This window comes from Pseudomonas sp. CROZ-RG-20F-R04-15 (genome assembly GCF_022662375.1).
In the GTDB taxonomy this organism is placed as follows: domain Bacteria; phylum Pseudomonadota; class Gammaproteobacteria; order Pseudomonadales; family Pseudomonadaceae; genus Aquipseudomonas.
Genome location: NZ_JAKNQL010000025.1, coordinates 1 through 57,027, shown reverse-complemented (window position 1 = coordinate 57,027; position 57,027 = coordinate 1). Strand labels below are relative to the sequence as shown.

General features: G+C 59.0%; 53 protein-coding genes and 1 riboswitch (1 of these 54 only partly in view). Of the genes, 13 read left to right on the top strand and 40 right to left on the bottom strand.

Going from position 1 to position 57,027, the window contains the following annotated elements; all coding sequences use genetic code 11:
* From L8H52_RS25680 to cobO, 12 genes are all read right to left on the bottom strand, one after another.
* On the bottom strand, window positions 1-843 hold the 5' portion of the coding sequence (locus L8H52_RS25680; RefSeq protein ID WP_242209309.1) for an MFS transporter. 366 nt of this gene lie to the left of the window's left edge; the window shows 843 of its 1,209 coding nt (coding positions 1-843); it begins with the start codon at window positions 841-843; the stop codon falls past the left edge of the window.
* Window positions 844-896: 53 nt separating this feature from the next.
* The gene (locus tag L8H52_RS25675) at window positions 897-1,301 is read right to left on the bottom strand and encodes a MarR family transcriptional regulator (RefSeq protein WP_007919794.1); all 405 of its coding nucleotides are present in this window, start codon (window positions 1,299-1,301) and stop codon (window positions 897-899) included.
* Between the two features lie 176 nt (window positions 1,302-1,477).
* Window positions 1,478-2,209 (bottom strand): adenosylcobinamide-GDP ribazoletransferase, encoded by a 732-nt coding sequence (locus L8H52_RS25670; protein WP_242209307.1) that lies wholly within the window; start codon window positions 2,207-2,209, stop codon window positions 1,478-1,480.
* A gap of 1 nt (window position 2,210) precedes the next feature.
* On the bottom strand, window positions 2,211-2,786 hold the full coding sequence (gene cobC / locus L8H52_RS25665; protein ID WP_242209306.1) for an alpha-ribazole phosphatase family protein: 576 nt from the start codon (window positions 2,784-2,786) through the stop codon (window positions 2,211-2,213).
* Window positions 2,783-3,838: a nicotinate-nucleotide--dimethylbenzimidazole phosphoribosyltransferase gene (gene cobT / locus L8H52_RS25660; protein WP_242209304.1), complete on the bottom strand. Its 1,056-nt coding sequence runs from the start codon at window positions 3,836-3,838 to the stop codon at window positions 2,783-2,785. The genes cobC and cobT overlap by 4 nt, the downstream gene beginning before the upstream one ends.
* Entirely contained in the window at window positions 3,835-4,356 is a 522-nt protein-coding gene (gene cobU / locus L8H52_RS25655) for a bifunctional adenosylcobinamide kinase/adenosylcobinamide-phosphate guanylyltransferase (protein ID WP_242209302.1), read from the bottom strand. The genes cobT and cobU overlap by 4 nt, the downstream gene beginning before the upstream one ends.
* A gap of 149 nt (window positions 4,357-4,505) precedes the next feature.
* Window positions 4,506-5,957, bottom strand: coding sequence for a cobyric acid synthase (locus L8H52_RS25650; protein WP_242209301.1), 1,452 nt, complete (start codon window positions 5,955-5,957; stop codon window positions 4,506-4,508).
* Window positions 5,954-6,946: a threonine-phosphate decarboxylase CobD gene (gene cobD, locus L8H52_RS25645; RefSeq protein ID WP_242209300.1), complete on the bottom strand. Its 993-nt coding sequence runs from the start codon at window positions 6,944-6,946 to the stop codon at window positions 5,954-5,956. Before cobD ends, L8H52_RS25650 begins: the two co-directional genes overlap by 4 nt.
* Window positions 6,939-7,847 carry an adenosylcobinamide-phosphate synthase CbiB gene (cbiB, locus tag L8H52_RS25640; protein WP_242209299.1) on the bottom strand — a complete coding sequence of 303 codons (909 nt, stop codon included), beginning with the start codon at window positions 7,845-7,847 and terminating at the stop codon, window positions 6,939-6,941. Before cbiB ends, cobD begins: the two co-directional genes overlap by 8 nt.
* Window positions 7,844-8,494 carry a 5,6-dimethylbenzimidazole synthase gene (bluB, locus tag L8H52_RS25635; RefSeq protein ID WP_242209298.1) on the bottom strand — a complete coding sequence of 217 codons (651 nt, stop codon included), beginning with the start codon at window positions 8,492-8,494 and terminating at the stop codon, window positions 7,844-7,846. The genes cbiB and bluB overlap by 4 nt, the downstream gene beginning before the upstream one ends.
* The gene (locus L8H52_RS25630; RefSeq protein WP_242209297.1) at window positions 8,491-9,879 is read right to left on the bottom strand and encodes a cobyrinate a,c-diamide synthase; all 1,389 of its coding nucleotides are present in this window, start codon (window positions 9,877-9,879) and stop codon (window positions 8,491-8,493) included. Before L8H52_RS25630 ends, bluB begins: the two co-directional genes overlap by 4 nt.
* The gene (cobO, locus tag L8H52_RS25625; protein WP_003223053.1) at window positions 9,876-10,487 is read right to left on the bottom strand and encodes a cob(I)yrinic acid a,c-diamide adenosyltransferase; all 612 of its coding nucleotides are present in this window, start codon (window positions 10,485-10,487) and stop codon (window positions 9,876-9,878) included. The genes L8H52_RS25630 and cobO overlap by 4 nt, the downstream gene beginning before the upstream one ends.
* A 79-nt stretch (window positions 10,488-10,566) precedes the next feature.
* Window positions 10,567-10,797: riboswitch (cobalamin riboswitch) on the bottom strand.
* A gap of 163 nt (window positions 10,798-10,960) precedes the next feature.
* Here cobO and L8H52_RS25620 point away from each other — a divergent pair.
* Complete coding sequence (locus L8H52_RS25620) at window positions 10,961-11,545, top strand: hypothetical protein (protein WP_077571724.1); 585 nt, start codon at window positions 10,961-10,963, stop codon at window positions 11,543-11,545.
* Window positions 11,546-11,611: 66 nt separating this feature from the next.
* Window positions 11,612-12,925 (top strand): sorbosone dehydrogenase family protein, encoded by a 1,314-nt coding sequence (locus tag L8H52_RS25615; RefSeq protein WP_242209296.1) that lies wholly within the window; start codon window positions 11,612-11,614, stop codon window positions 12,923-12,925.
* A 132-nt stretch (window positions 12,926-13,057) separates the two neighbouring features.
* Here the strand turns inward: L8H52_RS25615 and L8H52_RS25610 are convergent, their stop codons facing one another.
* The 5 genes from L8H52_RS25610 to L8H52_RS25590 all read right to left on the bottom strand — a co-directional run bounded on the left by L8H52_RS25610 (window position 13,058) and on the right by L8H52_RS25590 (window position 17,722).
* Window positions 13,058-13,594: a C40 family peptidase gene (locus tag L8H52_RS25610; RefSeq protein WP_242209295.1), complete on the bottom strand. Its 537-nt coding sequence runs from the start codon at window positions 13,592-13,594 to the stop codon at window positions 13,058-13,060.
* 218 nt (window positions 13,595-13,812) lie between these two features.
* Window positions 13,813-14,430, bottom strand: a complete 618-nt coding sequence (locus tag L8H52_RS25605; protein ID WP_007919826.1) for an NlpC/P60 family protein — start codon at window positions 14,428-14,430, stop codon at window positions 13,813-13,815.
* A 214-nt stretch (window positions 14,431-14,644) separates the two neighbouring features.
* Window positions 14,645-15,349 (bottom strand): DnaA regulatory inactivator Hda, encoded by a 705-nt coding sequence (gene hda / locus L8H52_RS25600; RefSeq protein ID WP_007919828.1) that lies wholly within the window; start codon window positions 15,347-15,349, stop codon window positions 14,645-14,647.
* 206 nt (window positions 15,350-15,555) lie between these two features.
* Window positions 15,556-16,629, bottom strand: coding sequence for an AI-2E family transporter (locus L8H52_RS25595; RefSeq protein WP_242209294.1), 1,074 nt, complete (start codon window positions 16,627-16,629; stop codon window positions 15,556-15,558).
* Between the two features lie 34 nt (window positions 16,630-16,663).
* Window positions 16,664-17,722 carry a DUF2066 domain-containing protein gene (locus tag L8H52_RS25590; protein WP_242209293.1) on the bottom strand — a complete coding sequence of 353 codons (1,059 nt, stop codon included), beginning with the start codon at window positions 17,720-17,722 and terminating at the stop codon, window positions 16,664-16,666.
* 373 nt (window positions 17,723-18,095) lie between these two features.
* On the opposite strand from L8H52_RS25590, the gene purM reads away from it, so the two are divergent.
* From purM to L8H52_RS25575, 3 genes are read left to right on the top strand one after another with little or no spacing between them, the layout of a single operon-like run.
* Window positions 18,096-19,154, top strand: coding sequence for a phosphoribosylformylglycinamidine cyclo-ligase (gene purM / locus L8H52_RS25585; protein ID WP_008082936.1), 1,059 nt, complete (start codon window positions 18,096-18,098; stop codon window positions 19,152-19,154).
* Window positions 19,154-19,804 (top strand): phosphoribosylglycinamide formyltransferase, encoded by a 651-nt coding sequence (gene purN / locus L8H52_RS25580; protein ID WP_102900815.1) that lies wholly within the window; start codon window positions 19,154-19,156, stop codon window positions 19,802-19,804. Before purM ends, purN begins: the two co-directional genes overlap by 1 nt.
* An 8-nt stretch (window positions 19,805-19,812) precedes the next feature.
* Entirely contained in the window at window positions 19,813-20,526 is a 714-nt protein-coding gene (locus tag L8H52_RS25575) for a DUF3108 domain-containing protein (protein ID WP_127926356.1), read from the top strand.
* An 808-nt stretch (window positions 20,527-21,334) separates the two neighbouring features.
* On the opposite strand, the gene L8H52_RS25570 is transcribed toward L8H52_RS25575, so the two are convergent.
* Together L8H52_RS25570 and L8H52_RS25565 are read right to left on the bottom strand one after the other, a co-directional pair.
* Window positions 21,335-22,960 carry a methyl-accepting chemotaxis protein gene (locus L8H52_RS25570; protein WP_242209292.1) on the bottom strand — a complete coding sequence of 542 codons (1,626 nt, stop codon included), beginning with the start codon at window positions 22,958-22,960 and terminating at the stop codon, window positions 21,335-21,337.
* A 130-nt stretch (window positions 22,961-23,090) separates the two neighbouring features.
* Window positions 23,091-24,122, bottom strand: coding sequence for an amidohydrolase family protein (locus L8H52_RS25565; protein WP_242209291.1), 1,032 nt, complete (start codon window positions 24,120-24,122; stop codon window positions 23,091-23,093).
* Window positions 24,123-24,274: 152 nt separating this feature from the next.
* Here L8H52_RS25565 and L8H52_RS25560 point away from each other — a divergent pair, with 152 nt between their 5' ends.
* The gene (locus tag L8H52_RS25560) at window positions 24,275-24,691 is read left to right on the top strand and encodes an OsmC family protein (protein ID WP_242209290.1); all 417 of its coding nucleotides are present in this window, start codon (window positions 24,275-24,277) and stop codon (window positions 24,689-24,691) included.
* A gap of 61 nt (window positions 24,692-24,752) precedes the next feature.
* Window positions 24,753-25,619 carry a pirin family protein gene (locus L8H52_RS25555; protein ID WP_242209289.1) on the top strand — a complete coding sequence of 289 codons (867 nt, stop codon included), beginning with the start codon at window positions 24,753-24,755 and terminating at the stop codon, window positions 25,617-25,619.
* Between the two features lie 386 nt (window positions 25,620-26,005).
* Here L8H52_RS25555 and L8H52_RS25550 read toward each other — a convergent pair whose 3' ends face one another.
* From L8H52_RS25550 to L8H52_RS25535, 4 genes are all read right to left on the bottom strand, one after another.
* Entirely contained in the window at window positions 26,006-26,734 is a 729-nt protein-coding gene (locus L8H52_RS25550) for a dienelactone hydrolase family protein (RefSeq protein ID WP_242209288.1), read from the bottom strand.
* 68 nt (window positions 26,735-26,802) lie between these two features.
* Window positions 26,803-28,707, bottom strand: a complete 1,905-nt coding sequence (gene htpG / locus L8H52_RS25545; protein ID WP_242209287.1) for a molecular chaperone HtpG — start codon at window positions 28,705-28,707, stop codon at window positions 26,803-26,805.
* 82 nt (window positions 28,708-28,789) lie between these two features.
* Window positions 28,790-29,242: a PaaI family thioesterase gene (locus tag L8H52_RS25540; protein ID WP_242209286.1), complete on the bottom strand. Its 453-nt coding sequence runs from the start codon at window positions 29,240-29,242 to the stop codon at window positions 28,790-28,792.
* Complete coding sequence (locus L8H52_RS25535) at window positions 29,239-29,724, bottom strand: PaaI family thioesterase (RefSeq protein WP_242209285.1); 486 nt, start codon at window positions 29,722-29,724, stop codon at window positions 29,239-29,241. The genes L8H52_RS25540 and L8H52_RS25535 overlap by 4 nt, the downstream gene beginning before the upstream one ends.
* 158 nt (window positions 29,725-29,882) lie before the next feature.
* Here L8H52_RS25535 and L8H52_RS25530 point away from each other — a divergent pair, with 158 nt between their 5' ends.
* Window positions 29,883-30,119 (top strand): hypothetical protein, encoded by a 237-nt coding sequence (locus L8H52_RS25530; RefSeq protein WP_008082962.1) that lies wholly within the window; start codon window positions 29,883-29,885, stop codon window positions 30,117-30,119.
* 77 nt (window positions 30,120-30,196) lie between these two features.
* On the opposite strand, the gene L8H52_RS25525 is transcribed toward L8H52_RS25530, so the two are convergent.
* The 12 genes from L8H52_RS25525 to sdhC all read right to left on the bottom strand — a co-directional run bounded on the left by L8H52_RS25525 (window position 30,197) and on the right by sdhC (window position 44,560).
* Window positions 30,197-30,598: an MAPEG family protein gene (locus L8H52_RS25525; RefSeq protein ID WP_034156246.1), complete on the bottom strand. Its 402-nt coding sequence runs from the start codon at window positions 30,596-30,598 to the stop codon at window positions 30,197-30,199.
* Window positions 30,598-31,335 (bottom strand): DUF599 family protein, encoded by a 738-nt coding sequence (locus tag L8H52_RS25520; protein ID WP_034156247.1) that lies wholly within the window; start codon window positions 31,333-31,335, stop codon window positions 30,598-30,600. Before L8H52_RS25520 ends, L8H52_RS25525 begins: the two co-directional genes overlap by 1 nt.
* Before the next feature lie 253 nt (window positions 31,336-31,588).
* Window positions 31,589-32,902, bottom strand: a complete 1,314-nt coding sequence (gene brnQ / locus L8H52_RS25515; protein ID WP_242209284.1) for a branched-chain amino acid transport system II carrier protein — start codon at window positions 32,900-32,902, stop codon at window positions 31,589-31,591.
* A 319-nt stretch (window positions 32,903-33,221) separates the two neighbouring features.
* Window positions 33,222-34,103, bottom strand: a complete 882-nt coding sequence (gene sucD / locus L8H52_RS25510; RefSeq protein ID WP_008082972.1) for a succinate--CoA ligase subunit alpha — start codon at window positions 34,101-34,103, stop codon at window positions 33,222-33,224.
* Window positions 34,103-35,269: an ADP-forming succinate--CoA ligase subunit beta gene (sucC, locus tag L8H52_RS25505; RefSeq protein ID WP_007919879.1), complete on the bottom strand. Its 1,167-nt coding sequence runs from the start codon at window positions 35,267-35,269 to the stop codon at window positions 34,103-34,105. Before sucC ends, sucD begins: the two co-directional genes overlap by 1 nt.
* A gap of 182 nt (window positions 35,270-35,451) precedes the next feature.
* Window positions 35,452-36,888, bottom strand: a complete 1,437-nt coding sequence (lpdA, locus tag L8H52_RS25500; RefSeq protein WP_034156249.1) for a dihydrolipoyl dehydrogenase — start codon at window positions 36,886-36,888, stop codon at window positions 35,452-35,454.
* A gap of 94 nt (window positions 36,889-36,982) precedes the next feature.
* Window positions 36,983-38,206: a 2-oxoglutarate dehydrogenase complex dihydrolipoyllysine-residue succinyltransferase gene (gene odhB / locus L8H52_RS25495; RefSeq protein ID WP_242209283.1), complete on the bottom strand. Its 1,224-nt coding sequence runs from the start codon at window positions 38,204-38,206 to the stop codon at window positions 36,983-36,985.
* A 42-nt stretch (window positions 38,207-38,248) separates the two neighbouring features.
* Entirely contained in the window at window positions 38,249-41,080 is a 2,832-nt protein-coding gene (locus L8H52_RS25490) for a 2-oxoglutarate dehydrogenase E1 component (RefSeq protein WP_242209282.1), read from the bottom strand.
* Between the two features lie 251 nt (window positions 41,081-41,331).
* On the bottom strand, window positions 41,332-42,036 hold the full coding sequence (locus L8H52_RS25485) for a succinate dehydrogenase iron-sulfur subunit (RefSeq protein WP_003223007.1): 705 nt from the start codon (window positions 42,034-42,036) through the stop codon (window positions 41,332-41,334).
* An 11-nt stretch (window positions 42,037-42,047) separates the two neighbouring features.
* The gene (gene sdhA, locus L8H52_RS25480) at window positions 42,048-43,820 is read right to left on the bottom strand and encodes a succinate dehydrogenase flavoprotein subunit (protein WP_008077944.1); all 1,773 of its coding nucleotides are present in this window, start codon (window positions 43,818-43,820) and stop codon (window positions 42,048-42,050) included.
* A gap of 3 nt (window positions 43,821-43,823) precedes the next feature.
* On the bottom strand, window positions 43,824-44,192 hold the full coding sequence (gene sdhD / locus L8H52_RS25475) for a succinate dehydrogenase, hydrophobic membrane anchor protein (RefSeq protein ID WP_003222999.1): 369 nt from the start codon (window positions 44,190-44,192) through the stop codon (window positions 43,824-43,826).
* Window positions 44,186-44,560 (bottom strand): succinate dehydrogenase, cytochrome b556 subunit, encoded by a 375-nt coding sequence (gene sdhC, locus L8H52_RS25470; RefSeq protein ID WP_016773673.1) that lies wholly within the window; start codon window positions 44,558-44,560, stop codon window positions 44,186-44,188. The genes sdhD and sdhC overlap by 7 nt, the downstream gene beginning before the upstream one ends.
* 362 nt (window positions 44,561-44,922) lie before the next feature.
* Between sdhC and gltA the strand changes: the two genes are divergently transcribed.
* Window positions 44,923-46,212, top strand: coding sequence for a citrate synthase (gene gltA / locus L8H52_RS25465; protein WP_039763648.1), 1,290 nt, complete (start codon window positions 44,923-44,925; stop codon window positions 46,210-46,212).
* A gap of 1,238 nt (window positions 46,213-47,450) precedes the next feature.
* On the opposite strand, the gene L8H52_RS25460 is transcribed toward gltA, so the two are convergent.
* The 3 genes from L8H52_RS25460 to L8H52_RS25450 form a co-directional block, all read right to left on the bottom strand.
* Complete coding sequence (locus L8H52_RS25460) at window positions 47,451-49,109, bottom strand: cation acetate symporter (protein ID WP_242209281.1); 1,659 nt, start codon at window positions 49,107-49,109, stop codon at window positions 47,451-47,453.
* Window positions 49,106-49,417, bottom strand: a complete 312-nt coding sequence (locus tag L8H52_RS25455) for a DUF485 domain-containing protein (RefSeq protein ID WP_034151547.1) — start codon at window positions 49,415-49,417, stop codon at window positions 49,106-49,108. Before L8H52_RS25455 ends, L8H52_RS25460 begins: the two co-directional genes overlap by 4 nt.
* 242 nt (window positions 49,418-49,659) lie before the next feature.
* A complete protein-coding gene (locus tag L8H52_RS25450) occupies window positions 49,660-50,511 on the bottom strand; it encodes a glycine betaine ABC transporter substrate-binding protein (RefSeq protein WP_105709413.1) in 852 nt (283 codons plus the stop codon).
* A gap of 286 nt (window positions 50,512-50,797) precedes the next feature.
* Here L8H52_RS25450 and L8H52_RS25445 point away from each other — a divergent pair, with 286 nt between their 5' ends.
* Window positions 50,798-52,393 carry a beta (1-6) glucans synthase gene (locus tag L8H52_RS25445; RefSeq protein ID WP_242209280.1) on the top strand — a complete coding sequence of 532 codons (1,596 nt, stop codon included), beginning with the start codon at window positions 50,798-50,800 and terminating at the stop codon, window positions 52,391-52,393.
* A 97-nt stretch (window positions 52,394-52,490) separates the two neighbouring features.
* Here L8H52_RS25445 and L8H52_RS25440 read toward each other — a convergent pair whose 3' ends face one another.
* On the bottom strand, window positions 52,491-52,859 hold the full coding sequence (locus tag L8H52_RS25440) for a hypothetical protein (protein WP_242209279.1): 369 nt from the start codon (window positions 52,857-52,859) through the stop codon (window positions 52,491-52,493).
* 224 nt (window positions 52,860-53,083) lie between these two features.
* On the opposite strand from L8H52_RS25440, the gene L8H52_RS25435 reads away from it, so the two are divergent.
* Window positions 53,084-54,382 carry a serine/threonine protein kinase gene (locus L8H52_RS25435; RefSeq protein WP_242209278.1) on the top strand — a complete coding sequence of 433 codons (1,299 nt, stop codon included), beginning with the start codon at window positions 53,084-53,086 and terminating at the stop codon, window positions 54,380-54,382.
* Complete coding sequence (locus L8H52_RS25430) at window positions 54,375-55,163, top strand: VacJ family lipoprotein (RefSeq protein ID WP_242209277.1); 789 nt, start codon at window positions 54,375-54,377, stop codon at window positions 55,161-55,163. The genes L8H52_RS25435 and L8H52_RS25430 overlap by 8 nt, the downstream gene beginning before the upstream one ends.
* Window positions 55,164-55,338: 175 nt before the next feature.
* On the opposite strand, the gene L8H52_RS25425 is transcribed toward L8H52_RS25430, so the two are convergent.
* Entirely contained in the window at window positions 55,339-56,253 is a 915-nt protein-coding gene (locus L8H52_RS25425) for a DUF808 domain-containing protein (RefSeq protein WP_242209276.1), read from the bottom strand.
* A 135-nt stretch (window positions 56,254-56,388) separates the two neighbouring features.
* Between L8H52_RS25425 and L8H52_RS25420 the strand changes: the two genes are divergently transcribed.
* A complete protein-coding gene (locus L8H52_RS25420) occupies window positions 56,389-56,994 on the top strand; it encodes a TetR/AcrR family transcriptional regulator (RefSeq protein ID WP_007919931.1) in 606 nt (201 codons plus the stop codon).
* Window positions 56,995-57,027 lie beyond the last annotated feature (33 nt).

The following is a 57,027-nucleotide window of genomic DNA, read 5'->3' as shown; positions in this document are numbered from 1 at the left end:
CGCCGTCAGCAAGCGCGGCTTGGACATGCGTCCGCCGAGCCAGCCGGCGGTGTAAGTGCCGAAGATATTGAACAGACCGATCAACGCCAGCACCGTAGTGCCAACACTGGCGGGCAGATGCTGATCGACCAGGTAGGCCGGCAGGTGTACGCCGATGAACACCACCTGAAAACCGCAGACGAAAAAACCGAACGCCAGCAACCAGAAGCCGGAATGCGAGCAAGCTTCGCTCAGGGCCTCGGACAGTGTTTGTTCATGGCCGAGTACCGGCAGCGGCTTGTCCTTGAGCATGCTCACCAGCGGCACGATCAGCGCCACCAGCAGGCCGAGCACCAACAGCGCTGCCGACCAGCCAAGCCAGCCGATCAGCCCCAAAGTGCCCGGCAACATGGCGAACTGGCCGAACGAACCGGCGGCACTGGCGATACCCATGCCCATGCTGCGTTTTTCCGGCGGCACGGCACGACCCACCACGCCGAGGATCACCGAAAACGAGGTGCCGGACAGGCCGATACCGATCAGCAGTCCAGCGCTCAACGACAGCGTCACCGCGGAGTCCGACAGGCCCATGCACACCAGGCCCAACGCATACAGCACACCACCAATCAGCACCACTTTGGCGGCGCCAAAGCGGTCAGCCAATGCACCGGTAAACGGTTGCGCCAAGCCCCAGATCAGGTTCTGCAAGGCAATGGCGAAGGCAAACACCTCACGTCCCCAGCCGAACTGCGCGCTCATTGGTGACAGGAACAAGCCAAAACCGTGTCGCACGCCCAATGACAACGCCAGGATCAGCGCACTCCCCACCAACACCCAACCGCACGTACGCCACATCGATGTCATTGTTGTTCTCCGCTTGCGGGTATATACCCGCTTGAGTTTGGAAAAAACCGGCCTCAGGCCAGTTCATCCAGCAATCTGAGCAAGGTTTCGCGCTTTTCGGCACCCAGCCTGTCGATCAACCGCTGTTGCGCCGCTTCCCAGGCCGGCAGTGCCGCTGCCAGGCGTTGCACGCCGGTTTCGGTGAGTTTGACGATGCGGTTACGCATGTCCTCGCCCTCGGCCAGCGCCACCAGCCCCTCGCCTTCCAGCACCCGCAAGTTGCGCCCGAGGGTGCTGCGATCCAGGCCCATGGCTTCGGCGAGTTCCGAGATGCTTGGTTGATCGAGACGCTGCAGGTTGCACAGCAAAGAATACTGGGCAACGTTGATCCCGAAGCCGTCAAGAGCGCCGTCGTAATGCCTGCTGACGCCACGAGCGGCGCGACGCAGGTTGGTGCACAAACACTGAGAAGGAAGCATGATGCGTGTATATACCCGCGACTGTGTTAAATCAAGTTACAGATGAGTTTATCCATAACATTTGTGCTGCCTGACAGATCGATTTCGCGAGCAGGCTCGCTCCCACATTTGAAAATGCGATCCCCTGTGGGAGCGAGCCTGCTCGCGAAGAGGCCGGCACAGACAATCCAGAACTGTCAGACCAAAACCACTCCAACCAGCACCACCATCTCCAGCAACTCCAGCAAAGCCCCCGCCGTATCGCCCGTCGTCCCGCCCAACCGCCGCATCATCACCTGCCGCAACCAGACAAACACACCGACGGCGAACACCAGCGCAACGACGGCACTGAACCCGCCAATCAGCACGCAGACCAATGCACTGACGCCGAGCACCCACCATCCAGCCTTGCGCGGCAAATGATCCGCCAACGCTTGCCCCAGCCCGCCCGCGCGTACATACGGCGTGGTCAGAAACAACCCCAACAACGCCGCCCGCCCGAGCAACGGCACGATGATCAACGCCAGCCCATGCCCCTGCTCGATCAACGCCAGCAGCGCGGCAAACTTGAGCAGCAACACCAACACCAACGTGACCACCGCAATCGGCCCGCTGCGCGGATCTTTCATGATTGTCAGCGTGCGCTCGCGATCACCAAAACCGCCGAGCCAGGCATCGGCGCTGTCAGCCAGACCATCGAGGTGCAAAGCGCCACTGAGCAACACCCACACCGTCAGCAGCAGCGCCGCATGCAGCAACAACGGTGCGCCCGCCAACGCCAGATTCAACGCCCACAGGATCACGCCGAACAGCAACCCTACCAGCGGATAAAACAGCAGCGAACGCCCAAGCTGTTCCGGCTCGGGCATCCCCGGCAACCGAATCGGCAGGCTGCTGAGAAATTGCAGGGCGATCCACAGCGGCAACATGTCAGTGACTTTCCTTGAATGAACCGTCGACCTCGACCGTCAGCGCAAACAACGCGCCGTGAGCGACCTCGACATTGAGCAATTGCTCGCGCGGCAACCCGCGCGCTTGCGCCAGCAACAGGCGCATCACGCCGCCATGACTGATCAGCAACACCCGCTCACCAGCGTAGTTACTGTGCAAGCGCGCAACGGCGGCCAGCACTCGAGAAGAAAACTCGCTGACCGGTTCACCCTGCGGCGGCGTAAATGAATACGGATCGGCCCAGAACACCCCCAGCGCTTCGGCATCGGTCTCCATCAACGCCGCCGCGCTCTGCCCTTCCCACGCGCCGAAATGCAGTTCTTGCAGATCCTTGTCCAGATACACGGACAGACTCAGCTGCTCACCCAGTTCGGCGGCAAACCGCGCACAACGCTGCAACGGCGAACTGACGATTCGATCCCACGGCCCGCCCGCGACCACCGCCGCACGCATTTGCGCCCAGCCGTTTTCGGTCAGCGCATCGTCGAGGCTGCCGCGCAGACCACCGCCCAATTCAGTCTCGCCATGGCGTAGCAGATCCAGGCGCAGGGTCATGCCGGCCGATCCGCCACCGCTGCTTCAGCGAACGTCGCCATTTGCCCGTGCAGGTCACAGGCCAGACGCAACAATGGCACCGCCAACGCGGCACCGCTGCCCTCGCCCAGACGCAGACCAAGCTCCAGCAATGGCTCGGCCTTCAGCGTTTCCAGCACATGGCGATGGCCCGGCTCGGCGCCACGGTGACCGAACAACAGCCACTCACGACAGGCCGGATTCAAGCGCACAGCGACCAGCGCCGCGACCGTACAGATAAAGCCGTCGACCAGCACCGCAACGCCTTCTTGCGCCGCTGCCAGATACGCACCGACCAGCGCCGCGATTTCAAAACCGCCGAGATTGAACAGCGTTTGCAACGCATCGCCACGCTGCGTTGCATGCAACGCCAATGCGCGCTCGATCACTTGTGCTTTATGACTGACGCCTTCGGCATTCAACCCGGTACCGGGGCCGGTCAGATGCGCCACCGGACAATCGAGCAACGCACAAGCCAGCGCACTGGCGGCCGTGGTGTTGCCAATGCCCATTTCACCACCGATGAACAGTTGCGCGCCCGCCGCTTTTGCCCGCAACAAACTGTCACGACCGGCCTGCAGCGCCAGTTCGCCCTGGGCTTGAGTCATCGCCGCACCCTCGACGAAGTTCGCCGTGCCCGCGCCGAGGTTCAAATGACGCACACCCGGCAGGTTCAGCGCTGGATTCACGGTGCCCAGATCGACCACTTCCAGTTGCGCGCCGAGCTGACGTGCCAGCACACTGATCGCCGCGCCGCCGCTGACAAAGTTGAGCAGCATCTGCCCGGTGACTTCCTGCGGGAACGCCGAAACACCTTCTGCGACCACGCCGTGATCACCGGCAAAAATCGCGATCCATACTTGCGAGAGCGTCGGTTTGACCTGGCCTTGCAGACCGGCCAATTGCACTGCCACCGATTCCAGACGCCCCAGCGAACCCGCCGGTTTGGTCAGTTGCTGCTGCCGTGCCGTCGCTTGTTCAACGATGTTGAGATCGACCGGTTTGCACGGGTTCAGCCACCAGGTTTGAGTCATAACGCAGGTCCTTTCAGAGTCAGGGGCAGGCCGGCGACGGTCAGGACAACACGCTGACAGCGCTCGGCCAGAGCTTGATGCAGCCAACCGGCTTCATCGACGTAGCGGCGAGTCAATTCGCCCAGCGGCACGACACCCATTCCGGTCTCGTTGCTGACAAAAATGATTTCACCCGGCAAACACGCCAGGCAGTCGAGCAAGGCTTCGCGCTCAGCGGCGAGGCGTTCGGCGTCGTCGAGCATCAGCAGATTGGTCAGCCACAGGGTCAGGCAATCGACCAGCAGGCAATGCTCGGCGCTGGCGGATTCGCGCAGGACGCGGGCCAGTTCCAGCGGCTCTTCGATGAGTGCCCATTCAGCGGGACGGCGGGCGCGATGATGGGCGACGCGATCGCTCATTTCGCCATCGAGCGGCTGGCTGGTGGCGATGTAGGTGACCGATAGATTGCTGTCGCTGGCGAGTTTTTCGGCCAGACGACTTTTGCCGGAGCGGGCGCCGCCGAGGATCAGTTGGAGCATGAGTTCATCCAGAGAAATATTTAGTGAGACAACCGCCGCTTTCGCGAGCAGGCTTGCTCCCACAGGGTTATGAGTTGTACTCAAAATGCATGGCTAACCGCATTCACTGTGGGAGCGAGCCTGCTCGCGAAGAGGCCCGCACAGTCTCCTCAAATCCCACAGAGCCGCCGCAACAGCTCGGTATCCAGATGTTTTTCCACCAGATCCGCCAGCCGCTCGATATCGCGCTCGCGCAAGCCGTGATAATCCACCTCCTGCACATCGCTCAATCCGGCCCAGCGCAACAACGCCGCACTCGCCGCCGGCGATTCGAACAAGCCATGCAGATAGGTGCCGAACACCTGCCCGTCCAGACTCTGCGCACCATCACAACGACCGTCGTCCAGATACACCGCCGCATTCTCCAGCGCCGGCCCGCTGGTCACGCCAGCATGAATTTCATAGCCGCTGACATCGGCATCTTCCAGCGCCAGCCGCCCGCGCACATTGCGCAATTGCTTCTCGGCTTCAAGCGTCGTTTCAAAGGCCAGCAAGCCCAAACCGGCACTCGAACCGGGCGCACCTTCCAAGCCGAGCGGATCATGCACCTGCTCACCGAGCATTTGCAGCCCACCGCAGATCCCCAGCACTTTGCCGCCGTAACGCAAATGCCGGGCGATCGCCGCATCCCAACCATTGGCACGCAAATACGCCAGATCGCTGCGCACGCTTTTCGAGCCCGGCAGGATGATCAGATCGGCTGCAGGAATCGCCTGCCCCGGCCCGACAAATTGCAGGTCGACCTGCGGATGCAGACGCAGCGGATCAAAGTCGGTGTGGTTGCTGATGCGGGGCAGCACCGGCACCACCACTTTCAGCACTTGTTCGGCCTTGTCGGTCTGGCGCTGATCGATGCCGTCCTCGGCCTCAAGGTGCAGATCCATCACATATGGCAACACGCCCACCACCGGTTTGCCGGTGCGCTGTTCGAGCCAGTCGAGGCCCGGTTGCAGCAAGGCGATGTCGCCACGGAAGCGATTGATGATGAAGCCTTTGACCCGCGCCTGCTCACTCGGCGAGAGCAGCTCCAGGGTGCCGACCAGATGGGCGAAAACCCCGCCGCGATTGATGTCGGCAATCAGCAACACCGGGCAATCCACCGCTTCGGCAAAACCCATGTTGGCGATGTCGCCGGCGCGCAGATTGATCTCCGCCGGCGAGCCTGCGCCTTCGACCATCACCAGCGGATACGCGACGCTGAGTCGCTCGTGAGAAGCCAAAACAGCTTTCATCGCGATGGCTTTGTAGTCGTGGTACGCCACGGCATTCATCGACGTCACCGCGCGACCATGAATGATCACTTGCGCGCCGGTGTCGCTGTTCGGCTTGAGCAGCACCGGATTCATGTCAGTGTGCGGCTCAAGAAACGCCGCTTGCGCCTGCACCGCTTGCGCGCGACCGATCTCACCGCCGTCGGCAGTCACAGCGCTGTTGAGCGCCATGTTCTGCGGTTTGAACGGTACGACCGCCACGCCCTGGCGGGTCGCCCAGCGGCACAGCGCCGTCACCAGTGTGCTTTTACCGGCGTCGGAAGTGGTGCCCTGCACCATCAGAGTGGTCATGGGTGGTCCTTGGCGAAAGCGATTAAAGCCTGTTCGAGACGTGATTCTTCAGCCGCGTCGGCAGGCAGGCCAAAACGCAAACTGCTGTTGTGGGTGAAGAGCCGCAGAAGAATGCCGCGACGGGCCATGAATGCGTGCAGCGTTTCGGCATGCTCGGTGATCAGCCACTGGAACAGCGCGCAACCGCCCTGCGGCTTGAAGCCATAGCGCTCCAGCAACGCTGCGAGCCGTTCACTGGCTTCATCGCTGCGAATCCGTTGGTGTGTGTGCCTTTCGGTGTCTTGCAGACACGCTTGCCCGAGCACTCGCGTCGGCCCGCTCACCGCCCACGGCCCGACCTGTTCGGCGAGCAGTTTGAGCAATTTGCGCTCGGCCAGGACAAAGCCCAGACGCACCCCGGCCAGACCGAAAAACTTGCCGAACGAACGCAGCACGATCAGCCCGACTTGATGGGCATGCGGGGCCAGACTCAGTTGTGGCGTGTTGTCCATGAACGCTTCATCGACCACCAGCCAGCCACCACGCCGGGCGAGCCGCGCGTGCCAGTCGAGCAGTCGCGCCGGGGTCAGGCTCAGGCCGGTCGGATTGTTCGGGTTGACCACCACCAGCACGTCGAGGCTGTCGAGAAAGAACTCGACTTCCTGCTCCAGCACTTCGCGCACGATGTAACCGCTGCGCCGCCAGGCTTCGGCATGTTCGGCATAACACGGCGACAACACACCGACCTTGCCGGCCCGGCGCAAGCGCGGCAGCAATTGGATGGCCATCTGCGAACCGGCCACCGGCAGCACTTGCGCGGCACCGTAGTAATCGCACGCGGCTTGCTCCAGGCCGTCATCGGTTTCCGGCAAACGCGCCCAGGCGCGCAGCGGGATTTCCGGGATCGGGAATGGCCACGGCGCGAGGCCGCTGGACAGGTCGAGCCAATCCGCTTCGGCGATGCCGTAATCGAGTGCCGCCTTGCGCAGCCGGCCACCGTGCTCAAGCATAGAATTCAGCCCCCACGCAGAGAATCAGCAGCCATAACCATACGCCGCGCTGGACCAATTGCCAGCCACGGTCGATGGAATCAGCATCAGCGGGAGCACCTTCGCCGAGTTGCGGACGGTCGTGAAGTTCACCGTGATAAATCGCCGGCCCACCCAATTCCACACCCAGCGCACCAGCACCGGCCGCCATCACCGGACCGGCGTTAGGGCTGTCCCACTTCGGTGCCTGTGTACGCCAGCACTTAAGCGCGAGTCGGGTTTTGCCCAATAGCGCGTAGGTCAACGCCACCAGACGCGCAGGAATGTAGTTCAACACGTCGTCGATTTTCGCCGCCGCCCAGCCGAAACGCTCAAAGCGTTCGTTGCGATAACCCCACATCGCATCGAGCGTGTTGCTCAAGCGATAGAGCACCACGCCCGGCGCACCCGCCACGACAAACCAGAACAGCGCGGCAAACACCGCGTCACTGCCGTTTTCCAACACTGACTCAGTGGCAGCGCGAGCGACAGCGGTGCTGTCGAGTTCATCGGTCTGACGACTGACCAGATAGCCGACTCGCTTGCGCGCCTCATCCAGATCATCCGCGCGCAAGGCTGCGGCTACCGGCGCGACATGCTCGCCGAGGCTGCGCATGCCGAGGGCGCAATACAGCGCAAGAATCTCGACCACCCACCCCACGTACGGCGCCCAGGAAAACGCTGTAGCGAGCAGGGTCAGCGGCAGCACCGCGATCACCCACGCGGTGACGCCATGGCTGCGCCAGCCACGACCAGCGGCGTTGAAACGTTGCTCGATGCGCCCGGCAAAATTGCCAAACGCCACCAGCGGATGCCAGCGTTTCGGTTCACCGAGCAGCGCATCCAGCGCCACTGCGGCGACACTCAACAACGCCACACTCATTGACTCACTCCCCAATAATTTTCGTAAAGCAACTCATTGAGCGGACGCGCCTGCGCCCACCCTTCGAGTACCAGCATCGGCGCCGGATAGAATTCCTTGACCGGGCCCAGACACAAAACCGCCAGCGGCTTGGCGCCTTCCGGCAATTTCAGCAGATTGGCCAGTGCCTGCGGTTCGAACAGCGAGACCCAGCCCATGCCCAGACCTTCGGCGCGAGAGGCCAGCCACAGATTCTGGATTGCGCAGGACAGCGAGGCCATGTCCATTTCCGGCAATGTACGGCGACCGAAGATGTGCTTTTCGCGATCATCCATCAGCGCCGCGACCAACACTTCGGCGCAGTCGTTGATGCCTTCGACCTTGAGTTTCATGAACTCGTCGCTGCGCTCGCCGAGGGCTTCAGCGGTGCGGATGCGTTCTTCTTCCACGAGGTTCTGGATCTGCCCGCGCAAGGTTCTATCGCTGATGCGGATGAAGCGCCAGGGCTGCATCAGGCCGACGCTTGGGGCCTGGTGGGCGGCTTCCAACAAGCGGCGCAACAGCTCCGGTTCGACGCTGCCACCGGTGAAGTGGCGCATGTCGCGGCGTTCGGCGATGGCTTTATAGACGGCCGCGCGCTCCGCTTCTGAAAATGCGTTGTCGGTCATGGCCCTTTCGCGAGCAGGCTCGCTCCCACAGGGGATTGCATTGCTTCAGTCACTGTGGGAGCGAGCCTGCTCGCGAAGGCGGCCTCAAGGTCAGGCACAAAGAGGGCTGCGATAGCCACAGGATTCGACGGGAAATAAAAGTGCACGTACGACGCCGTCATCCGCCCTTCCCGATAAACCGCCTCGGCACCGCGCCCACCATTCGGACTCAAGCCACGCGCAATCGGCGTCAACTCGGTCGTCGTCAGCGAATGATGATAAGTGTGCCCACGCAGCGAACCTTCCGGCAGTTCCACAGCTTGCAGCGCCAGTGCCGCCAGACGCTTTTGCATCACCGCGTCGCCCTTGAGCAACCCGACCAGTTCAGCACGAGTGCCTTCAACATCGGTCAAAGAATTCAGCAGATACAGCATCCCGCCACACTCAGCGAGCAACGGTTTGCCCGCAGCATGATGCGCACGGATCGCCTCAACCATCGCGGTGTTCTGCGCCAACGCAAGGTGATGCAATTCCGGATAACCACCGGGCAGATACAAGCTGTCCGCTTCAGGTAATTGCATATCGCGAATCGGCGAGAAGAAACTCAACTCGGCGCCCATCGCCCGCAACAGATCCAGACTCGCGCCATAGGTGAAGGCAAACGCCTCATCACGCGCAACGGCAATGCGCACATCCTTCAGCAGCGGCTCGACAGCGATGATGTCAGGCGCGGCGAACTCAACCGCGGGTGGCACCGCAACCTCGCAACTACTCGCCAGAGCATCGGCAGCGGCATCGAGACGCACATCGAGATCATTCAGTTCGCTCGCCTGCACGAGGCCGAGATGGCGACTCGGCAGTTCGATGCCAGTCTCGCGGGACAACGCGCCGTACCAGCGCAGACCTTCCGTGAGACTGCCTTCCAGCAATTGCGCATGGCGCAAGGTGCCGACACGATTGGCCAGCACGCCGGCAAACGGCAGATCCGGTTGATACTTCGCTAAGCCCAACGCCAACGCACCAAAGGTCTGCGCCATCGCCGTGCCGTCGATCACACCGAGCACCGGCACACCAAAATGCCGCGCCAGATCGGCACTGGACGGCGTGCCGTCGAATAGGCCCATCACGCCTTCGATCAGAATCAGATCCGCCTCGGCGGCGGCTTCCCACAACAGACGACGACTTTCCTGCTCGCCGACCATCCACATGTCCAGTTGATACACCGGCGCACCGCTGGCGCGCTCGAGGATCATCGGGTCGAGAAAGTCCGGACCGCATTTGAATACGCGTACCTTGCGTCCCTGATTGCGATGCAAACGGGCGAGCGCGGCGGTGACGGTGGTCTTGCCCTGACCGGAGGCCGGCGCGGCGATGAGTACCGCCGGGCAGTGACGTGGTTGATTCAAAGTTCGACGCCTTTCTGCGCTTTGATGCCAGCCTGGAAGGCGTGTTTGAGCATGCCCATTTCGGTGACCGTGTCGCCCATCTCGATCATTTCCGGCTTGGCCGCACGACCGGTGACGATCACGTGCTGCATCGGCGGACGCGCCTGCAAATCGCTGAGTACCTGATCGAGATCGAGATAACCGTGCTTGAGGGCGATGTTCAATTCATCAAGCACCACCAGACCGATCGACGGATCACGCAGCAGTTCGCGCGAGACGGCCCACGCGGCTTCGGCGGCGGCGATGTCGCGCTGACGATCCTGGGTTTCCCAAGTGAAACCTTCGCCCATCACGTGGAAACGCACTTGCTCGGGGAAACGGCGGAAAAACAGCTCTTCGCCGGTGCTGTTGCGGCCCTTGATGAACTGCACCACACCGCACTGCATGCCGTGGCCCATGGCGCGGGCGAGCATGCCGAAGGCCGAGCTGCTTTTACCTTTGCCGTTGCCGGTTAGCACCAGCACCAGACCGCACTCGTCGGGCGAGTTGGCGATGCGTTCGTCGATCACGGCTTTTTTGCGCTGCATACGCGCCAGATGGCGTTCGTCGCGCTCGGGGGAATCAGTCATGGGGAGCTCTCCGTTGAGGCTGGATAACGGCGGGCAGGCACAAGAATAGACGGCAAAAAGCCTGGCATCGCCCACCGTGATGCCGCTGGATGGATCAGGCCGGTCTCCGGGCTCATGAGCGGCGCTGGCCTGGCTGCGCGCCTTCCCGCTTCTGTCGAGGCAGTGGCTCAAGGCGCAGCTTTTACTCATTTACCGTTGCGGGGGCAGCGCCGGGATCGTGGTGGTTCTTCGCGTGAAGACAACCCTCACCGGCTTCCCTGTTTCACTCTGTCGACGCAGGTCACAGAGCACCTGAAACAAGCCGCGAAGGTTAGAGGGTTGGGGGTGGAGCGTCAATTAAAGAGGCGGCCATCGGGCGAATAACTGCCGCTGATCAATTATCTGACGCCAATCTTGTGCCACACTGATACAAATGATATCAAAGAGCCATGCTTTTCTTGAAAAGCCCACCACAACAATAAAGGATGATGACGATGCAAGGCATGATCATCAGCAACCCGCGCCTGGAATTCCTGCGCCCGGTGCTTGAACGCTGGTTTGACTGTATCGACCGTTACAACGCCGTGCGCGGCGACAGCGACACGCCTTACTGGCATGACGAGAAAGCCAATCTCGGATTGCTCTCGGCCGCAGCCTGGATGGCCGAGCTGGTCACTTTGAACGACACTGCCACGCGCAAACAGAACGAAGAAGGCGAGCGCAACGCCCGCGCCGACCTGTTTCTGGCCGGCGCCGAAGACCGCGCCTTTATCCAGGCCACCCAGCGCTGGCCAAAGGTTACCAACCTCAATCTGACCCAAGCCCTGCTGGATATCACTAACGACGCCAAGCGCATCAGCTACGCCAGCGATCTAAAGCTTGGCTGCCTGTTTGTCGCCCCGCAAAAGGCTCAACACAGCGCCAGCCCCGAAGAACTGCAGGATATGGTCGACGACCTGCAAAAGGAACACACCTGCGCGGTCGCGTGGTATTTCCCCTACGCCTACCGCAAGTTGCGCAGCGAGGCGGGCAATTATCACCCGGGCATCGCCGTGCTGTTCAAGGAAGCGCGCGGCTGAACAGTGGAACCATCGGGCTTGCGCCCTCCTCTATGATTAGGAATGCATTCATAGGGAAGATCAGCAATGCGCAAGCCCCAGCTCGTTTTTGTCATCGCCTTCGCCGGAGGGCTCGCCGCCTGCGGTGAATCCTCCAGTCTGCAAGTCTCCGACGGCACCGGCCCGTCACCCAAGCTGCCCGAACCCAACAAGACCCTGATCCCGACGGTGAATATCGCCCCGGCAATCGGCTGGCCCGAGGGCGGCAAACCGACCGCAGCGGCCGGCACTCAGGTCGCAGCGTTCGCCGAAGGCCTCGATCATCCGCGCTGGCTCTATGTGCTGCCCAACGGCGATGTGCTGGTGGCGGAAACCAATGCCCCACCAAAGCCGGATGACAGCAGTGGCATTCGTGGCTGGGTGATGAAGAAGGTCATGGGCAAGGCCGGCGCGGGCGTGCCGAGTCCGAACCGCATCACTCTGCTGCGCGACGCTGACCATGATGGCGTGGCCGAGACGCGCACAGTGTTCCTGCAGAATCTTAATTCGCCATTCGGTATGACACTGGTCGGCAACGACCTGTACATCGCCGATACCGATCGCCTGCTGCGCTTCAACTACGAACCCGGCGCAACCGAAATCAAGACACAGCCAATCAAGGTTGTCGATCTGCCCGGCGGCACGCTGAATCATCACTGGACGAAAAACGTCATTGCCAGCAAGGACGGCAGCAAGCTGTATGTCACGGTTGGCTCGAACAGTAACGTTGGCGAAAATGGTCTGGACAAAGAAGAAGGCCGCGCAGCGATCTGGGAAGTCGATCGGGCGACCGGCAATCACCGGATCTTTGCCTCAGGCATCCGCAACCCCAACGGCCTGGCCTGGGAGCCCACCAGTGGGGCGCTGTGGACAGCCGTCAATGAGCGTGACGAAATCGGCAGTGATCTGGTGCCGGATTACATCACTTCAGTGAAGGACGGCGGATTCTATGGCTGGCCGTTCAGTTACTACGGTCAGCATGTCGATGTCCGCGTTACGCCGCAAAACCCGGATCTGGTGGCCAAAGCCATCGCCCCGGATTACGCGATCGGGCCGCACACTGCCTCGTTGGGCCTGAGTTTTGCCGAGGGCAACACCTTGCCGGCGCAGTTCAAGGAAGGCGCATTCATCGGCCAGCACGGCTCGTGGAACCGCAAGCCGCACAGTGGCTACAAAGTGATTTTCGTGCCGTTTACCGGTGGCAAGCCGAGTGGCACACCGGTGGATGTGCTGACCGGATTCCTCGACAAGGACGAGAATGCTTTGGGCCGGCCGGTGGGCGTGGTGATCGATCAGCAAGGTGGCTTGCTGGTGGCGGATGATGTTGGCAACAAAGTGTGGCGGGTGTCGGCCACGAAGTGATGCTGAATGTGATCTGAAGCAACTGTGGGAGCGAGCCTGCTCGCGAATGCGGAGTGTCAGTCTCCATTGAGTTGACTGATACACCGCTTTCGCGAGCAAGCTCGCTCCCACATGGGTTTTGCGTTGCCTTTACTACGGGTTATGCGCCAGATGCTCCGGCTGCAGCACCCGCTTGGCACTCAGATAAGCCTTCTGCCAATACGCCTTTGACAGGCTGTCCAGCTTCACCGTGCCACCCGTGGCCGGCGCATGCACGAAACGTCCTTCGCCGACGTAAATCCCCGCATGACTGACCTGCGAACCGCCATTGGTGGCGAAGAAGATCAGGTCGCCGGTCTGCAAGCCTTCCTTGCCGACGTTTGGCGCCTGCATGACGATCAGCTCGCGCGTCGAACGCGGCAATGAGATGCCCGCCGCATCACGGTAGACAAAACCGATCAGCCCGCTGCAATCAAACCCTGAATCCGGCGTGTTGCCGCCCCAGCGATAAGGCGTGCCGACCAGGCCGAGCGCGCGAAACAGCACGTCCTCAGCAGCGGGCGAGAAAGATTGCGAGGGGCCAAACACGACCGGCGCGCGAACCACTGGCGCAGGAGGCGGCGTGCGACTGGCGCAGGCGCTGAGCAGCGCTGCGCAGAAGATCAAAGTGAGGCGGGCCGACATCGTCATAAGCAGAACATCCTGATCTGGCTGCGGCTTTTTCTGCCGATGGACAGAAAACAAAACCGCCTGCGTGAGCACGCAGGCGGTTTGCCATCAATATAGATACAGGATTCTAGCGGCTACGCGGCAAACTTCAAGTAAGACTTTAACTTCACCTTGTAAAGTCTAGGTCTACTCCGTTGCCGGAAGCCTGATTGTCGCCGCGAACGCAGCGACAACGGGGATTACTTGCGAGCAGTGACGACCGTCGGAGCGTTGGCCAATGCGCGTTTCGCTTCGATGAAAGTCTTGCTCCAGTAGCTGTCACCCAGGCTGTCGATGCGAACACCGCCGCTGCGACGACTGCTGGAGTGGATGAACTGGTTGTCACCGAGGTAGATCCCGGCGTGACTGACACGACCGCGACGACCGTTGGTGGCGAAGAACAGCAGATCGCCCGGCTCAAGGTTGCTGCGCGAGACCAGCGGTGCATCGACGTTGATCATTTCGCGGGTCGAGCGTGGCAGGTTCATGCCGGCTTCTTCGCGGAACAGGTAGCCGATGAAACCGCTGCAATCGAAACCGGCTTCAGAGGTACCGCCGAAACGGTAACGGGTACCGATCAGGGACATGCCGCGTTCAAGGATGCTGTCGGCCAGAACAGGAAGCTGATAAGGCTTCTTGCCGTTGAATTCGTTGAGTTCTTTTTCGGTGTCCAGCTCTTCCTGGTAAATAACCGAAGACTGAGCCGTGGCAGAATTTTTAACCTGTTGAGGCTGCTCTTGAACTGGAGAATGAGCAGCGCAACCGTACAACAGGGTGACGAGTGCGAGAGGCACGAGGGGTGCGAAGCGCTTTAGCATGGGCACGACCGTGGCTGATAGTTGTAAAGAAGCCGAGACTATGCCCGCTATCAGCCTCATTTGCAAATTCAATCGATCTTTTTGTGACTTCCCGGTTTCTCGTTTACATCTAAGCGCTTAAGCCCATTTGAACCGATACGCGGCCTGCACACCGTGCAGGAAAGCGGATTTTCTGGCGCCTGAAATATGCCGAAACACGCTGAAAGCCGCGCCGTTACCAGCCTAGCGTTTCTTTCAGGAAGGGGATGGTCAGCTTGCGCTGAGCCTGCAAAGAGGCCTGATCGAGCTGTTCAAGCAAGTCAAACAGTGCACTCATGCTGCGGGTGCCGCGAGTCAGAATAAAATGCCCGACTTCATCGGTCAGGTGCAGACCGCGACGCGATGCACGCAATTGCAGGGCGCGCAATTTGTCTTCGTCGGAGAGCGGGCGCATCTGGAAAATCAGCGCCAGCGTCAGGCGGGATTTCAAGTCAGCCAGTTTGACCGGCAATTCACGCGGAGAAGTGGAGGCGGCAATCAGCAAGCGCCGACCGCTGTCACGCAGACGGTTGAACAGATGAAACATCGCCTCTTCCCAGTCAGCCTTGCCGGCAATCACCTGCAAGTCGTCCAGGCAAACCAGTTCGTACTGTTCAAGGTTATCGAGGATTTCAACGCCGCGATCCATCAACTCGGCCAACGGCAAGTACACCGCCGGCTCGCCCATCTGCTCGAATCGCAGACACGCCGCCTGCAACAGATGCGTACGCCCTACGCCGTGTTTGCCCCACAGGTAGATCAGGCTTTCTGTCCAGCCGGCGTCGGCTTCGCATAGACGCTCGACATAGCCGAGTGCAGCGGCATTGGCGCCTGGGTAGTAGTTGATGAAGGTGGCGTCGTCACGCAGACGCACACCTAGGGGCAGCTGAATCGGTTTCATGCTGACTGAACAGTTCTCAAGGAACCGTTAGTGGCCTCTGTGTAAAGTTTGCGAAGTTTATACCCGTGAAGCTGAGCGCACAATGCGACAGAGTCCAAGCAAAATCAAAGGTTTGCGTTAACGCACTGGTTTTATGACAGATTCTTTGGCGCCAGCGCCTGCAGGACACGGGCCAACCCGGCGATTCGCCGGGTTGGCCCGCGCCATTACAACTGCGGATCGTCCACACCACTATAGATGTCGGAATCCTTGTACAAGTCGTGCACATGGCGCACCAGCACCATGATCACCGCCGCCACCGGCAACGCCAGCAATACGCCGGTGAACCCGAACAGCTCGCCGCCGGCGAGAATCGCGAAAATCACCGCCACCGGATGCAGACCGATACGATCGCCCACCAGCAAAGGCGTCAGCACCATGCCTTCCAGCGCTTGACCGACCATGAACACCGCGACGATTCCGACCATCGGATACAGATCGCCACCGAACTGGAACAACCCGGCAATCAGCGCCGCGCCAATACCGATCACGAAGCCCATGTACGGCACGATCGCCGCCAGCCCCGCGATCAGACCGATCAACAGCCCCAACTCCAGCCCGACGATCATCAGGCCCGCCGCGTAGATCACACCCAGCGCCAGCATCACCAGCAACTGACCGCGCACAAACGCGCCCAGTACCTCATGACATTCACCGGCCAGCGACACGATGGTCTCTTCCCGATCACGCGGCAGCAGGCTGCGGATCTTGGCCATCATCACGTCCCAGTCACGTAGCAGGTAGAAACTCACCACCGGGATCAGCACCAGATTGGCCAGCCAGCCGATCAGCGCCAGACTCGACGCCGTCGCTTGACTCAGAACCACGCCGACAATGTCGGTGGTCTGACCCATGTGCTCGCTGATCGCGGCTTTGACCTTGTCGAACTTCCAGAAACCGTCCGACAACCCCAGCTTCGACTGCGCCCACGGCACCGCCGTGTGCTGCAGCCAATCGAGCATTTGCGGCGCCAGTTCGTATAGACGCAGCAACTGCTTTGCGAGCATCGGCACCAGCACCAGCATCAGTGCCGTGACGATCAAGGTGAACAGAGCAAACACCGCGATCACGCCCCAGGTTCGCGACAAACCGAGCCGCTCCAGGCGATCCACCAGCGGATCGAACAGATAAGCCAGCAGCAGCGCCACCAGAAACGGCGTGAGGATCGGGTGCAGCAACCACACAAACGCGCAAAGCAGGACAACCCCACCGAGCCAGAACCAACGCCGCGTATCGGCCATGTACCACTCCTGTTGCTTCTATATAAGGAAAGACTTACCAGCGAAACCGCAACGACGGTGCTGCCGGGGTCGGGGCCGGGGCCGTGACCGGTGCTGCACCTGCAACCGCAGGCTGCGGCGCGACCACCGGAGCCTGGGCCTCAGCGGGCAACTCCTGCAACTTGGCCAGCGACAACTGCGCGCGCATTTGATCGGCGCTGCCATTGACCCGATAAACGATGCGATCACCATCAACACTTTGCAGACGCACGCCAAACGGTTCGAGTAACCGCAACAGCGCTGCGTAATGCTCAAGATTCATGCCCTGCACTTCCAGGGTCTGCTGCCCTGAAGCGCCGGGCTTGGCGACAAACCGTGGCGCCAGACGTTCGGCCACTGCGAGCATCACCGCGTCCGCGACAGCAGCCTGATCGGCGCCCTGCACACTGCCTGCCTCTTTCTGATCGCCCAGCCACAAGTGCCACTTGGCTTGCCACTGCCCGCCTTCTTCGCGCGCATGCACCGCCAGCAAGGCGTCAGCGTTGTAGCGTTCGGAGGCGCCGCGCAACGGTGCCGGATCCGTGCCTTCCAGCGCTGGCGCCGTGGCAACCAGTTGCTCGCTCAGGTCCGCCAGCGGCAAACGCAACGGCAAACCGCGATGTTGCGCGGCCGTACGCAAAGGTGCGGCGGCGGCTTGACCATCGCCGACCAGACTCGACCCTTCAGTTGAATCGTTCAGCCACCAGCTAAGAATCGACGGGCGACTGGCGCCCCACAACGACAACCCGGCACGACGCAATGCCTGCTCGGTGGTCGACGGATCGAAATCGACCTTCAACACTTCCGGCGGCCCGGCGTCAAAACCGAACTGACTGATAATCTGCTGCGGATCCTTGCGAATCGCCGCCAGCCCTGGGTTTTGTGGGGCTTTCGGATCGCCAGTCAGGCGCAATATCAGGGTGTCGAGCGCCGCTTGCGTGGCGCGATCACGCTCTTCCGGCGCCTGGCCATTGACCGGCTCGCGCACTTGATAAAGGCCTTTGAGATTTTCGGCGTGACTCGCCAGGCTGATCAGAGACAAACAACCCACAAACAACAATTTACAAAAACGCATGGAGAATTCCCGTCGACAGGAGCGGCTGGAACACGCCGCGTGAACCGGTTAAGCAAGGCTGTGACAATCTGCCAGCACAAAACATTCACACGACAGCGGTAAGTTTTTGCACAGTGATAACGATAGACGGTTAATCGCCACACCTTATACAGGCACCCGTAGACCTTAATTGCAAAAAATTTCCCGAGATATGGCCCTGCCCGTCGGTGCGAGGATGGCCGCTGCCCCTCAAGCCTGATAAAATCGCGCGCCTTCGCAGACCGGCAACAGCCGGGCACCTCGAAACTCGCGTGAGGCCATCGCCCCGTCGATTTCGAAGTTCCCGCTGAACTCGGTCGTTACCCCTGAATCCCCTCCCCTAAAGGCCTGGATCATGAGCAAGCAACCCTCCCTGAGCTACAAGGACGCCGGTGTAGACATCGACGCCGGTGAAGCATTGGTCGAACGCATCAAGAGCGTCGCCAAGCGCACTGCGCGCCCGGAAGTCATGGGCGGCCTGGGCGGTTTCGGCGCCCTCTGCGAAATCCCGGCCGGCTACAAGCAGCCAGTGCTGGTTTCCGGCACCGACGGCGTCGGCACCAAGCTGCGTCTGGCACTGAACCTGAACAAACACGACAGCATCGGCATCGACCTGGTTGCGATGTGCGTGAACGACCTCGTGGTGTGCGGCGCCGAGCCACTGTTCTTCCTCGACTACTACGCCACCGGCAAACTGAACGTCGAGACCGCGACCCAAGTCGTGACCGGCATCGGCGCTGGCTGCGAACTGTCGGGTTGCTCGCTGGTGGGCGGCGAAACCGCTGAAATGCCAGGCATGTACGAAGGCGAAGACTACGACCTGGCTGGCTTCTGCGTCGGCGTCGTGGAAAAAGCGGAAATCATCGACGGCTCGAAAGTCGCCACCGGTGACGCACTGATCGCACTGCCATCGTCCGGCCCGCACTCCAACGGTTACTCGCTGATCCGCAAGATCATTGAAGTCTCCGGTGCCGACATCGAAAACATCCAGCTCGACGGCAAACCGCTGACCGACCTGCTGATGGCCCCGACCCGCATCTACGTGAAGCCGCTGCTCAAGCTGATCAAAGACACCGGCGCCGTCAAAGCCATGGCCCACATCACCGGTGGCGGCCTGCTCGACAACATTCCGCGCGTGCTGCCAAAAGGCGCTCAGGCCGTGGTTGACGTGGCTAGCTGGACTCGCCCTGCCGTGTTCGACTGGCTGCAGGAAAAAGGCAACGTCGACGAAACCGAGATGCACCGCGTGCTGAACTGCGGCGTTGGCATGGTCATCTGCGTGGCTCAGGAACACGTTGAAGTGGCGCTGAACACCCTGCGTGACGCCGGCGAGCAGCCATGGGTCATCGGCCAGATCGCTGCTGCCGCCGAAGGTGCCGCTCAGGTTGATCTGCAGAACCTTAAGGCTCATTAATGTCCGCAACCTGTGATGTCGTGGTGCTGTTGTCCGGCACCGGCAGTAACTTGCAGGCTCTGATCGACAGCACGCGGACCGGCGACAGCCCGGTTCGCATCGCTGCAGTGATTTCCAATCGCGCCGACGCTTACGGCCTGCAACGCGCCAGTGACGCGGGTATCGCTACCCGCTCGCTGGATCACAAGGCATTCGAAGGTCGCGAGGCCTTCGATGCTGCTCTGATCGAACTGATCGACGAATTCCAACCGAAACTCGTGGTGCTGGCCGGTTTCATGCGCATTCTCAGCGCTGATTTCGTTCGCCACTACCAGGGTCGCCTGCTCAACATCCATCCGTCGCTGCTGCCCAAATACAAAGGGTTACACACTCATCAGCGCGCGCTGGAGGCCGGCGACACTGAGCACGGCTGCTCCGTGCACTTCGTCACCGAGGAACTCGATGGCGGACCACTGGTCGTACAGGCAGTATTACCGGTAGAGTTGCATGACACGCCGCAGAGTCTCGCGCAGCGAGTCCACGTTCAGGAACACCTGATTTACCCGATGGCGGTTCGCTGGTTTGCCGAAGGCAGACTGGCACTCGGCGAACACGGTGCTTTACTGGATGGCCAGTTACTCGCGGCCAGCGGCCACTTGATTCGACACTAGGAGATATTATGCGTCGCGCCCTGCTCTTCGCTTGCGCTCTGCTCGCCCTGCCCTTCGCGCAGGCAGCGGACCTTCAACCGTTCTCCGCCAGCTACACCGCCGACTGGAAGCAGTTGCCCATGAGCGGCACTGCCGAGCGCAGCCTGGTCAAGGAAGCCAACGGCGTCTGGAAGCTCAGCTTCAAGGCCTCGATGATGATCGCCAGCCTGACTGAAGAAAGCACCCTGACCCTGGACAAGGACACCTTGCTGCCACAGTCCTACCACTTCGAACGTGGCGGTCTGGGCAAAGCGAAAAAGGCTGATCTGGATTTCGACTGGAACAGCAAAATGGTCACCGGCACCGACCGTGGCGATGCGGTGAAGATCCCGCTGAACCGTGGCATGGTCGACAAGTCCACCTATCAACTGGCGCTGCAGCATGATGTCGCTGCAGGCAAGAAGACCATGAGCTATCAAGTGGTCGATGACGGTGAAGTCGATACCTATGACTTCCGCGTGCTGGGCTCGGAAAAAGTCGAGACCAAGGCTGGCAAGATCGATGCGATCAAGGTCGAGCGCGTACGCGACCCGACGCAAAGCAAGCGCACCACCGTGCTGTGGTTCGCCAAGGATTGGGATTACTTGCTGGTTCGCCTGCAACAAGTCGAAACCGACGGCAAGGAGTACAACATCATGCTCCAGGACGGCACGGTCAACGGTAAAACCGTTAAAGGCAGCTGATCCGCCGCTACATCAAAGAGCCTCGCGAAAGCGGGGCTTTTTTTCGCCTGCGTTCAACCCGACTTTTTGCGTCACCTTCGCCCCTCACCCCAGCCCTCTCCCGAGGGAGAGGGAGCCGACCGAGATGTCTTTCGCCATACATCGACCTGAAAAATCGAGTCGATTATGGATTCTCCAAAGCCAGATCAGGTCGGTGCATCTCGCCAATCTCCCACGATCAGTCCCCTCTCCCCTTGGGAGAGGGAGCCGAACGAGGTGTCTTTCGCCATGCATCGACCTGAAAAATCGAGTCGATTATGGATTCCCCAAAGCCAGATCAGGTCGGTGCATCTCGCCAATCTCCCACGATCAGTCCCCTCTCCCCTTGGGAGAGGGAGCCGACAGAGGTGTCTTTCGCCATGCATCGACCTGAAAAATCGAGTCGATTATGGATTCTCTAAAACAAGATCAGGTCGGTGTAACTCGCCAATCTCCTACGGTCGGCTCCCTCTCCCTTTGGGAGAGGGAGCCGACCGAGGTGTCTTTCGCCATACATCGACCTGAAAGTTCGAGTCGATTATGGATTCACCAGAACACTCAGGTCGGCGTAACTCTTTAATCCCCCACGGTCAATCCCCTTTTCCAATGGGAGAGGGAGCCGACAGAGGGTCTGGCGCCATACATCGACCTAAAAATCGAGTCGATTATGGATTCCCCAAAGCAAGATCAGGTCGGTGTAACTCGCCAATCTCCCACGGTCAGTCCCCTCTCCCTACGGGCGGTCCGACGTTTCGGGAGGGCTAGGGTGAGGGGCTTTTGAAGGCATACCTCAAACCGAGAATTTAGCCACCATGCTGTTCAAATCCACCGCCAACCGCGACAACTCCTGACTCGCCGCACTGGTCTGATTGGCTCCCGCCGAGGTCTGCATCGCCAGATCACGAATATTCATCAGATTACGATCCACCTCCCGCGCCACCGCTGCCTGCTCCTCCGAGGCACTGGCAATCACCAGGTTGCGCTCGTTGATCAAGGTAAACGCCGAGGCGATTTCCTCCAGCGCCACACCAGCAGCCTTGGCCAGTTCCAAAGTTGAGCGCGCCCGCACATTGCTCTGCTGCATCGAACTTACCGCCGAATCAGTGCCCTGCTGAATCCCGCCAATCATCTGCTCGATTTCCTGAGTCGACTGCTGAGTGCGATGCGCCAAGGCCCGCACCTCATCCGCCACCACAGCAAAACCGCGCCCGACATCACCGGCGCGTGCCGCCTCAATCGCGGCATTCAATGCGAGCAGATTGGTCTGCTCGGCAATCGAACGAATCACGTCCAGCACTTTGCTGATGCTGTAGACCTTCTGCGCCAGATCTTCCACCTGGCTCGCATTGGCTGTCACATCGTCGGCGAGCGATTCAATAGACAACACCGTTTGATGCACCTGTTCACGACCATGCTGGGCAATGCGATCAGACTCACGAGAGGCCTCGGAAGTGGCCACGGCATTGCTTGCCACTTCCTCCACGGCGGCCGTCATCTGATTGACCGCCGTAGCGGCTTGCTCGATTTCCAGGCTCTGCTGATGCAACCCGCGCGTGGCATCTTCCGTGACGCAACTCAGCTCTTCCGAGGCCGAGGCCAATTGGCTGGAAGATTCCGAGATTCGCCGAATCGTGTCGCGCAGGTTGTGCTGCATGCTTTTTAGCGCCTGCAGCAGCCGCGCCGGCTCGTCCTTGCCCGAGATACTAATGTCGCCGGTCAGATCACCACTGGCGACCACTTCCGCCACACCCAACGACTGCGCCAGTGGCAGCACGATGCTGCGCGTCAGTAACAGCGCCAAGCCAATGGTGATCAGCGCGGTAATGCCGATCATCACCCCGACCCACACCCGCGAATTGATAAACACCAGCCGCGCCGCTTCGGTGGCGAGGTTGGCATTGTGTTTATTCATTTCGACCAGTTCACGCAAGGTCACGGCGATTTCGTCGGCCAGTGGACTCATCTGGTTATTGAGAATGCTCGCCGCGTCTTCGACCCGATTCTGCGCGGACAGCTGCATGACCTGCGCCTGTAGCTCCAGATACTGGTGCTCGGCGGCTTTGAAACGGTCGAACAGTTTGCGCTCTTCCGGCAACACGATCAGCACGTCATAACGCTGCTGGGCTTCGCTCAGCACGCCACGCAGCTCATTGAGTTTGACGACATTCTGTTCAAGCGCCTGCGGATCGCGATTGAGCAACAGGCGCATGGTCAGCGCACGCAGGCGCAACATGTCCTGACTCATCTCACCGACCGCCATCACGCTCGGCAGCCAATTGTTATCAACCTCGTCCGACTGCGCGCGCATATTCGACATTTGCAGCAACGCGAACGCCCCGAGGGCAAACACCATCAGCGCCAGCAGGCCAAAACCGAGGCTGGCACGCGGGGCAATATTGAGACTACGGATACTCATTGCTCTGGTTCCTTCCAAAAGCGCTGCATCAACCCTGCAGCTGGTTGCTTTAGAAGGTATCGGCCCGGCGGAAAAATGCGTAAGACGAAAAGGCGATATCAAAAGGCCTTTATCCTTCGAACCGAAGGCATTAACGATTCAGCGCGGTTTTGCCGGACTTGAACACCGTTCGCGGCAAGATAGCCAGGAAGTTATCTCTTGCGACCTTTTGCGCAATGTTCTCCGGCAGTGCATCAAGGAACGGCTTGAAGCTGTGCATTTCCTGACCGAGCTTATTGAAACGTCCTACTACGTCGGAGCCGAGCATGAAGCGCTCCGGATATTTCTCGACCAACGCCAGCCACTCAGGACGCGGTTTGCCCTGCTCATCCAGCAGATACGGCGTGAGCATGCTCCACGACAAATCAATAAACAGATTGGGGTAAGCCTCCAGCATGCGCGTGAGGGTTGGCAGCAAGAACGGCAACTGCGTCTGATGCCGATGGATTTCTGCGCTGGTGCCCGCGTGCGCCCAGATAAACCGCGTGTGCGGGTGATTGCGTAGCGGCTCCTCGATTTCCTTCAAGTACAGCGGATTTTTCTCACGCTTGGAGGTGATGTTGGAGTGCAGCATCACTGGCAGATCGTTCTCGGCGGCCAGATGATAGATTTTCGTCATCGCCTCGTTGTTGGCGCGTGGCGTGTCGCCAGAGGTCAGCGCTGTCAGATCGTCATGGCGGGTGAACACCTCACCAATGCCCTGCCACAACCCCGGATACAGATCGAGCATGCGCTGGATGTGCGCGGCGGAGTTCTTGTCGTTGGGATTAAAACCTGACAGGAACGGATGAAAGTACCGGCGCTGCTCGGGCGACAGCTTCTGCACCGCATCGGCGACGATCACGTCAGTGGCGCTGTACCAATAGGCATCGGCGTCATCCCCGGCGTAATAGCGCGGACGCTTGGGTTCGTCCTCATGCCATTTCTTCGCCACTGGAATCCCGGAAATCATCACATGCTCGACGGAACTGTCCTTCATGGCCGTCAGCAATTTCGCCATGCCCGCGCTTTCCTGGAAAAAATCCACGTAATGCAGGTGCGCATCGCTGTAGGTGTATTCGCGGGCGCTGGCACTGCCGGCAACCAGCAGAAGGCAGGCGAGACTCAAACGATACAGGGACACAAGTAATCTCCGGCAAGTAGGCATAGCCTAGACCCCGCCCTGACGACAAGGGTTCATCCCGCAGGAAAGTGGAACGCGTACCGGTGGGAATGCTCTATAACTGCAAGGTCTTGTTTGATCGAGCGACTTTTCCTACTGCCTGTGAGGTTCCCATGACCGTTACCGTCAATACCGTCTCCGCTGAAGGTTTTCGTCACACCGTACAGATTGATGATCACGAACTGTTTACCGACGTACCGAAGTCCGCCGGCGGCGAAGGCTCCGCCCCCGAGCCGCACGACTACTTCGATGCCGCCCTCGGCGCCTGCAAGGCACTGACCCTGAAGATGTACGCGAAGAAGAAAGACATCCCGCTGACCGGCGTCGGTGTCGACGTCAAACGTGACAACAGCGAGGAGCAGAAAGGCAAATACGTCCTCCACGTTACCCTCACTCTCAAAGGCGTACTCACTGACGCCCAGCGTGAGGAATTGTTGCGAGTTGCCGACCGCTGCCCGATCCACAAGCTGATGACCACCAGCGATGTCAGCATCGAAACCCACGCTCCACAAGGCTTCGACAGCCAGTAATCCTCCTCACGCCAGCGGCGGGTTATGCTTCTGGCATCGCCCGCTCAGCCTGGAATGCACCATGGACACGCAACCTCTGATCATCCGCCCGCGCGCCGAAGACGTCGAAGGCCAGCCGATTCTGCGTCCGCTGCCGTCAGCCAAATGCCGCAGCGTCGGGCCTTTCGTGTTTTTTGACCACATGCTCGAGACGGTTTATCCGACGGGCAAAGGCATGAACATCCGACAGCATCCGCACATCGGTCTGTCGACCCTCACCTATTTGTTTGAAGGCCAACTCCTGCACAAGGACAGCCTCGGCTCCGATCAGTTGGTCGGCGCCGGCGATGTCAGCTGGATGACTGCCGGCAGCGCGATTGCACACGTCGAGCGCACGCCAGAGCCGCTGTGGGAGCAAAGCTTCACCATGCACGGTTTGCAAATCTGGCTGGCCTCGCCCAAGGAGCACGAGCAGGGCCCCGGGCATTACAGCCATCACCCGGCGTCGACCTTGCCGGTCAGCGATAACCTCGGCGTGCAGATTCGCATGATTGCCGGGTCAGGCTTTTGTCTGGAATCGCCGGTGCCGGTGCTTTCTCCTACGTTGTATGCGGAAGTGAAGATGCAAACGGCGACCACCCTGCTGATTCCGACCGAGCATGAAGAGCGGGCGGTTTATGTGTTGAGTGGCGATGCGCAACTGAACGGTGAAGCGCTTGAACCGCATGCGCTGGCGGTTTTACCGGCCGGGGAAGAAATGAGTCTGTTTGCCGAAAGCGATGTTCACGTGGTGGTGTTCGGCGGCGCGCCGTTGGATGGGCCTCGGCGGATCAACTGGAATTTTGTTGCGAGCGATCCGGCGGCGATCGATGAGGCGCGGGGCAAATGGGCGGCCGGGGATTGGCCGACGGTGCCGGGGGAAGTTGAGCGGATTGAATTGCCGCGCTGAAAAGCACCCTCACCCCAGCCCTCCCGAAACGTCGGACCGCCCGTAGGGAGAGGGAGCCGACCGAGGTGTCTTACGCCATACGCCGACCTGAAAAGTCTTGGCGATTATGGATTCGGTAATGCCCTATCAGGCCGACGCATTGGTTGAGCATCCACAATCAGTACCCTCACCCCTGCCCTCCCGAAACGTCGGACCGCCGGGAGGGAGAGGGGGCCGAGCGAGGTGTCTTGCGTCATACATCGACCTGAAAAGTCTTGGCGATTATGGATTCACCAAGAAACTTTCAGGTCGGCGTAATACTTCAGCATCCCCCATTCAGTCCCCTCTCCCTCTGGGAGAGGGTTAGGCGGGCGGCGTTCCGATGAGGGGCTTTTGCTTTTCAGGCTTCAGCCCTTGAACACTTCATCCAGCAAATCATGCATCGACTTGAACGCGCGCTTCGCGGTCTTCGCGTCGTACATCATCTTGCCCGGCACATTCGCATGCGGATCAGTAAACGAGTGCACCGCACCGCCGTAGCTCAGCAACTGCCAATCGACATTCGCCGCGTTCATCTCGTCTTCAAACGCCGGCAACTGCTCTTTCGGCACCAACGGGTCGGAAGCACCATGCAACACCAGCACCGAACCCTTGATGTTCTGCGCATCGGCCGGGTTCGGCGAATCCAGCGTGCCATGGAACGACACCGCCGCCTTCACCGGCGCACCGGTGCGTGCCAGGTCCAGCGCGCAGCAACCGCCGAAGCAGAACCCGAACACCGCCAGCTTCGACGTATCAACCGCCGCTTCGCCTTGTTTCTGCAACTGCTCGAAAGCCGCCTGCATACGCGTGCGCAGTAGCGCGCGGTCATTCTTCAACGGCATCATTGCCGCGCCAGCCTGATCAGCATTCTGCGGACGAACAGCCTGACCGTAGACGTCAGCAATCAATACCACGTAGCCCTCGGCCGCGACCGACTTGGCGATCTCTTCAGCGCCAGCGCTGACACCCATCCAGTTCGGCGCCATCAACAAACCCGGACGCGCGCCCTTGTGCTCGGCATCGAACGCCAGACGACCTTCATAAGGCTGGCCATCAATCTGATAGACCACGGAACGTACAGTGATTTGGCTCATTTCTGACTCCTGATTTGTTAAACACCAGAATGAAAAAACCCGCCGAAGCGGGTTTTTCTGCAACTTGGTTAAACCGACAGTTCAACCAGCAGCTTGTTCAGACGGCGCACATACGCGGCCGGATCCTTCAAGCTGTCGCCGGCAGCCAAGGCTGCCTGATCGAAGAGGATGTGCGACAGGTCGCCAAAACGCTCTTCGCTCTGCTCGCCGTCGAGTTTCTCGATCAGCGGGTGGCTTGGGTTGAATTCGAAGATCGGCTTCGAATCCGGCACTTTCTGCCCGCTGGCTTCGAGGATCTGACGCATTTGCAGACCCAGATCCTGCTCGCCGATGGCCAGAATGGCCGGCGAATCGGTCAGACGATGCGACACGCGGACTTCAGCCACGGAATCGCCCAGTGCGGTTTTCAAACGCTCAACCAGACCTTCTTTGGACTTGGCGACTTCTTCCGCGGCTTTCTTGTCCTCTTCCGAGTCCAGGTTGCCCAGATCCAGATCACCACGTGCCACGTCGACAAACGTTTTGCCGTCGAACTCGCTGAGGTAGCTCATCAGCCACTCGTCGATACGGTCGGTCAGCAGCAGCACTTCGATGCCTTTCTTGCGGAAGACTTCCAGGTGCGGGCTGTTCTTGACCTGCGCGTAAGTTTCGCCGGTGAGGTAGTAGATCTTGTCCTGACCTTCCTTGGCGCGCGCCAGGTAGTCGGCCAGACCAACGATCTGCTCGCCGTCGTCGCCATTGGTCGATGCGAAACGCAGCAGACCGGCAATTTTCTCTTTGTTGGCGAAGTCTTCTGCCGGGCCTTCTTTCATGACCTGACCGAAGTTCTTCCAGAAGCCCTTGTATTGCTCAGGCTCGTTTTTCGCCAACTTTTCCAGCATGTCGAGCACGCGCTTGGTCAGCGCGGTCTTCATCGAATCGATGATCGGGTCTTTCTGCAGGATTTCACGCGACACGTTCAGCGACAGGTCGTTGGAATCGACCACACCTTTGATGAAGCGCAGGTACAGCGGCAGGAACGACTCCGCCTGATCCATGACGAACACGCGTTGCACGTACAGCTTCAGGCCTTTCGGCGCTTCACGCTGGTACAGGTCGAACGGCGCGCGGGCCGGCACGTACAACAGCGAGCTGTATTCGAGCTTGCCTTCGACTTTGTTGTGGCTCCAGGCCAGCGGGTTTTCAAAGTCGTGAGCGATGTGCTTGTAGAACTCCTGGTATTCCTCGTCCTTCACTTCAGTGCGAGGGCGAGTCCACAGGGCACTGGCGCGGTTGACGGTTTCCCACTCAACGGCAGGAGCCTCTTCGCCTTCAACTGCAGTAACTTCTTTCGGCAGCTCGATCGGCAAAGCGATGTGGTCGGAGTACTTCTTGATGATGTTGCGCAGACGCCAGCCATCAGCGAATTCGTCTTCTGCAGCTTTCAGATGCAGGACGATGCGGGTGCCGCGTTCTGGTTTTTCGATGGTGGCGACTTCGAACTCGCCCTCGCCTTTCGACGACCAGTGCACGCCTTCGCTGGCCGGAGTGCCGGCGCGGCGGGAGTACACATCAACCTGGTCGGCGACGATGAAGGCAGAGTAGAAGCCGACACCGAACTGGCCGATCAGGTGCGAATCTTTCTTCTGATCGCCCGAGAGGTTTTTCATGAAATCGGCGGTGCCCGATTTGGCGATGGTCCCCAGGTGGGTGATCACATCGTCACGGTTCATGCCGATACCGTTGTCTTCGAGGGTGACGGTCTTGGCGTCCTTGTCGAAGCTCACACGGATTTTCAGATCAGCGCCACCCTCGAGCAACTCTGGCTTGGCCAGGGCTTCGAAGCGCAGCTTGTCGACAGCGTCAGAGGCGTTCGAGATCAATTCGCGAAGGAAAATTTCCTTGTTGGAATACAGCGAATGGATCATGAGGTGCAGCAGCTGCTTTACCTCGGTCTGGAAGCCCAGGGTTTCCTTTTGAGTTTCCACACTCATGGTCATCAAACTCCAATCAGATGGCAGTGGCCGCGACCCGAAATGGTCGGCGGCGGGTTGTCTTGTGAGTTTGGGGCGCTCTTCAGGATTTCAAGGGCTCATCGATTTTGAAGTGCGCGCGAGCAGTGGCAATCGGTTCGCCTTCAGTACTTTGCCAGGCCGTGATCGCGACGTTGGCGACGCGGCGGCCCTGGCGGCAGACCTGACACTTGGCCCAGGTATCGCGAAATTGCCCGGCGCGCAGGTAATCGAGGGAAAAATCGATAATCTTCGGCACACCGGGCGCACCGGTGAAAATCAACAGATGCAGGGCGGCGGCCAGCTCCATGAATCCGGCGATCACCCCGCCATGGATCGCCGGCAATAAAGGGTTACCAATGTTGTCCTTGTTCGCCGGCAACTTGAACAACAGTTCATCGCCGACTCGCGAGCACTCGATGCCGATCAGACCGGCGTACGGGATCAGTTTCAGCAATGGCGCGTAGTCGCCTTGTGCATGGGCCTGTTGCAGTTGCTGTTTGAGGTCTTCGCTCACTGGCTTTCTCCCTTGATCGCGCCGCCGAAACCTTTGGTGCCTTTGGTGCCTTTGAGGCCCTTGCCCATGCGCATGAAAGTGCCGACCACATGGGCGATGGGCTGTTCGGGATCATCCTGATAAGCAAAGCCACGGGCGAATATCACATCCGTAGTCACGCGATAACACTGGGCAAAGCCATAGACATTCTTGTTCGGTTCGGCGGCGTGCATGTAATCGATGCGCAGGTCGAGGGTCGGGCACACCTCAAATTCCGGCAGCACGCACAACGTGGACATTCCACACGCGGTATCCATCAGCGAGGTGATTGCGCCGCCATGAATAACCCCTGTTCGCGGATTACCAACGATTTTAGCGCTGTACGGAAGGATCACCGTAAGCCCTTCACTGGAGGCGCTGTGCACCTGCAAACCAAGTACCTGGCAGTGGCGCAATGCCGATAGAAATCGTGTAGCACGCTCAAAAACGGGGTTTTCGGCCATTTGATAATTACTCTCGTTAGAGCCCATTGCCAGTAGTCAGCAATGCCGCAAAAGTTCCCTGTAAAAACAAACTTATATATCTGAAAGAAATGAGGAACTTAACCTGTAGCGCCGAGTTCTTAAGGCCAGTAGTTATTTTCCATAAGGAGAAACACCCCATGCGTAAGACTTTAGCTATTGCCTTGATGTTGACCGCTTCCCTCGGTCTCGCTGCCTGCGATAAAAAATCCGAGGACAAAGCTCAAGATGCCAACCAACATGCTGAACAAGCTCAGCAAGACATGAACAAAGCTCAGGATAAAGTGAACGACGCTGCGAAAGAAAACGCCGAAGCTGCCAAAGCTCAGGCTGAATCGAACGCTGCTGCGCAAGACGAAGCTGCCAAGAAGCAATAATCCGCTTTTTGCTGCAGAAAAAAGAAAACCCGCCAAGTGCGGGTTTTCTTTTGCCTGTCATTTAGTGCCAATGTCGCTTAGAGCAAGACAGTTCTAAAAGTCGGACTAATCATCAGTAACAGCGAGCACAGTAAACCAACTACCCAAACCAGACTGCGCAGCTTGGGCTGGTCAGCCAGATAGAGCCACAAGTAGAGGATCCGCGCGATAACAAAAACGATTGCCAACGTATCGATCAGCCATCCTGCCGTCTGAGTGGTGTGCGCCATCAATACACCGACTGCGAACAACATGAACGCTTCAATCGTATTCTGATGCGCTGCCAGCGCCCGCGCACCGTAACCGGTCAGTTGCGCTTGTTGCTGGCGTGGCAAGTGGTTGTTGTAACCGCCCTGCTCTTTCATCGCCTTGCCCACCGGCATACGCGCGATATAGATCAGCAGCGCAGTGATAAACACACACCAGAACGGAATACTCATCAAGCGACCTCTTTGTTTGTCTCGGGAATGGGGGCTTCTGTAGGGGTATAGACCATGACATCGAGAACGTCGGAATGAAACTCGCGGCGGTACAAGACCAATACCACACCGGCGCTCATCAGCATGAACAACCATGGACTGACGAACCACGCGAGCATGGTCATGCCGAAGTAGTAAGAGCGCAGCCCGAAGTTGAACTGGTTGGCCGCCATCGAAATCACTCGCGCCGCCCGCGCAGCGAACGCCTTGCGCTCCTGTTCGGAGACATGTCGCTCACCGATCATTGGCGCCGAGCCGACCAAAACCGCCGCAAAATTGTACTGACGCATGCACCAGCTAAAGGTGAAGAAGGCATAGACGAAGACCATCGCCAGACACAGCAACTTGATCTCCGACATGCCCTGCGACGCCTGTTGCACCATCGGAATATCGGCCAGCAACGACACGGCCCGCTCAGATGCGCCAAGCACAGTAAGAATACCGGCGAGGATAATCAGCGTGCTGGAGGCAAAGAACGAGGCGTTGCGCTCAAGATTACCGATCACGCTGGCGTCCGCAATGCGGTTATCGCGCAGCAGCATGCGGCGCATCCAGTCTTCGCGGTACAGGTGCAGCACGCTCGCCAGACACGCAGTATCGCGGCCCTTCCAGGAGGCATAACGGGTATAACCGCCCCAGCAGATGACAAACCAGACGGCCGCGAGCAGGTGGATCAGGTTGGCTTGGATGAACGACATGCAATTCCTTGTGAAGTATGGATGCTACCTGTGGGAGCGAGCCTGCTCGCGAAGGCGGCGTATCACGCAACATGCCGGCTGACACAACGCTTTCGCGAGCAGGTTCGCTCCCACATTAAGATTTCGGCAACCCTTCGACGTTAGCTCAGGGAAAAAGACACTGCCTGACGCGCATAAAAAATGCCCCGTATCGATTGATACGGGGCATTTCTGTTTAAGCGCTGAAGACCCGCTTATGGCGGGTCAGCCAACGTCAGGCAACCGCTTCGCTACGTTTGCCCAACAGGCGATCGCAAACAACTGCGACCACCAGGGTCATCACGCACGGCACCAGCCACGCCAGGCCCTGCTCGCTCAGCGGCAGGTGCGACAACTGCGATGGCATCCAGTCGGCCAGACCGGCGCCTTTCAACGCGTCGATAGTGCCAAAGATGAATGACACCAGCATCACCGGGCCGAGAATCCGGCCGTGCTCATGCCAGAAGTCTTTGCAGAAGCTCAAAGCGACCAGCACGATGCACGGCGGGTAGATCGCGGTCAGCACCGGGATCGAGAACGCGATCAGCTTGGTCAGGCCCAGGTTGGACACCAGCAGCGAGAACGCCGCCAGGATAATCACCAGGGTCTTGTAGGACAGTGGCAGCACTCGGCTGAAATACTCAGCGCAAGCACAGGTCAGGCCGACCGCTGTCACCAGACACGCCAGCGAGATCAGCACCGCGAGGAAACCGCTGCCCAGCGAACCGAAGGTGTGTTGCACGTAAGCGTGCAATACCGCTGCGCCGTTGGTAGCGCCGACGGCCACTTCGTGGCTGCCGGAACCGAGACGGAACAGGCTGACATACACCAGCGCCAGACCGACACCAGCGATCAGCCCAGCAATGATCGCGTAACGGGTGATCAGCGCCGGCGACTCGACGCCACGCGAGCGGATGGCGTTGACGATGACAATACCGAACACCAGTGCACCCAAGGTATCCATGGTCAGATAACCATTGATGAAGCCCTGAGAGAACGGTGCCGCCACGTATTCCGGTGTGCCGTGGCCGATGTCACCCGCCGGCAAGGCGAATGCAGCGATACCCAGCACTGCCAGCGCGATGATCTTCAGCGGCGCGAGGAAGCGGCCAACGGTGTCCAGCAAGCGCCCAGGGTAGAGCGAGATGAAGAACACCAGCAGGAAGTACACCGAGCTGTAGAGGAACAGTGCCAACGGGCTTTCGCCGGTCAGCGGTGCCAGACCTACTTCAAAGGACACGGTTGCGGTACGCGGGGTGGCGAACAACGGGCCGACCGCCAGGTAGCACGCCGCCGCCAGAATGCCACCAGCCAGCTTGCCGATCGGGCTGCTCAGCGCGTCCATCGCCCCACCAACCTTGGCCAGTGCAACGACGGTGATCACCGGCAGACCCACCGCGGTGATCAGGAAGCCCAGCGCGGCCATCCAGACGTGAGGTCCGGCCTGCAAGCCAACGATCGGCGGGAAAATGATGTTGCCAGCCCCAACGAACAGAGCAAATGTCATAAAGCCAAGTGCCAGGATGTCCTGACCTTTCAAAACTTTCATTAAGGTAATACCACACTACTGAATCGGAATTTAGAGGGGGATTGCCCTGTGTAATTAGGGAAATGCTGTCGATCCGTATGGGACTGACCCTTAAAGCGCGTTGCATGCCTTGTGGGCGGCAGACGCAAAAATGGCTGCTAGCCTAACGAATTTGCTTTGCAAACGCACTGTTAGAGGGCGAACTATCCGATACGCGACGTTTCCGTGTCGCGTTTTTGCATGTAATTGGGGGCAAGCCTATAAATCAGCGAATGCCAGAAACGACAAAGGCCACCCGAAGGTGGCCTTTGTTTGGTAAAGCGTCAGCTAAGCGCGAGGCTTACTTGACAGCCCAACCAGTCAGCTCGGCCAGGGCCTTGCCGATGTCTGCCAGCGAACGCACGGTTTTAACGCCTGCGTCTTGCAGTGCAGCGAATTTCTCGTCTGCAGTGCCTTTGCCGCCAGAGATGATTGCGCCAGCATGGCCCATGCGCTTGCCCGGAGGAGCAGTCACACCAGCGATGTAGGAAACAACCGGCTTGGTCACGTGTGCCTTGATGTAGGCAGCCGCTTCTTCTTCAGCCGAACCGCCGATCTCACCGATCATCACGATCGCTTCGGTCTTCGGGTCTTCCTGGAACAGCTTCAGGATGTCGATGAAGTTCGAACCCGGGATCGGGTCACCACCGATGCCGACGCAAGTCGACTGACCGAAACCGGCGTCAGTAGTCTGCTTCACAGCTTCGTAGGTCAGGGTGCCGGAACGCGAAACGATACCGACCTTGCCTGGCAAGTGAATGTGACCTGGCATGATGCCGATCTTGCACTCGCCCGGAGTGATAACGCCTGGGCAGTTAGGGCCGATCAGGACTACGCCCAGCTCGTCGCACTTAACTTTAGCGTCCAGCATGTCCAGGGTAGGAATGCCTTCGGTGATGCACACGATCAGCTTGATGCCGCCGAATGCCGCTTCCAGGATCGAATCTTTGCAGAAAGGAGCCGGAACGTAGATAACCGAGGCGGTAGCGCCAGTGGCTTCTACTGCGTCTTTGACGGTGTTGAACACAGGCAGACCCAGGTGTTCGGTGCCGCCTTTGCCAGGAGTAACGCCACCAACCATCTTGGTGCCGTATTCGATGGCTTGCTGGGTGTGGAAACTACCTTGCGAACCGGTAATACCCTGGCAGATAACTTTGGTGTCTTTATTGATCAGGACGCTCATTATTTGCCCTCCGCAGCTTTGACAACTTGTTGAGCAGCGTCGGTCAGGCTGGTAGCAGCGATGATGTTCAAACCGCTTTCTGCCAGTACTTTAGCGCCCAGCTCAGCGTTGTTGCCTTCAAGGCGAACAACAACCGGGATTTTCACGCCGACTTCTTTCACAGCGCCGATGATGCCTTCGGCAATCATGTCGCAGCGAACGATGCCGCCGAAGATGTTGACCAGTACTGCAGCGACATTGGTGTCGGACAGGATGATCTTGAACGCTTCAGTTACGCGTTCTTTGGTAGCGCCACCACCTACGTCGAGGAAGTTGGCTGGCTTGCCGCCATGCAGGTTGACGATGTCCATGGTACCCATGGCCAGGCCAGCACCGTTGACCATGCAGCCGATGTTGCCTTCCAGTGCTACGTAGTTCAGTTCGAACTTGGCAGCGTGCGCTTCGCGCGGATCGTCTTGCGACGGATCGTGGAAAGTCTTCAGCTTAGGCTGACGGTACATTGCGTTGGCGTCGATGTTGATCTTGGCGTCCAGGCAGTGCAGATCGCCGTCAGCCTTGATCACCAGCGGGTTCACTTCCAGCAGAGCCAGGTCGTGATCCTTGAACAGCTTGGCCAGACCTACGAAGATCTTGGCGAACTGAGCAACCTGCTTGCCTTCCAGACCCAGCTGGAATGCCAGCTCGCGACCCTGGAATGGCTGAGCGCCAACCAGTGGATCGATAGTGGCTTTGAGAATTTTTTCTGGAGTGTCGTGAGCGATTTTCTCGATGTCCACGCCACCTTCGGTGGAAGCCATGAACACGATGCGACGGCTCGAACGGTCAACGACAGCGCCCAGGTACAGCTCTTTAGCGATATCAGTGCACGATTCAACCAGGATCTTGGTGACTGGCTGGCCATTGGCGTCAGTCTGGTAAGTCACCAGACGCTTGCCCAGCCACTGCTGTGCGAAGGCTTTGGCGTCTTCTTTGCTGCGAACCAGCTTGACGCCGCCCGCTTTACCGCGACCACCGGCGTGGACCTGGGCTTTGACAACCCACTCGCTGCCGCCGATTTTGTCGCAAGCTTCTGCTGCTGCTTCCGGGGTGTCTACTGCGTAACCAGTGGAAACTGGCAGGCCGTATTCAGCGAACAGCTGCTTACCCTGATACTCGTGAAGATTCATGCTTTTTACCGTCTTCGTTAGGTACTGCGCATTCGGCGCTGCGCTCGTTTGAGTGCCGCGCCACCTGTGACTGCTGCTTGCGTAGCTGAGCTACGCAAGACTGCGTCCAGCGGACATTCCGCGGTGAGACTTGCTCGCAAGGCTCACGACGGGCCGTTACCGCCGTGGTTTCTTATTGTCTGTTAACGCTTTTTGCGGTTGGCAATGTGGATGGCACCGCCATTCACAGCCAGAGCAGCTTCGTGCAAGGCTTCAGACAGGGTCGGATGGGAGAAAACCATCATGCCCAGGTCTTCAGCGCTGGTGCCGAATTCCATACCGATCGCGCCCTGCTGTACCAGTTCTGCAGCGCTCGGGCCAATCACGTGCACGCCCAATACGCGGTCAGTCTTGGCATCAGCGATGACCTTGACGAAACCACCGGTATCGTTGGCAGCCATGGCACGGCCGGAAGCGGCGAACGGGAAGGTGCCGACGTTAACTTCAACGCCTTCAGCTTTCAAGGCCTGCTCGGTTTTGCCAACCCACGCGATTTCCGGGTGAGTATAAATAACCGAAGGGATCAGATCATAGTTCATCTGGGCTTTGTGGCCCTTGATGCGCTCGACAACCATGATGCCTTCTTCCGAAGCTTTGTGAGCCAGCATCATGCCGCGAACCACGTCACCGATGGCGAAAACGCCCGGTACGGTGGTCGCGCAGTGATCGTCAACGTGCACGAAACCGCGCTCATCGAGGGTCACGCCACTGTCGGAAGCCAGCAGATCAGTGGTCACCGGACGGCGACCAACGGCTACGATCAGCTTGTCGAAAGTGATGGTCTGTTCGCCGTTGGCGTCGGTGTAGTTCACAACGACTTCGTCGCCGTTCACTTTCGAGCCGGTCACGCGAGCGCCCAGCTTGATGTCCAGACCTTGTTTGGTCAGGGTTTTCAGTGCTTCCTTGGAAACAGCGGTGTCCGCTGCCATCAGGAAGGTGTCCAGAGCTTCCAGGACAACCACTTCGGAGCCCAGACGCGACCACACCGAACCCAGTTCCAGACCGATCACGCCAGCGCCGATCACGCCCAGACGTTTAGGTACGGTCTGGAATTCCAGAGCGCCAGTCGAATCAACGATGACTTTCTGATCAACCGGAGCCGGTGGAATGTCGATCGGACGCGAACCTGGAGCCAGGATGACGTTTTCAGCTTCGATGACTTCAACCGAGCCGTCTGGCTTGGTGACTTCGACTTTCTTGCCAGCCAGCAGTTTGCCGTGGCCCTGAATCGAAGTAACGCCGTTGGCCTTGAACAAGGTGGCAACGCCGCCGGTCAGGTTCTTGACGATGCCAGCCTTGCGGCCAACCATCGCAGCGACGTCCATTTTGACTTCGCCGGTCGAGATACCGTGAACGTTGAAGCTTTCTTTCGCTTCCTTGTATTTCCAGGAGCTGTCGAGCAGCGCCTTGGAAGGAATGCAGCCCACGTTCAGGCAGGTGCCGCCCAGGGCTTGCTTGCCTTCTGCGTCGGTGTACTTCTCGATGCAGGCAGTGGTCAGACCCAGCTGAGCCGCCTTGATGGCAGCCACGTAGCCACCAGGGCCAGCACCGATCACTACTACGTCAAATTTCTGCGACATTCAAAAAATCCTCTTTAGCGAAAAGCTTCAAGCCGCCCGCTGCAGGCTGTACCGCCGTTTCCGGCGATACCCCCACAGCCCGCGACTGCTTCTATCAGATATCCAGCAACAGACGAGCCGGATCTTCCAGCAGGTTCTTGATGGTCACCAGGAAGGTCACAGCTTCTTTGCCATCGATCAGACGGTGATCGTAGGACAGTGCCAGGTACATCATCGGACGGATAACGACCTGACCGTTGATGGCCATAGGACGCTGGATGATGTTGTGCATGCCCAGAATCGCTGCCTGCGGCGGGTTGACGATCGGGGTCGACATCATCGAACCGAAGGTACCACCGTTGGTGATGGTGAAGGTACCACCGGTCATCTCGTCCATCGACAATTTGCCGTCACGGGCTTTCTTGCCGAAAGTGGCGATGCCGCCTTCGATTTCAGCCAGGCTCATCAGCTCGGCGTTACGCAGAACCGGAACCACCAGGCCACGATCGCTGGAAACGGCAACGCCGATGTCCGCATAGCCGTGGTAAACGATGTCAGCGCCGTCGATCGAAGCGTTGACAGCCGGGAAGCGTTTCAGCGCTTCGGTAGCCGCTTTCACGAAGAACGACATGAAGCCCAGGCGTACGCCATTGTGGGACTTCTCGAACAGGTCCTTGTACTTCGAACGCAGAGCCATGACTTCAGTCATGTCGACTTCGTTGAAAGTGGTCAGCATCGCCATGTTCGACTGAGCTTCAACCAGACGCTTGGCCACGGTGGCGCGCACGCGGGTCATCGGTACGCGCTTCTCGATGCGGTCGCCAGCGGCGAACACAGGAGCGGCGGCCGAAGGAGCAGCAGCCTTGGCAGGCGCGGCAGCCGGAGCGGCTTTCTTGGCGGCAACAGCAGCAACCACGTCTTCCTTGGTCACACGCCCGCCTTTGCCGGTGCCGGCAACGGAAGCGATATTGATGCCGTTTTCTTCAGCCAGCTTGCGCGCAGCAGGAGCAGCAACAGGATCGTCTTCGCCTTCAGAAGCAGCCGGTGCAGCGGCAGCAGCGGCCGGAGCAGCAGCGGCGGCTGGAGCAGCGGCAGCAGCGCCGCCCGCTTCGATGGAGCCCAGCACTTCGTCGGACAGAACGGTGTCGCCTTCGTTCTTGACGATTGCGCCCAGCACGCCATCAGCGGTAGCCAGAACTTCCAGTACGACTTTGTCGGTTTCGATGTCGACGATCAGGTCGTCGCGCTTGACAGCGTCGCCCGGTTTTTTGTGCCAGGTGGCAACGGTGCCATCGGCAACCGATTCCGGGAAAGTGGGGGCTTTGATCTCGATAGCCATTATCTGTAGTTCCTTAAATTCGGTTTCAGGTGCGCGAAGGCATTAAATGGTAAACGCGGCTTGCAGGAGTTTTTCCTGCTGCTCGGCGTGCATCGATGCGTAACCACAAGCAGGTGCAGCAGAAGCCTCACGGCCCGCGTACTCAAGTACGAGAGACTTGTCGAGGTTCCCGATGCTGCGACGCAAGTGGTGCTGGCTGCAGTACCAGGCGCCCTGGTTCATCGGCTCTTCCTGACACCAAACGGCATTTTTGACGTTGGTGTATGGAGCCAGGACTTCTTTCAAGTCGTCCTCAGGGAATGGGTACAGCTGCTCGATACGCACGATGGCGATATCTTCACGGCCTTCGGCACGGCGTTTTTCCAGCAGGTCGTAGTAGACCTTGCCGCTACACAGAACAACGCGCTCGACCTTTTTCGGGTCCAGTGCATCGATTTCCGGGATCACGGTCTGGAACGAACCTTCGGCCAGATCTTCCAGGGTCGAGATGGCCAGCTTGTGGCGCAGCAGCGACTTCGGAGTCAGCACGATCAACGGCTTGCGCAGCGGACGAATCACCTGACGACGCAGCAAGTGGTAGATCTGTGCTGGCGTGGTCGGGACGGCAACCTGAATATTGTGCTCGGCGCACAGTTGCAGGTAACGCTCAAGACGCGCCGAGCTGTGCTCAGGGCCCTGACCTTCGTAACCGTGTGGCAGCAACATGGTCAGACCGCAGAGACGGCCCCACTTGTGCTCGCCGCTGGTGATGAACTGGTCGATTACAACCTGTGCACCGTTGGCGAAGTCGCCGAACTGGGCTTCCCAGATCACCAGCGCATCCGGCGTGGTGGTCGAGTAACCGTATTCGAACGCCAGTACCGCTTCTTCCGACAGGAACGAGTCGTACAGGTCAAAACGCGGCTGACCGTCGTACAGGTGCTGCAGCGGAATGTAGGTGCCCGCGTCTTTCTGGTTGTGCAGCACAGCGTGACGGTGCGAGAACGTACCGCGGCCGATGTCCTGACCGGTCATGCGGATCGGGTGACCTTCGAACGCCAGGGTCGCGTACGCCATGGTTTCAGCGTAACCCCAGTTGATCGGCAGGCCGCCGGCTTGCATCTTCTGACGGTCTTCGTAGATCTTCGCGACCTGACGCTGAACCACGAAGCCTTCCGGAATTTCCAGCAGCTTGGCGGACAGTTCTTGCAGGGTCTTCAGATCAAAGCGAGTGTCGTGACGCGCAGTCCAGGCATGGCCCAGATACGGACGCCAGTCCACGAACAGCTCTTTGTTCGGCTCTTTGACCAGCGATTTCACTACGTGCAGACCGTTGTCCAGCGCGTTGCGGTATTCGTCGACCTTGGCCTGAACACGTTCAGCGTCCAGCACACCGCCTTGGGTCAGACGATCAGCGTACAGCTCACGCGTGGTGCGCTGTTTGGTGATCTGCTGATACATCAGAGGCTGGGTGCCGCTTGGCTCGTCGGCCTCGTTGTGGCCGCGACGACGGTAGCAGACCAGGTCGATCACCACGTCACGCTTGAACTGCATGCGGTAGTCGATGGCCAGCTGGGTCACGAACAACACAGCTTCCGGATCATCACCATTCACATGGAGGATCGGCGCCTGGATCATCTTCGCAACGTCGGTGGCGTACTCGGTGGAACGCGAGTCCAGCGGGTTGCTGATGGTGAAACCGACCTGGTTGTTGATCACGATGTGCACGGTACCGCCGGTCTTGAAACCACGGGTCTGCGACATCTGGAAGGTTTCCATGACCACGCCCTGACCTGCGAATGCAGCGTCACCGTGGATGGAGATCGGCAGAACCTTCTCACCGGTCGGGTCGTTACGACGATCCTGACGGGCGCGAACCGAACCTTCTACCACCGGGGAAACGATTTCCAGGTGGGACGGGTTGAACGCCATGGCCAGGTGAACTTCACCGCCGGCGGTCATTACGTTGGACGAGAAGCCCTGGTGGTATTTAACGTCACCGGAACCCAGCTCGACCTTCTTCTTGCCTTCAAACTCGTCGAACAGCTCGCGCGGGTTCTTGCCGAAGGTGTTGACCAGCACGTTCAGACGGCCACGGTGGGCCATGCCGATGACGACTTCCTTGGTGCCGTAGGAACCGGAACGCTGGATCAGTTCGTCGAGCATCGGAATCAGGCTTTCGCCGCCTTCCAGACCGAAACGCTTGGTGCCCGGGTATTTGGTGCCCAGGTATTTTTCCAGGCCTTCACCGGCAGTCACGCGCTCAAGCAGGTGGCTCTTGATGTCGGCGGAGTACGTCGGACGACCACGCACGCTTTCCAGACGCTGCTGGAACCACTGGCGCTGCTCGGAATCGGTGATGTGCGTAAATTCAGCGCCGATGGTGCGGCAATATGTCTGCTGCAACGCTTCGTGAATTTCGCGTAGGCTCGCTTCCTCTTTGCCGATGAACAGGTCGCCGGCACGGAAGGTCGTATCAAGATCGGCATTGGTCAAGCCGTAATGATTGATCGACAGGTCTGCAGGTGCAGGACGCTGCCACAGCCCCAGCGGGTCAAGCTGGGCTGCCTGGTGGCCACGCATACGGTAGGCCTGGATCAATCGCAGCACTTCAACTTGCTTCTTCTCGTGCTCACTGCTCACGCTGCCGGCGGAAACCGGTTGAGCGCGGCGCTGGTTCTTTGCCAGCAGCACGAAATGATCGCGAATTGTCGAGTGCGAAACATCAGTGGCAGAGTTGCCGTCGGCAGGCAACTTCTGAAAGTAGGTGCGCCACTCTTCTGGCACAGCGTTAGGGTCGTGCAGGTAGAGCTCATAAAGCTCTTCCACATAGGCAGCGTTTCCACCTGAAAGGTAGGCGCTGTTCCACATGCGCTGCATCACGCTTTCTTGCATGCTTGGTCACCCTCGGTTAGGGGAACACCATCGATGTCGACACCGAGCAAACTTGCAGAAGTCCGAATGCAGCGACTAAAACAAGCCACTTAGGATCACACTGATAGTCCGGGTACCAGCCCGGATGCCCCTGCTTGTCTCATTTCTTCAAAATAAGAGCCGCAGCTTATGGCTACTGCTCTGGTTATAGCCATGACGCGGGTTGAAGCCCGCGCCACAGCCTCTACGGTACAGCGGTTACAGCAGCTGAATCACACGCCGCTCGAAAGCAGCATGTTACGGATGTGACCGATGGCCTTAGTCGGGTTCAGGCCTTTCGGACATACGTTGACGCAGTTCATGATGCCCCGGCAGCGGAAAACGCTGAACGGGTCATCGAGCGAAGCCAGACGCTCGGATGTCTTGGTGTCACGGCTGTCTGCCAGGAAGCGATATGCTTGCAGCAGCGCAGCTGGACCCAGGAACTTGTCCGGGTTCCACCAGAAGGACGGGCACGAAGTCGAGCAGCAGGCGCACAGGATGCACTCGTACAGACCGTCGAGCTTTTCACGCTCTTCTGGCGACTGCAGACGCTCGATGGCCGGAGCCGGCGTGTCGTTCTGCAGGTAAGGTTTCACCTTCTCGTATTGCTTGTAGAAGATGCTCATATCGACGACCAGGTCACGGATAACCGGCAAACCTGGCAGCGGACGAACGATCAACTTGTTACCTTTTACAACCGCAGACAGCGGCGTGATGCACGCCAGACCGTTCTTGCCGTTGATGTTCATGCCGTCGGAACCGCAAACGCCTTCACGGCAAGAGCGACGATAGGAGAAACCTTCGTCCTGCTCTTTGATCAGGGCCAGTACGTCCAGCACCATCAGGTCTTTACCACCGGTATCGACCTGGAATTCCTGCATGAACGGCGCGGCGTCCTGATCAGGGTTGTAACGATATACGCTGACTTGCAACATGGCGGCCACCCTTAATAAGTCCGAATCTTAGGTTCAAAAGTCGGAACAGTCTTCGGCGAGAAGTTCACGGCACGCTTGGTGACGCGCTTGTCACCCGGGAAGTACAGGGTGTGGCACAGCCAGTTTTCGTCGTCACGGTCTTCGAAGTCTTCACGGGCGTGAGCACCGCGCGACTCTTTACGAACCTCGGCAGCGATGGCAGTAGCTTCAGCCACTTCCAGCAGGTTTTGCAGTTCCAGCGCTTCGATACGGGCAGTGTTGAACGCCTGCGACTTATCGTTGATCTTCACGTTGGCGATGCGGGTACGCAGGTCAGCCAGCTGAGCGATACCTTTCTGCATGTATTCGCCAGTACGGAATACACCGAAATAGTTCTGCATGCAGTTCTGCAGCTCGCGACGCAGGGTTGCCACGTCTTCGCCATCAGTACGGCTGTTCAGCGCGTTCAGACGCGACAGGGCAGCTTCGATGTCGGCTTCGGTAGCGTCGTCGTATTCGATGCCGTCGGTCAGCGCCTTTTCCAGGTGCAGGCCGGCAGCGCGGCCGAATACCACCAGGTCGAGCAGCGAGTTGCCGCCCAGACGGTTGGCACCGTGAACCGATACGCAAGCCACTTCGCCTACAGCGAACAGACCAGGGATGATCTTGTCGACGCCTTCAGCGTCCTGGGTGATCGCCTGGCCATGAATGTTGGTAGCAACGCCGCCCATCATATAGTGGCAAGTCGGAACAACCGGAACCGGCGCAACAACCGGGTCAACGTGTGCGAAAGTCTTCGACAGTTCGCAGATGCCTGGCAGACGACTGTGCAGCACTTCCTCGCCCAAGTGGTCGAGTTTGAGCAGTACGTGGTCGCCATTCGGACCGCAACCGTTGCCAGCGATGATTTCTTTAACCATCGAGCGAGCAACCACGTCACGACCGGCAAGGTCTTTGGCGTTCGGAGCATAACGCTCCATGAAACGCTCGCCGTGCTTGTTGATCAGGTAACCACCTTCACCACGGCAACCTTCGGTCACCAGTACACCGGCGCCCGCGATGCCGGTCGGGTGGAACTGCCACATTTCGATGTCTTGTACCGGCACGCCAGCACGCAAAGCCATGCCGACGCCGTCACCGGTGTTGATCAGGGCGTTGGTGGTGGAAGCGTAGATACGACCTGCACCGCCGGTAGCCAATACGGTGGCTTTAGCGCGGATGTAGGTGGTTTCGCCGGTTTCGATGCAGATTGCGATCACACCGACGAAGTCGCCTTCCTGGTTTTTCACCAGGTCGACAGCGTAGTACTCGTTCAGGAACGTGGTACCGGCTTTCAGGTTGCCCTGATAAAGGGTGTGCAGCAGCGCGTGACCAGTACGGTCGGAAGCCGCGCACGTACGGGCAGCCTGCCCGCCTTTGCCGTAGTCCTTGGACTGACCACCGAACGGACGCTGGTAGATACGGCCTTGTTCGGTACGCGAGAACGGCATGCCCATGTGGTCCAGCTCATAAACAGCAGCCGGGCCTTCCTGACACATGTATTCGATAGCGTCCTGGTCACCGATGTAGTCGGAACCCTTGACGGTATCGTACATGTGCCAGCGCCAGTCATCGTTCGGGTCAGCAGACGCGATTGCGCAAGTGATACCGCCCTGGGCGGATACAGTGTGCGAACGGGTCGGGAAAACCTTGGTGATCACGGCAGTCTTGTGACCGCCCTGTGCCAGTTGCAGCGCAGCGCGCATGCCGGCCCCGCCACCACCAATAATGATGGCGTCGAAAGAAATCGTTGGAATGTTAGCCATGACTCAGATACCCCAGAGAATCTGCACACCCCAGACGAAGTAAGCGAACATCGCAACGCCGCATACTGCCTGGAAAAGGAAACGTATAGCCGTCGCGGACTTGCCGAACGCCATTGGCGTCAGGTAGTCAGTCGCGATGGTCCACATGCCGACCCAGGCGTGAGCGCCGAGAGCAACAAGGGCCAGGAGGCTGAAAATACGCATCCCGTTGTGGGCGAACAGTTCATGCCACTGGGCATACTCGAGGCCAGGGTGGGCCACGACGTATCCGATCAGAAAGATGAAGTAAGCCGCGAGAACGACCGCAGACACACGTTGCGCCATCCAGTCATAGAGGCCCGAACGCGACAGGTTCGTGACGTTAGTTACCATATCCAAACTCCTGCCAGAACGATTACCACCACGGAAACGGCGATAACGATTTTCGAGCCCAGCTTGCCGCCTTCCAGCGTCTCACCGATGCCCATGTCCATGATCAAATGGCGCACACCGGCTACCAGGTGATACAGCAGAGCGGACAGGATGCCCCAAATCACTAGCTTGGCTAGCGGACTGGTCAGACACGCTTTCACCTGACCGAAGCCTTCCTCGGAGCTCAGCGACTTGTCCAATGCGTAAAGCATGATGGCAAGGCACACGAAGAGGATGACACCGGAGATTCGGTGAAGAATGGACGTGTAAGCAGTGACTGGGAGTTTGATGGTCCTTAGGTCTAGGTTTACAGGTCGTTGGCTTTTCACGGCTTTTTTTCACACTGAAGAGCCCCTAACAATCAGGGCAAAGTTGTTGGGGAGTGCACTGGTCAGGTAACCACCACCCAGGGATGCGACCCCCAATGAAAGCAAGCCCAAAAGCCCTTGGCGGTCGGTGGCCGAGTATAGACAGTTAGGCTACTAATGACAACGCAATCACCTACCCCCAATAGCTGATTGCACAAGTTGCATAAAAGGCGTAAATGGCAGTCAATTTCGAGGAAAAAGTGCGCTTAAAGCCTTCTGGAGCAAGACTTTAGGCAAATTGACATTCGAATTTATCTCACTATAGTGGTGCGGGCCCTGCGTGGGGGGTCTGTCTGATGGTTCAAGCATAAATAGGAGGCCACATGGCTGACAAAAAAGCGCAGTTGATCATCGAGGGCGCAGCCCCCGTCGAGCTGCCCATTTTAACCGGCACCGTTGGTCCCGATGTTATTGATGTTCGGGGCCTGACGGCCACGGGCCGCTTCACTTTCGACCCGGGTTTCATGTCGACCGCCTCGTGCGAGTCGAAGATCACCTATATCGACGGCGACAACGGCATTCTGTTGCACCGCGGTTACCCGATCGAACAGCTGGCTGAAAAGTCGGACTACCTGGAAACCTGCTACCTGCTGCTCAACGGCGAATTGCCGACCGCAGAACAGAAGGCCCAGTTCGTCAGCACCGTGAAAAACCACACCATGGTTCACGAGCAGCTGAAAACCTTCTTCAACGGTTTCCGTCGCGACGCCCACCCGATGGCCGTCATGTGCGGTGTAGTCGGCGCCCTCTCGGCCTTCTACCACGACTCCCTCGACATCAATAACCCGCAGCATCGCGAAATCTCCGCGATCCGTCTGGTTGCCAAGATGCCTACCCTGGCAGCGATGGTTTACAAGTACTCCATGGGCCAACCCATGATGTACCCGCGCAACGACCTGACGTACGCGGAAAACTTCCTGCACATGATGTTCAACACCCCGTGCGAGATCAAACCGATCAGCCCGGTACTCGCCAAGGCCATGGACCGGATCTTCATCCTCCACGCCGACCACGAGCAGAACGCTTCGACCTCCACCGTGCGTCTGGCAGGTTCTTCGGGTGCCAACCCGTTTGCCTGTATCGCCGCCGGTATCGCCGCACTGTGGGGTCCTGCTCACGGCGGTGCGAACGAAGCCGTGTTGACCATGCTTGACGAGATTGGCGATGTTTCGAACATCGACAAGTTCATCGCCAAGGCCAAGGACAAGAACGATTCGTTCAAACTGATGGGCTTCGGTCACCGCGTTTACAAGAACCGCGACCCTCGCGCGACTGTAATGAAGCAGACCTGCGACGAAGTACTGAAGGAACTGGGCATCAACAACGATCCGCAACTCGAACTGGCCATGCGCCTGGAAGAGATTGCGTTGACTGACCCGTACTTCATCGAGCGCTCGCTGTACCCGAACGTCGACTTCTACTCGGGGATCATCCTCAAGGCGATCGGCATTCCGACCAGCATGTTCACCGTGATTTTTGCGTTGGCACGTACTGTTGGCTGGATCTCCCACTGGAAAGAAATGCTCTCCAGCCCGTACAAGATTGGCCGTCCGCGCCAGTTGTACACTGGCTATGAGTCGCGTGATATCACCAAGCTGGAAGACCGCAAATAAGATTTGTCTTGCGATGAAGTCTTAAGTTGTACCGAGAACGGCCTCTATTTATATAGGGGCCGTTTTTGTTTGTCTGGGGATTGGGGATTGGGGATTGGGGGCATATCCGTTGCTGCGGGTGCTGCTGCTGGCGGTTTCGCTTTTACAGCGAGTCACCTTTTCCAAACGCCGAAAAGGTAACCCAAAAGGCTTTGCCCCGGCGTACGGCACTTCGCTTAGGCTCAGTGTTCCCTCGCTACGGTGCCCATCCGGGGGCATCGCCTACGGTTTGCTTCGCTGCACCTCCTCTCGATGTATGCGGCTGCGCCGCAGGGCGCTGCGCGCCTACCCCCGGATGAACACCTACGCTCGGCCTGCCGATGGGGCAAAAGATCAAAAGCCGAAGCCAAAGCCAGATCAAGATCACAAGCCAGATCAAGAGCCCCTCACCCTAGCCCTCTCCCGGAGGGAGAGGGGACTGATTGAGGTGTTTGGGAGAGCTACGCCGACGTGCGATACCGCGGTGAACTCAGGCCTTGAAACACCCACAGATCGGCCCCCTCTCCCTCCCGGAGGGAGAGGGGACTGACCGAGGTGATTGCGAGAGATACGCCGACGTGCGATACCGCGGTGAACTCAGGCCTTGAAACACCCACAGATCGGCCCCCTCTCCCTCCCGGGGGGAGAGGGAACTGACCGAGGTGATTGCGAGAGCTACGCCGACGTGCGATACCGCGGTGAACTCAGGTCTTGAAACACCCACAGATCGGCCCCCTCTCCCTCCGGGAGAGGGCTGGGGTGAGGGGCGAATCCACAACCAATCCAAAGCCGAGCGCGCTGTTGCTCCTCACCACTCAACAGGATGAGCGTTAGCTCGGCTGCAGCTCTTGATCTGTAAGGCGACGTCGGAAGGCTGAGCGGAGGGATTGATCCGGCGGGTGGGAGCGCAGCGACCGTTTGGCGCAGCCAAACGCAGCGAGAGGAGGTGCAGCGAAGCAAACCGTAGGCACTGCGCCCGGATCGATCCCGCAGCGAAGGAACCCCGAGCCCCAGCGAGCGGGCCGAACGTAGGAGCAAGCGTTTTTTGCTTACTTTTTTAGGCGCTTGTAAAAAAGTGAGTCGCCGTAAGGGCGAAACCCTAAGCAGCCGTTACCGCAGCAACGGATATGTACACAGCTCTAGCCGATAACCGCCCAATAAAAATGCCCCGATCTCTAAACCGGGGCATTCAGCAAAACATTTACAAAACCATCAAACCATCAATGCGAAACCGCCCCACTCGCCCCCAACCCAGTCTGCGAACGCACAAACTGCGGGAAGAACAGCGCACGCTCGTTATCCGCAGCCGCCGACTTATCCGTAATCGAGAAGAACCAAATACCCACAAAGGCGATAATCATCGAAAACAGCGCCGGATACTCGTAAGGGAAGATCGCCTTCTCATGATGCAGGATCTGCACCCAGATGGTCGGCCCAAGCACCATCAAACCAACCGCACTGACCAGCCCCAGCCAACCGCCAATCATCGCACCACGAGTGGTCAACTTCTTCCAGTACATCGAAAGCAACAGCACCGGGAAATTGCAACTCGCCGCGATCGAGAAGGCCAGGCCTACCATGAACGCAATGTTCTGGCTTTCGAACAAGATACCCAAGCCAATAGCCAGGATCCCAAGTGCGATCGTGGTGATCTTCGAAACGCGAATCTCATCCTTGTCGTTGGCCTTGCCCTTCTTGATCACGCTGGCATACAAGTCGTGAGACACCGCCGAAGCACCGGCCAGGGTCAGACCGGCAACTACCGCCAGAATGGTCGCAAACGCTACCGCCGAGATAAAGCCAAGGAAGATACTGCCGCCCACCGCATCAGCCAGGTGCACCGCCGCCATGTTGTTGCCGCCGAGCAGAGCGCCCGCTGCATCTTTAAAGGCTGGGTTAGTGCTGACCAGCAGAATTGCGCCAAAGCCGATGATGAAGGTCAGGATGTAGAAGTAACCAATGAAGCCAGTCGCGTACAACACACTCTTACGGGCTTCTTTAGCGTCACTCACGGTGAAGAAGCGCATAAGGATGTGCGGCAGGCCCGCAGTACCGAACATCAGTGCCAGACCCAGCGAGAACGCCGAAATCGGATCTTTCACCAGACCGCCCGGACTCATGATCGCCTCACCTTTCGGGTGAACCTTGATCGCCTCGGAGAACAGCATATTGAAGTCGAAGTTGACGTGCTTCATCACCATCAGCGCCATGAACGAGGCACCGGACAGCAACAGCACGGCTTTGATGATCTGTACCCAAGTGGTAGCCAGCATGCCGCCGAACAGCACGTACATGCACATCAGGATACCGACCAGAATCACCGCCACGTAGTAGTCGAGGCCGAACAACAGCTGGATCAGCTTGCCGGCACCGACCATTTGCGCGATCAGGTAGAACGCCACCACCACCAGCGAACCGCAGGCAGACAGCGTGCGGATCTGGGTTTGCCCGAGGCGGTAGGACGCCACGTCGGCAAAGGTGTATTTACCCAGGTTGCGCAGACGCTCGGCGATCAGGAACAGAATGATCGGCCAGCCCACCAGGAAGCCGATCGAGTAGATCAGGCCATCGTAGCCGGAAGTGAACACCAGCGCGGAAATCCCCAGGAAGGACGCCGCCGACATATAGTCACCGGCAATCGCCAGACCGTTCTGGAAACCGGTGATCTTGCCGCCCGCCGCATAGTAGTCGGCAGCCGACTTGTTGCGCTTGGACGCCCAGTACGTGATGCACAGGGTGGCGCCAACGAACACTACGAACATGGCGATCGCCGCGACGTTGAGCGGTTGCTTGTGAACTTCGCCAGTCAGGGCGTCAGCGGCCCAGACGGCTGGCGCGAACGCCGAGATGCTCAGAAGAGCCAGTAGACGCCGGATCATTGCTGAGCCTCCTTGAGAATCGCATTGTTCAGGTCGTCAAACTCGCCATTGGCGCGGCGCACGTAAATACCGGTCAGGACGAAGGCCGAGATAATCAGGCCGACACCGATCGGAATACCCCAGGTAATCGAAGATTCAGGACTGAGTTTCGCCCCGAGCACTTGCGGCCCGTACGCGATCAGCAGGATGAATGCGGAGTAAAGCCCAAGCATGATTGCCGAGAGAATCCAGGCGAATCGTTCCCTTTTCTGAACCAGCTCCTTGAATCGGGGACTGTTTTGAATCGAGAGGTAAATGCTGTCGTTCATTGTTTTTATCCTCGCAGCACAGATTATTATTGGAACATAGCTAATGTATGCGGCTGCGGGAGCGGTAACAGACGACCTTAGTAGTAGAACGCCATGACACTTTTGCCAATTTCAAGCATGCATAAATAAATGTGGGAGCGAGCCTGCTCGCGAAAGCGTCGGTTCAGTCGAAATATGTATCAACTGACAGATCGCATTCGCGAGCAGGCTCGCTCCCACAGTGGAGTACGGCGGTGTGGCGGTTATTTGGTCCAGTCAGCCACGCGATCCGGGTGCTTGGCGACCCAATCCTTGGCAGCTGCGTCAGGCTTGGCACCGTCCTGAATCGCCAGCATGACTTCGCCGATTTCGTCTTTCGACGCCCACTGGAAGTTCTTCAGGAACTTGGCCACTTCCGGCGCTTTGGTCGCCAGTTCTTTGCTGCCGATGCTGTTCACGGTTTCAGCCGCGCCATACACGCCTTTCGGATCGTCGAGGAAGCGCAGTTTCCACTTGGCGAACATCCAGTGCGGCACCCAACCGGTAACGGCGATCGATTCGTTTTTCTTCTCGGCACGGGTCAGCTCGGCGATCATGCCAGCGCCGGAACTGGCCTTGAGCGAATACTTGTCGAGGCCATAATCCTTGATCGCCTGATCGGTCTTGAGCATCACGCCTGAACCGGCGTCGATGCCGACGATGCGATTCTTGAAGGTGTCGTCGGTTTTCAGGTCTTCGATCGACTTGGCTTTCACATACTCCGGCACGATCAGGCCGATTTTCGCATCCTTGAAGTTCGGGCCGTAATCGACGACCAGATCCTTGTTCTTCGTCCAGTATTCGCCGTGGGTCACGGGCAGCCAGGCCGAGAGCATGGCGTCGAGCTTGCCGGTGGCAACACCCTGCCACATGATCCCGGTGGCGACGGCTTGCAGTTTCACGTCGTAGCCGAGTTTCTGCTTGATCACTTCGGCCGCCACGTGGGTGGTCGCGACGCTGTCGGACCAACCGTCAACGTAACCGATGTTCAGGGTCTGTTTTTCTGCGCTGGCGAAAGTGGAACTCATCGCAAGCACCAGAGCGGCACCTGCGCCTAAAAGTCGTCGCATCTTCATCGTTACTTCCCCGAAATGCTGCGCCCGACGGATGCCGGGCATCGTCAACGTATTGTTATGGTGCACAGCGCCCCCATCACGCCTGACCGCAAACCAACTCGAACATCAGCGGAGTACTGATGCCTTGATCATCAACCTGACGCCGCAGGCGACCTGCTCTGTCAGCGACCTCAAGGCAACGAGAAACGACATCAGAAGGCCATTAATCGCGGCTATATAAATGACGCCAAATAATCCGCCCGAACTTTGCATGTACAAATCATGCCGGTCACCAACCCCTCTATAAATGCAGGTAACATGCCTCGCTTTGCAGCCACTCGGCCTGACCATGTCCGCGACTTCCCGCTTCCCCTTTTTGCCTTATCTCTTCGCCTGCCTGCTCGGGCTGTTTGCCCTCGGCGGCTTCTGGTACGGCCTCGGCCAACCGGTAATCCTGCCGGACGCCGCGACCCCGACGCACAAATTGCAATGCGCCTCCTACACGCCGTTCGATAAAGACCAGTCGCCATTCGACGTGCCGTTCAAGCTGCGCCCGGAACGCATGGACGCTGACCTCGCGTTGCTGGCGACTCGCTTTGAGTGCATTCGCACCTATTCGATGACGGGCCTTGAGGCGCTGCCGGATCTGGCGCGCAAACATGGACTGAAATTGATGATCGGCGCCTGGGTCAACAGCAACCCGGTGGACACCGAGAAAGAAGTCGACCTGCTGATCAAATCGGCCAACGCCAACCCGGACGTAGTCAGTGCAGTGATCGTCGGTAACGAAGCCTTGCTGCGCAAGGAAGTTACCGGTGCGCAACTGGCGAAGCTGATCAATAAGGTCAAAAGCCAGGTCAGGCAACCGGTCACGTACGCCGATGTCTGGGAGTTCTGGCTCAAGCATCCGGAAGTCGCGCCAGCGGTGGATTTCCTGACCATCCATTTGCTGCCGTATTGGGAGGATGATCCATCGAACATCGATGTCGCCCTGCAACACGTCGCGGATGTGCGCCAAGTGTTCGGCAATAAATTTGCGCCGAAAGACGTGATGATCGGTGAAACCGGCTGGCCGAGCGAAGGCCGCCAGCGAGAGACAGCCCTGCCGAGCCGGGTCAACGAGGCCAAATTCATTCGTGGTTTTGTCGCGATGGCCGAGAAGGAAGGCTGGCATTACAACCTGATCGAAGCGTTTGACCAGCCGTGGAAGCGCGGCAGTGAAGGCGCGGTCGGCGGTTACTGGGGGCTGTTCGACGCGGATCGTCAGGACAAAGGCGTGCTCGCCGGGCCAGTGACCAACGTGCCGTACTGGAAGGAATGGCTGGCGGTCGGTGGTTTGATTTTTCTTGGCACGCTGATGCTCGGCGGTCGCGTTCGCACTACGCGCTCGGCGCTGGTGTTGCCGCTGCTGGGCGCCCTCGCCGCCTGCTCGATCGGCGCCTGGGGTGATCTGGCGCGGGTGACCACGCGATTTGCCAGTGAGTGGCTGTGGGTCGGTTTGCTGACGGCGCTGAATCTGTTGGTGTTGGCGCACGCTGCGTTGACGTTGAGCGCCCGTACCGGCTGGCGTGAGCGGGCGTTCAATCTGCTTGAGCGCCGGGCCGGCTGGCTGGTCGCGGCGGCAGGTTTTGCCGCTGCGGTGATGATGCTCGAGATGGTCTTCGATCCGCGTTATCGCAGCTTTGCGAGCATGGCGTTCGTGCTGGCGGCGCTGGTTTATCTGTGTCGCCCGGTCAACGTGCCACGTCGCGAGATTGCTCTGCTGACGTTTATTGTCGGGGCGGGGATTGCGCCGCAGTTGTATCAGGAAGGTTTGCAGAATCAGCAGGCGTGGGGCTGGGCGTTGGTGAGTGTGTTGATGGTGGTTGCTTTGTGGCGCTGCCTGCGCGTTCGCAAGGACTGATTTTCAGCGAGGCTAAAGACCTCTTCGCGAGCAAGCTCGCTCCCACAGGAGAATGCATTCCAAATGTGGGAGCGAGCTTGCTCGCGAAGTCTGACTGTCAGGCGCTACGGGACTCGCGGACCAGACGCAACCCGGCAATCACCAACGCAAACACCGCCAACGTGGTGTTGTACAACGCCAGTGCCGGCACCCCGAACACCAGCGCCAACACCGCCAGCCACCACCCTGCCCGCCCGGGCAGCACGAAACCGATCAGCGCCGCGCCGAGCGCCGCCCAGCCCAATACCTTGAAGTGAATCATCAACCCAAGGTTCGAACGCACCTGGCATTCCCAGCGACTGGCCTCATCCACGCAGATACCGACCCACTGCCCGTCCTCCATAAAGCCATAACGTGCGCCATAGCTGGCGGCCAGCCATAACGGCAACAGAACGAGCAGCAGAATCACGGGCAAGCGGCGGGACATGAAACACTCCAATCTTCGGAAATCGGCGGCCAGCTTAATCTGCCGCCAGCGGTGTGCAAGAACTAACAACTGTTAACTGTTCATTCAGTCGGTGCAAAGTGTATCGTCCAGCTACTATTACTCCGAATTCTGCCTGTTTGGTGCCGCAGCATGGCACTTTGGCGCAAGCCCGGTGGTCATAGCCTGCGAACTTCATTCGGCACCTTCCTCTAAGGGATCTAGTCATGCTCCGTTCCTTGCGCTTCGCCGCGCTGTTCAGCGGCCTTATTTTGAGTGCGTCCGCACTGGCGGTGGATATCGATGCCGCCAGTTATGGCTACCCGCTGACCAACCCGTTCGAGGCGACCATCGCCACGACCCCGCCCGATTTACGCCCGGAGCTGCCGCTCGACGATGACATCAATCAGACGGACCGCAGCCTGACGTTGCGCCCGGAGCGCGAGTTCATCCTGCCGGACAACTTCTGGGCAGTGAAAAAGCTCACCTATCGCATCGCCACCCAAGACAAACCGGCACCGCTGATTTTCCTGATCGCCGGCACCGGCGCACGCTATGACAGCACGCTCAACGAATACCTGAAAAAGCTCTATTACAAAGCGGGTTACCACGTCGTGCAGTTGTCGTCGCCGACCAGTTTCGACTTCATCAGCGCCGCCTCCCGCTTCGCGACCCCGGGCGTGACCAAGGAAGACGCCGAAGACATGTACCGGGTGATGCAGGCCGTACGGGCGCAGAATCCGAAGCTGCCGGTCACCGAGTATTATCTGACCGGCTACAGCCTCGGCGCCCTTGATGCTGCGTTTGTCGCGCATCTGGACGAGACGCGCCGCAGCTTCAACTTCAAGAAAGTCCTGCTGCTCAACCCGCCGGTCAACCTTTACACCTCGGTCACCAACCTCGACAAGCTGGTGCAGACCGAAGTCAAAGGCATCAACAGCAGCACCACGTTCTATGAACTGGTGCTGGGCAAGCTGACCCGCTACTTCCAGCAGAAAGGCTACATCGACCTCAACGATGCGTTGCTCTACGACTTCCAGCAGTCCAAGCAACACCTGACCAACGAACAGATGGCGATGCTGATCGGCACCTCGTTCCGTTTCTCTGCGGCCGACATCGCGTTCACCTCGGACCTGATCAACCGTCGCGGCCTGATCACCCCGCCGAAATTCCCGATCACCGAAGGCACCAGCCTCACGCCGTTCCTCAAGCGTGCGCTGCAGTGCGACTTCGACTGCTACCTGACCGATCAGGTGATCCCGATGTGGCGCGCGCGCACCGACGGCGGCAGCCTGCTGCAACTGATCGATCAGGTCAGCCTGTATGCGCTCAAGGATTACCTGCACGACAGCCCGAAAATCGCCGTGATGCACAACGCCGACGACGTGATCCTCGGCCCGGGCGACCTCGGTTTCCTGCGCAAGACCTTCGGTGATCGCCTGACTGTTTATCCACTGGGCGGCCACTGCGGCAACCTTAACTACCGCGTCAACAGCGACGCCATGCTGGAGTTCTTCCGTGGCTAAATATCTCCTGCTGATTGCAGCGCTTCTCTGCGCAGGCGTGGCCCAGGCCGACAACAGTAAAGCCAACGCGCCCGTCGTGGTCGACAGCGACGGCTTCAAAGAGCCGCTGTCGAAACTCAAGTTCAACCCGGGGCTGGATCAACGCGAGTTCGAGCGCTCGACGCTCAACGCGCTGAACGTCTACGACCCGCTGGAATCGTGGAACCGCCGGGTCTACCACTTCAACTATCGCTTCGACCAATGGGTGTTTCTGCCGGTGGTCGACGGCTATCGTTACATCACGCCAAGCTTCGTCCGTACGGGTGTGAGCAACTTCTTCAACAACCTCGGTGACGTGCCGAACCTGGTCAACAGCCTGTTGCAGTTCAAGGGCCAGCGCTCGATGGAAACCACCGCGCGGCTGCTGCTCAACACCACCATCGGCATTGCCGGTTTGTGGGACCCAGCCACCGCCATGGGCCTGCCGCGTCAGAGCGAAGACTTCGGTCAGACGTTGGGCTTCTATGGTGTGCCGGGGGGCGCCTACTTCGTACTGCCGATCTTCGGCCCGTCGAACATCCGCGATACCGCAGGCCTGGCTGTGGATTACACCGCCGAATCGGCGATCAACTTCCTCAACGTCTCGGAAGTCAGCTCCAACCACCCGGAAATCTGGGCCCTGCGTGCGGTCGACAAGCGTTATCAGACCAGCTTCCGTTATGGCCAGATGAACTCGCCGTTCGAGTACGAGAAAGTGCGTTACGTGTATACCGAGGCGCGCAAGTTGCAGATCGCCGAGTAGTTTTCGGCAGGTACAAAAAAGGGCCATTCGATGCGAGTCGAATGGCCCTTTTTCGTGGCATCACCAAAATCCAATGTGGGAGCGAGCCTGCTCGCGAATGCGGTGCATCAGCACCTGAAGAGCTGACTGACTCGACGCCTTCGCGAGCAGGCTCGCTCCCACAGGGATATTGCGTTCAGCCTTTGATCGCGCGCCAGATTTTGCCGACGACGGCAACCACCGCCAACACCACCGCGCCAGCGATGATCCCCGCCACACCATTGAGCAACATCGGCACCGCAAACCCGACACTGCCGGCCGCCGCGCCAACACCTTCAATCCAGTGATGCAGCACCGGCACGCCATGGGTGAGGATGCCGCCGCCGACCAGGAACATTGCCGCCGTACCGACCACCGACAAGGTCTTCATCATGTACGGTGCAGCGCTGAGAATGGCGCTGCCGATTTTCTTCGCGAACTGCCCAGGCTTCTGGGTCAGCCACAAACCGAGATCGTCGAGTTTGACGATGCCCGCCACCAGGCCATAAACGCCCACCGTCATGACGATGGCGATACCAGACATCACGATCACTTGCTGCGTCAACGAAGCATCAGCCACGGTGCCCAAGGTGATCGCAATGATTTCTGCAGACAGGATGAAGTCAGTGCGAATCGCACCTTTGATCTTGTCCTTCTCGTACGCCACCAGATCGGTCGCCGGATCAGCTACCGCCTCAGTCAGCTGCGCGTGCCCTGCTTCATCTTCAGCTTCGCTGTGCAAAAACTTGTGCGCGAGCTTCTCGAAACCTTCGAAACACAAGTAAGCACCGCCGACCATTAGCAACGGCGTCACCAGCCACGGTACGAACGCACTGATCGCCAACGCCGACGGCACCAGGATCAGTTTGTTGACGAACGAGCCCTTGGCCACCGCCCAGACCACGGGAATTTCCCGCTCGGCACGTACGCCGGAGACTTGCTGGGCATTGAGCGCCAGATCATCGCCGAGCACCCCGGCGGTCTTCTTGGCGGCCATTTTGGTCATCAATGCAACGTCGTCCAGAACGGTGGCGATGTCATCGATCAGCACCAGCAAACTGCTTCCTGCCATGAATCCTGTTTCCTTTTATGTACGAATGTTGCGAAGCATAACGCGACCACAGACCACGCGGGGCATTCTTGAGCGCCGCGCGAGGCCGGTGCTACCATGCGCAACCGCCAGAACAGGCAAGGAACCACCGGGTTTATGAGCACAATCCGCGAGCGCAACAAAGAACTGATCCTGCGTGCCGCCAGTGAGGAGTTTGCCGACAAGGGCTTCGCTGCGACCAAAACCAGCGACATCGCCGCCAAGGCGGGATTGCCCAAGCCCAACGTCTACTACTACTTCAAGTCCAAGGAAAACCTTTACCGCGAGGTATTGGAAAGCATCATCGTGCCGATCTTGCAGGCTTCGACCCCGTTCAATCCGGACGGTGTACCGAGCGAAGTGCTGAGTGGCTATATCCGCTCGAAGATCCGCATCTCCCGCGACCTGCCCTTCGCCTCGAAAGTATTTGCCAGCGAAATCATGCACGGCGCGCCGCACCTGAGCGCCGATCTGGTCGAGCAGCTCAACGGCCAGGCCAAGCACAACATCGACTGCATCCAGAGCTGGATCGATCGCGGCCAGATCGCCCCGATCGACCCCAACCACCTGATGTTCAGCATCTGGGCCGCGACCCAGACCTACGCCGACTTCGACTGGCAGATTTCTGCAGTCACGGGGAAGGACAAGCTGGACGAGGCGGATTATGAAGCGGCGGCGCAGACGATTATCCGGTTGGTGTTGAAGGGGTGTGAGCCGGACTGAAACACCGCGGTGACGCCATCGCGAGCAGGCTCG

Bases quoted from the DNA above. Each gene is read 5' to 3' on its own strand.
- L8H52_RS25675 (WP_007919794.1), bottom strand. From the start codon at position 1,301: ATGCTTCCTTCTCAGTGTTTGTGCACCAACCTGCGTCGCGCCGCTCGT.
- L8H52_RS25670 (WP_242209307.1), bottom strand. From the start codon at position 2,209: ATGTTGCCGCTGTGGATCGCCCTGCAATTTCTCAGCAGCCTGCCGATT.
- cobC (WP_242209306.1), bottom strand. From the start codon at position 2,786: ATGACCCTGCGCCTGGATCTGCTACGCCATGGCGAGACTGAATTGGGC.
- cobT (WP_242209304.1), bottom strand. From the start codon at position 3,838: ATGACTCAAACCTGGTGGCTGAACCCGTGCAAACCGGTCGATCTCAAC.
- cobU (WP_242209302.1), bottom strand. From the start codon at position 4,356: ATGCTCCAACTGATCCTCGGCGGCGCCCGCTCCGGCAAAAGTCGTCTG.
- L8H52_RS25650 (WP_242209301.1), bottom strand. From the start codon at position 5,957: ATGACCACTCTGATGGTGCAGGGCACCACTTCCGACGCCGGTAAAAGC.
- cobD (WP_242209300.1), bottom strand. From the start codon at position 6,946: ATGCTTGAGCACGGTGGCCGGCTGCGCAAGGCGGCACTCGATTACGGC.
- cbiB (WP_242209299.1), bottom strand. From the start codon at position 7,847: ATGAGTGTGGCGTTGTTGAGTGTCGCCGCAGTGGCGCTGGATGCGCTG.
- bluB (WP_242209298.1), bottom strand. From the start codon at position 8,494: ATGACCGACAACGCATTTTCAGAAGCGGAGCGCGCGGCCGTCTATAAA.
- cobO (WP_003223053.1), bottom strand. From the start codon at position 10,487: ATGACTGATTCCCCCGAGCGCGACGAACGCCATCTGGCGCGTATGCAG.
- L8H52_RS25620 (WP_077571724.1), top strand. From the start codon at position 10,961: ATGCAAGGCATGATCATCAGCAACCCGCGCCTGGAATTCCTGCGCCCG.
- L8H52_RS25615 (WP_242209296.1), top strand. From the start codon at position 11,612: ATGCGCAAGCCCCAGCTCGTTTTTGTCATCGCCTTCGCCGGAGGGCTC.
- L8H52_RS25610 (WP_242209295.1), bottom strand. From the start codon at position 13,594: ATGACGATGTCGGCCCGCCTCACTTTGATCTTCTGCGCAGCGCTGCTC.
- L8H52_RS25605 (WP_007919826.1), bottom strand. From the start codon at position 14,430: ATGCTAAAGCGCTTCGCACCCCTCGTGCCTCTCGCACTCGTCACCCTG.
- hda (WP_007919828.1), bottom strand. From the start codon at position 15,349: ATGAAACCGATTCAGCTGCCCCTAGGTGTGCGTCTGCGTGACGACGCC.
- L8H52_RS25595 (WP_242209294.1), bottom strand. From the start codon at position 16,629: ATGGCCGATACGCGGCGTTGGTTCTGGCTCGGTGGGGTTGTCCTGCTT.
- L8H52_RS25590 (WP_242209293.1), bottom strand. From the start codon at position 17,722: ATGCGTTTTTGTAAATTGTTGTTTGTGGGTTGTTTGTCTCTGATCAGC.
- purM (WP_008082936.1), top strand. From the start codon at position 18,096: ATGAGCAAGCAACCCTCCCTGAGCTACAAGGACGCCGGTGTAGACATC.
- purN (WP_102900815.1), top strand. From the start codon at position 19,154: ATGTCCGCAACCTGTGATGTCGTGGTGCTGTTGTCCGGCACCGGCAGT.
- L8H52_RS25575 (WP_127926356.1), top strand. From the start codon at position 19,813: ATGCGTCGCGCCCTGCTCTTCGCTTGCGCTCTGCTCGCCCTGCCCTTC.
- L8H52_RS25570 (WP_242209292.1), bottom strand. From the start codon at position 22,960: ATGAGTATCCGTAGTCTCAATATTGCCCCGCGTGCCAGCCTCGGTTTT.
- L8H52_RS25560 (WP_242209290.1), top strand. From the start codon at position 24,275: ATGACCGTTACCGTCAATACCGTCTCCGCTGAAGGTTTTCGTCACACC.
- L8H52_RS25555 (WP_242209289.1), top strand. From the start codon at position 24,753: ATGGACACGCAACCTCTGATCATCCGCCCGCGCGCCGAAGACGTCGAA.
- L8H52_RS25550 (WP_242209288.1), bottom strand. From the start codon at position 26,734: ATGAGCCAAATCACTGTACGTTCCGTGGTCTATCAGATTGATGGCCAG.
- htpG (WP_242209287.1), bottom strand. From the start codon at position 28,707: ATGAGTGTGGAAACTCAAAAGGAAACCCTGGGCTTCCAGACCGAGGTA.
- L8H52_RS25535 (WP_242209285.1), bottom strand. From the start codon at position 29,724: ATGGCCGAAAACCCCGTTTTTGAGCGTGCTACACGATTTCTATCGGCA.
- L8H52_RS25530 (WP_008082962.1), top strand. From the start codon at position 29,883: ATGCGTAAGACTTTAGCTATTGCCTTGATGTTGACCGCTTCCCTCGGT.
- L8H52_RS25525 (WP_034156246.1), bottom strand. From the start codon at position 30,598: ATGAGTATTCCGTTCTGGTGTGTGTTTATCACTGCGCTGCTGATCTAT.
- L8H52_RS25520 (WP_034156247.1), bottom strand. From the start codon at position 31,335: ATGTCGTTCATCCAAGCCAACCTGATCCACCTGCTCGCGGCCGTCTGG.
- brnQ (WP_242209284.1), bottom strand. From the start codon at position 32,902: ATGAAAGTTTTGAAAGGTCAGGACATCCTGGCACTTGGCTTTATGACA.
- sucD (WP_008082972.1), bottom strand. From the start codon at position 34,103: ATGAGCGTCCTGATCAATAAAGACACCAAAGTTATCTGCCAGGGTATT.
- sucC (WP_007919879.1), bottom strand. From the start codon at position 35,269: ATGAATCTTCACGAGTATCAGGGTAAGCAGCTGTTCGCTGAATACGGC.
- lpdA (WP_034156249.1), bottom strand. From the start codon at position 36,888: ATGTCGCAGAAATTTGACGTAGTAGTGATCGGTGCTGGCCCTGGTGGC.
- odhB (WP_242209283.1), bottom strand. From the start codon at position 38,206: ATGGCTATCGAGATCAAAGCCCCCACTTTCCCGGAATCGGTTGCCGAT.
- L8H52_RS25490 (WP_242209282.1), bottom strand. From the start codon at position 41,080: ATGCAAGAAAGCGTGATGCAGCGCATGTGGAACAGCGCCTACCTTTCA.
- L8H52_RS25485 (WP_003223007.1), bottom strand. From the start codon at position 42,036: ATGTTGCAAGTCAGCGTATATCGTTACAACCCTGATCAGGACGCCGCG.
- sdhA (WP_008077944.1), bottom strand. From the start codon at position 43,820: ATGGCTAACATTCCAACGATTTCTTTCGACGCCATCATTATTGGTGGT.
- sdhD (WP_003222999.1), bottom strand. From the start codon at position 44,192: ATGGTAACTAACGTCACGAACCTGTCGCGTTCGGGCCTCTATGACTGG.
- gltA (WP_039763648.1), top strand. From the start codon at position 44,923: ATGGCTGACAAAAAAGCGCAGTTGATCATCGAGGGCGCAGCCCCCGTC.
- L8H52_RS25460 (WP_242209281.1), bottom strand. From the start codon at position 49,109: ATGATCCGGCGTCTACTGGCTCTTCTGAGCATCTCGGCGTTCGCGCCA.
- L8H52_RS25455 (WP_034151547.1), bottom strand. From the start codon at position 49,417: ATGAACGACAGCATTTACCTCTCGATTCAAAACAGTCCCCGATTCAAG.
- L8H52_RS25450 (WP_105709413.1), bottom strand. From the start codon at position 50,511: ATGAAGATGCGACGACTTTTAGGCGCAGGTGCCGCTCTGGTGCTTGCG.
- L8H52_RS25445 (WP_242209280.1), top strand. From the start codon at position 50,798: ATGCAGGTAACATGCCTCGCTTTGCAGCCACTCGGCCTGACCATGTCC.
- L8H52_RS25440 (WP_242209279.1), bottom strand. From the start codon at position 52,859: ATGTCCCGCCGCTTGCCCGTGATTCTGCTGCTCGTTCTGTTGCCGTTA.
- L8H52_RS25435 (WP_242209278.1), top strand. From the start codon at position 53,084: ATGCTCCGTTCCTTGCGCTTCGCCGCGCTGTTCAGCGGCCTTATTTTG.
- L8H52_RS25425 (WP_242209276.1), bottom strand. From the start codon at position 56,253: ATGGCAGGAAGCAGTTTGCTGGTGCTGATCGATGACATCGCCACCGTT.
- L8H52_RS25420 (WP_007919931.1), top strand. From the start codon at position 56,389: ATGAGCACAATCCGCGAGCGCAACAAAGAACTGATCCTGCGTGCCGCC.